At 51.8% G+C, this 57,671-nt stretch carries 44 protein-coding genes and 2 tRNA genes (2 of these 46 running past the window's edge); 10 read left to right on the forward strand and 36 right to left on the reverse strand.

Going from position 1 to position 57,671, the window contains the following annotated elements:
• From rpsA to ACWAU0_RS21220, 10 genes are all read right to left on the reverse strand, one after another.
• On the reverse strand, positions 1–1,297 hold the 5' portion of the coding sequence (rpsA, locus tag ACWAU0_RS21175) for a 30S ribosomal protein S1 (RefSeq protein WP_033158077.1). 365 nt of this gene lie to the left of the window's left edge; only the first 1,297 of its 1,662 coding nucleotides appear in the window; it begins with the start codon at positions 1,295–1,297; its stop codon lies beyond the left edge, outside the window.
• A 96-nt stretch (positions 1,298–1,393) separates the two neighbouring features.
• Positions 1,394–2,050, reverse strand: a complete 657-nt coding sequence (gene cmk, locus ACWAU0_RS21180; protein WP_458137841.1) for a (d)CMP kinase — start codon at positions 2,048–2,050, stop codon at positions 1,394–1,396.
• A 1-nt stretch (position 2,051) separates the two neighbouring features.
• On the reverse strand, positions 2,052–3,368 hold the full coding sequence (gene aroA / locus ACWAU0_RS21185; protein WP_458137842.1) for a 3-phosphoshikimate 1-carboxyvinyltransferase: 1,317 nt from the start codon (positions 3,366–3,368) through the stop codon (positions 2,052–2,054).
• Between the two features lie 10 nt (positions 3,369–3,378).
• Positions 3,379–4,254: a prephenate dehydrogenase gene (locus tag ACWAU0_RS21190; protein WP_458137843.1), complete on the reverse strand. Its 876-nt coding sequence runs from the start codon at positions 4,252–4,254 to the stop codon at positions 3,379–3,381.
• Entirely contained in the window at positions 4,247–5,350 is a 1,104-nt protein-coding gene (gene hisC, locus ACWAU0_RS21195; protein WP_458137844.1) for a histidinol-phosphate transaminase, read from the reverse strand. The genes ACWAU0_RS21190 and hisC overlap by 8 nt, the downstream gene beginning before the upstream one ends.
• Positions 5,351–5,361: 11 nt before the next feature.
• Entirely contained in the window at positions 5,362–6,447 is a 1,086-nt protein-coding gene (pheA, locus tag ACWAU0_RS21200) for a prephenate dehydratase (protein ID WP_458137845.1), read from the reverse strand.
• 10 nt (positions 6,448–6,457) lie between these two features.
• Positions 6,458–7,537, reverse strand: coding sequence for a 3-phosphoserine/phosphohydroxythreonine transaminase (serC, locus tag ACWAU0_RS21205; protein ID WP_458137846.1), 1,080 nt, complete (start codon positions 7,535–7,537; stop codon positions 6,458–6,460).
• Between the two features lie 2 nt (positions 7,538–7,539).
• Positions 7,540–10,155 (reverse strand): DNA gyrase subunit A, encoded by a 2,616-nt coding sequence (gyrA, locus tag ACWAU0_RS21210; RefSeq protein WP_458137847.1) that lies wholly within the window; start codon positions 10,153–10,155, stop codon positions 7,540–7,542.
• Positions 10,156–10,281: 126 nt separating this feature from the next.
• Complete coding sequence (locus ACWAU0_RS21215) at positions 10,282–11,001, reverse strand: dienelactone hydrolase family protein (protein ID WP_458137848.1); 720 nt, start codon at positions 10,999–11,001, stop codon at positions 10,282–10,284.
• Between the two features lie 22 nt (positions 11,002–11,023).
• Entirely contained in the window at positions 11,024–11,506 is a 483-nt protein-coding gene (locus ACWAU0_RS21220) for a low molecular weight protein-tyrosine-phosphatase (RefSeq protein WP_458137849.1), read from the reverse strand.
• 125 nt (positions 11,507–11,631) lie between these two features.
• Here ACWAU0_RS21220 and ACWAU0_RS21225 point away from each other — a divergent pair, with 125 nt between their 5' ends.
• Both ACWAU0_RS21225 and ACWAU0_RS21230 read left to right on the forward strand, forming a co-directional pair.
• The gene (locus ACWAU0_RS21225) at positions 11,632–13,383 is read left to right on the forward strand and encodes a methyl-accepting chemotaxis protein (RefSeq protein WP_033158087.1); all 1,752 of its coding nucleotides are present in this window, start codon (positions 11,632–11,634) and stop codon (positions 13,381–13,383) included.
• A gap of 146 nt (positions 13,384–13,529) precedes the next feature.
• Positions 13,530–14,360, forward strand: coding sequence for an HDOD domain-containing protein (locus ACWAU0_RS21230; protein ID WP_458137850.1), 831 nt, complete (start codon positions 13,530–13,532; stop codon positions 14,358–14,360).
• Positions 14,361–14,458: 98 nt separating this feature from the next.
• On the opposite strand, the gene ACWAU0_RS21235 is transcribed toward ACWAU0_RS21230, so the two are convergent.
• The 15 genes from ACWAU0_RS21235 to ACWAU0_RS21305 all read right to left on the reverse strand — a co-directional run bounded on the left by ACWAU0_RS21235 (position 14,459) and on the right by ACWAU0_RS21305 (position 32,983).
• Positions 14,459–15,103 carry a response regulator transcription factor gene (locus ACWAU0_RS21235; protein ID WP_458137851.1) on the reverse strand — a complete coding sequence of 215 codons (645 nt, stop codon included), beginning with the start codon at positions 15,101–15,103 and terminating at the stop codon, positions 14,459–14,461.
• Positions 15,100–16,413, reverse strand: a complete 1,314-nt coding sequence (locus ACWAU0_RS21240; protein ID WP_458137852.1) for a histidine kinase — start codon at positions 16,411–16,413, stop codon at positions 15,100–15,102. The genes ACWAU0_RS21235 and ACWAU0_RS21240 overlap by 4 nt, the downstream gene beginning before the upstream one ends.
• Positions 16,414–16,596: 183 nt before the next feature.
• Complete coding sequence (gene purL, locus ACWAU0_RS21245; RefSeq protein WP_458137853.1) at positions 16,597–20,490, reverse strand: phosphoribosylformylglycinamidine synthase; 3,894 nt, start codon at positions 20,488–20,490, stop codon at positions 16,597–16,599.
• 99 nt (positions 20,491–20,589) lie between these two features.
• Positions 20,590–21,345 carry an NlpB/DapX family lipoprotein gene (gene bamC, locus ACWAU0_RS21250; protein WP_458137854.1) on the reverse strand — a complete coding sequence of 252 codons (756 nt, stop codon included), beginning with the start codon at positions 21,343–21,345 and terminating at the stop codon, positions 20,590–20,592.
• A 2-nt stretch (positions 21,346–21,347) separates the two neighbouring features.
• Complete coding sequence (gene dapA, locus ACWAU0_RS21255; protein ID WP_458137855.1) at positions 21,348–22,223, reverse strand: 4-hydroxy-tetrahydrodipicolinate synthase; 876 nt, start codon at positions 22,221–22,223, stop codon at positions 21,348–21,350.
• A gap of 69 nt (positions 22,224–22,292) precedes the next feature.
• The gene (locus ACWAU0_RS21260) at positions 22,293–22,754 is read right to left on the reverse strand and encodes a YaiI/YqxD family protein (protein ID WP_458137856.1); all 462 of its coding nucleotides are present in this window, start codon (positions 22,752–22,754) and stop codon (positions 22,293–22,295) included.
• Complete coding sequence (locus tag ACWAU0_RS21265) at positions 22,751–23,446, reverse strand: phosphatase PAP2 family protein (protein WP_458137857.1); 696 nt, start codon at positions 23,444–23,446, stop codon at positions 22,751–22,753. Before ACWAU0_RS21265 ends, ACWAU0_RS21260 begins: the two co-directional genes overlap by 4 nt.
• Positions 23,427–24,968 carry an ArnT family glycosyltransferase gene (locus ACWAU0_RS21270; protein ID WP_458137858.1) on the reverse strand — a complete coding sequence of 514 codons (1,542 nt, stop codon included), beginning with the start codon at positions 24,966–24,968 and terminating at the stop codon, positions 23,427–23,429. Before ACWAU0_RS21270 ends, ACWAU0_RS21265 begins: the two co-directional genes overlap by 20 nt.
• A 6-nt stretch (positions 24,969–24,974) precedes the next feature.
• Entirely contained in the window at positions 24,975–26,720 is a 1,746-nt protein-coding gene (gene recJ / locus ACWAU0_RS21275) for a single-stranded-DNA-specific exonuclease RecJ (protein WP_458137859.1), read from the reverse strand.
• Between the two features lie 54 nt (positions 26,721–26,774).
• Positions 26,775–27,869 carry a threonine synthase gene (gene thrC / locus ACWAU0_RS21280; protein WP_458137860.1) on the reverse strand — a complete coding sequence of 365 codons (1,095 nt, stop codon included), beginning with the start codon at positions 27,867–27,869 and terminating at the stop codon, positions 26,775–26,777.
• 3 nt (positions 27,870–27,872) lie between these two features.
• A complete protein-coding gene (locus ACWAU0_RS21285) occupies positions 27,873–29,183 on the reverse strand; it encodes a homoserine dehydrogenase (protein WP_458137861.1) in 1,311 nt (436 codons plus the stop codon).
• 37 nt (positions 29,184–29,220) lie between these two features.
• Positions 29,221–30,405, reverse strand: a complete 1,185-nt coding sequence (alaC, locus tag ACWAU0_RS21290; protein WP_458137862.1) for an alanine transaminase — start codon at positions 30,403–30,405, stop codon at positions 29,221–29,223.
• A gap of 126 nt (positions 30,406–30,531) precedes the next feature.
• Positions 30,532–30,690 (reverse strand): hypothetical protein, encoded by a 159-nt coding sequence (locus tag ACWAU0_RS21295; protein WP_205454031.1) that lies wholly within the window; start codon positions 30,688–30,690, stop codon positions 30,532–30,534.
• A gap of 80 nt (positions 30,691–30,770) precedes the next feature.
• Positions 30,771–31,889 (reverse strand): GNAT family N-acetyltransferase/peptidase C39 family protein, encoded by a 1,119-nt coding sequence (locus ACWAU0_RS21300; protein ID WP_458137863.1) that lies wholly within the window; start codon positions 31,887–31,889, stop codon positions 30,771–30,773.
• Complete coding sequence (locus tag ACWAU0_RS21305) at positions 31,886–32,983, reverse strand: DUF2817 domain-containing protein (protein ID WP_494522044.1); 1,098 nt, start codon at positions 32,981–32,983, stop codon at positions 31,886–31,888. The genes ACWAU0_RS21300 and ACWAU0_RS21305 overlap by 4 nt, the downstream gene beginning before the upstream one ends.
• A gap of 162 nt (positions 32,984–33,145) precedes the next feature.
• On the opposite strand from ACWAU0_RS21305, the gene ACWAU0_RS21310 reads away from it, so the two are divergent.
• The 3 genes from ACWAU0_RS21310 to ACWAU0_RS21320 all read left to right on the forward strand — a co-directional run bounded on the left by ACWAU0_RS21310 (position 33,146) and on the right by ACWAU0_RS21320 (position 37,445).
• Complete coding sequence (locus ACWAU0_RS21310) at positions 33,146–34,624, forward strand: RimK family ATP-grasp domain-containing protein (protein ID WP_458137865.1); 1,479 nt, start codon at positions 33,146–33,148, stop codon at positions 34,622–34,624.
• Entirely contained in the window at positions 34,621–35,520 is a 900-nt protein-coding gene (locus ACWAU0_RS21315; RefSeq protein WP_458137866.1) for a carbohydrate kinase family protein, read from the forward strand. The genes ACWAU0_RS21310 and ACWAU0_RS21315 overlap by 4 nt, the downstream gene beginning before the upstream one ends.
• 377 nt (positions 35,521–35,897) lie before the next feature.
• On the forward strand, positions 35,898–37,445 hold the full coding sequence (locus tag ACWAU0_RS21320; protein ID WP_458137867.1) for an AbiV family abortive infection protein: 1,548 nt from the start codon (positions 35,898–35,900) through the stop codon (positions 37,443–37,445).
• Positions 37,446–38,324: 879 nt separating this feature from the next.
• On the opposite strand, the gene ACWAU0_RS21325 is transcribed toward ACWAU0_RS21320, so the two are convergent.
• Positions 38,325–39,209: a LysR family transcriptional regulator gene (locus ACWAU0_RS21325; RefSeq protein WP_458137868.1), complete on the reverse strand. Its 885-nt coding sequence runs from the start codon at positions 39,207–39,209 to the stop codon at positions 38,325–38,327.
• A 155-nt stretch (positions 39,210–39,364) separates the two neighbouring features.
• Here ACWAU0_RS21325 and ACWAU0_RS21330 point away from each other — a divergent pair, with 155 nt between their 5' ends.
• Positions 39,365–39,943: a beta-class carbonic anhydrase gene (locus ACWAU0_RS21330; protein WP_101055485.1), complete on the forward strand. Its 579-nt coding sequence runs from the start codon at positions 39,365–39,367 to the stop codon at positions 39,941–39,943.
• A 372-nt stretch (positions 39,944–40,315) separates the two neighbouring features.
• On the opposite strand, the gene ACWAU0_RS21335 is transcribed toward ACWAU0_RS21330, so the two are convergent.
• The 7 genes from ACWAU0_RS21335 to ACWAU0_RS21365 form a co-directional block, all read right to left on the reverse strand.
• Complete coding sequence (locus tag ACWAU0_RS21335; RefSeq protein WP_101055483.1) at positions 40,316–40,849, reverse strand: hypothetical protein; 534 nt, start codon at positions 40,847–40,849, stop codon at positions 40,316–40,318.
• Between the two features lie 322 nt (positions 40,850–41,171).
• Positions 41,172–42,179 carry a cytochrome-c peroxidase gene (locus ACWAU0_RS21340; RefSeq protein WP_445369730.1) on the reverse strand — a complete coding sequence of 336 codons (1,008 nt, stop codon included), beginning with the start codon at positions 42,177–42,179 and terminating at the stop codon, positions 41,172–41,174.
• A 122-nt stretch (positions 42,180–42,301) separates the two neighbouring features.
• Positions 42,302–45,805: a response regulator gene (locus tag ACWAU0_RS21345; RefSeq protein WP_458137869.1), complete on the reverse strand. Its 3,504-nt coding sequence runs from the start codon at positions 45,803–45,805 to the stop codon at positions 42,302–42,304.
• 16 nt (positions 45,806–45,821) lie between these two features.
• On the reverse strand, positions 45,822–46,334 hold the full coding sequence (locus tag ACWAU0_RS21350; protein ID WP_033158108.1) for a YfiR family protein: 513 nt from the start codon (positions 46,332–46,334) through the stop codon (positions 45,822–45,824).
• Complete coding sequence (locus ACWAU0_RS21355; RefSeq protein ID WP_458137870.1) at positions 46,334–49,330, reverse strand: TonB-dependent receptor; 2,997 nt, start codon at positions 49,328–49,330, stop codon at positions 46,334–46,336. The genes ACWAU0_RS21350 and ACWAU0_RS21355 overlap by 1 nt, the downstream gene beginning before the upstream one ends.
• An 80-nt stretch (positions 49,331–49,410) precedes the next feature.
• Complete coding sequence (locus tag ACWAU0_RS21360) at positions 49,411–51,432, reverse strand: two-component system response regulator (protein ID WP_458137871.1); 2,022 nt, start codon at positions 51,430–51,432, stop codon at positions 49,411–49,413.
• Positions 51,433–51,475: 43 nt separating this feature from the next.
• On the reverse strand, positions 51,476–51,898 hold the full coding sequence (locus ACWAU0_RS21365) for a response regulator (protein ID WP_033158109.1): 423 nt from the start codon (positions 51,896–51,898) through the stop codon (positions 51,476–51,478).
• A 389-nt stretch (positions 51,899–52,287) separates the two neighbouring features.
• Here ACWAU0_RS21365 and ACWAU0_RS21370 point away from each other — a divergent pair.
• From ACWAU0_RS21370 to ACWAU0_RS21380, 3 genes are all read left to right on the forward strand, one after another.
• A tRNA-Ser gene (locus ACWAU0_RS21370) sits at positions 52,288–52,375 on the forward strand.
• A 91-nt stretch (positions 52,376–52,466) separates the two neighbouring features.
• Positions 52,467–52,871 carry a DUF6538 domain-containing protein gene (locus ACWAU0_RS21375; protein ID WP_458137872.1) on the forward strand — a complete coding sequence of 135 codons (405 nt, stop codon included), beginning with the start codon at positions 52,467–52,469 and terminating at the stop codon, positions 52,869–52,871.
• A 60-nt stretch (positions 52,872–52,931) separates the two neighbouring features.
• Positions 52,932–53,081, forward strand: coding sequence for an IS3 family transposase (locus tag ACWAU0_RS21380; protein WP_458139245.1), 150 nt, complete (start codon positions 52,932–52,934; stop codon positions 53,079–53,081).
• Positions 53,082–53,182: 101 nt separating this feature from the next.
• Here the strand turns inward: ACWAU0_RS21380 and ACWAU0_RS21385 are convergent, their stop codons facing one another.
• The 3 genes from ACWAU0_RS21385 to ACWAU0_RS21395 all read right to left on the reverse strand — a co-directional run bounded on the left by ACWAU0_RS21385 (position 53,183) and on the right by ACWAU0_RS21395 (position 56,874).
• Entirely contained in the window at positions 53,183–53,872 is a 690-nt protein-coding gene (locus ACWAU0_RS21385) for a TSCPD domain-containing protein (protein ID WP_458137873.1), read from the reverse strand.
• Positions 53,873–53,992: 120 nt separating this feature from the next.
• On the reverse strand, positions 53,993–56,143 hold the full coding sequence (locus ACWAU0_RS21390; protein ID WP_458137874.1) for an adenosylcobalamin-dependent ribonucleoside-diphosphate reductase: 2,151 nt from the start codon (positions 56,141–56,143) through the stop codon (positions 53,993–53,995).
• A gap of 655 nt (positions 56,144–56,798) precedes the next feature.
• Positions 56,799–56,874 (reverse strand) — tRNA-Val (locus ACWAU0_RS21395).
• Between the two features lie 476 nt (positions 56,875–57,350).
• Here ACWAU0_RS21395 and ACWAU0_RS21400 point away from each other — a divergent pair.
• Positions 57,351–57,671: the beginning of a GGDEF domain-containing protein gene (locus tag ACWAU0_RS21400; RefSeq protein ID WP_033155185.1), read on the forward strand. It continues 717 nt past the right edge of the window; the window shows 321 of its 1,038 coding nt (coding positions 1–321); it begins with the start codon at positions 57,351–57,353; the stop codon falls past the right edge of the window.

Here is a 57,671-nt window from a genome sequence, read left to right on the forward strand (position 1 = left end):
TACCCAAAGAGATACGTTCGCGCTCGGAATCAACAGCCAAGATAACGGTTTCGACTTCGTCACCTTTTTTGTAATTGCGAATCGCTTCTTCGTCGTTCTCATTCCAGGAAATATCGGACATGTGAACCAGGCCGTCGATGCCACCGTCCAAACCAATGAAGATACCGAAATCGGTGATGGATTTGATTTTGCCGCTGATTTTGTCGCCTTTGTTGTGCGTTGCAGCAAATTCATCCCAAGGGTTGGAACGGCATTGTTTCATGCCCAGTGAAATCCGACGACGTTCTTCGTCGATTTCCAGAACCATGACTTCGACTTCGTCGCCCAGTTGTACGACTTTGGATGGATTGACGTTTTTGTTAGTCCAGTCCATTTCGGACACGTGAACCAGGCCTTCAACACCCTCTTCGATTTCCACGAAGCAACCGTAGTCGGTCAGGTTATTGACTTTACCGAACACGCGAGTGCCGGCAGGGTAGCGACGAGCGATGTTTTGCCATGGATCTTCATCCATTTGTTTCATGCCCAACGAGACGCGGGTTTTATCTTTGTCGAATTTCAGGACTTTAACTTTAACTTCCTGACCGATTTCTACGCACTCGGATGGGTGACGGACGCGGCGCCATGCCATGTCGGTGATATGCAGCAGACCGTCGACGCCGCCCAGATCGATAAACGCACCATAGTCGGTGAGGTTTTTAACGATACCGGTAACGATCGCGCCGTCTTGCAGGGTTTTAACCAATTCTTCGCGCTCTGCGCTGTATTCGCTTTCGACGACTGCACGACGTGACAACACGACGTTGTTACGTTTTTGGTCGATTTTGATGACTTTAAATTCCAGATCGCGATTTTCCAGGAAAGCAGTATCGCGGATAGGACGAACGTCTACCAGAGAGCCTGGCAAGAAGGCGCGCAATGCACCGACTGCAACAGTGAAACCGCCACGTACTTTGCCATTGATACGGCCGACGATGGTTTCTTGTGTTTCAAAGGCTTTTTCCAGTTCCGCCCAAGCTTTACTTTTCTTGGCTTTATCACGGGAAAGAAGAGTAGCGCCCAAGCCATCTTCGAATAAATCGAGAGCTACCTCAATTTCGTCACCAACGTTGACCTCTAGGTCGCCGTCGGCATTCAGAAATTGCCATTTCGGAATGACCCCTTCTGATTTGGCTTGCGTGCTGACGATAACAAATTCGTTTTCGATATCAACAACGGTACCAATTAGCATTGCGCCAGGACGCATTTCCGTCTTGGCATAACTCTCTTCAAACAACTCTGCAAAGCTTTCGCCCATCTCTACTTTCCCAAACTTGCTAAGACTCAAGCAAGCTTTCTCTTCTCTGAAATTAAAATAAAGTCATCGACAACAATTCGATAACCACCAATAGCCTTAAGCGACTAAATTTACTACCTGATCAATCACTTGTTGAATAGTCAAACTGGATGAATCGATAAAATGTGCACCTTCCGGTACGGTGAGCGGAGCCGCAGCTCGCTGCTGATCGCGATGATCGCGTTCTTCTATTTCCCGAGTGATTTGGGGAAGATTAGCATCAATCCCCTTTTCAATCAACTGTTTATATCTTCTCAGCGCTCTTTCCTCCGCGCTGGCGGTTAAATAAACCTTGATTTTGGCATCTTGAAACACCACGCTACCCATATCGCGGCCGTCCGCGACCAAGCCTGGAAGTCTTTGAAAATCCTTTTGTTTTTGCAATAACACTGCCCTTACTTCCGGATAAGCTGCAATGACGGACGCAGTATTGCCGGTGGTTTCGGTGCCCAATTGACTGGTAATGTCGATGCCATCAAGCTTAACGATCAACTCGTCGCCGCAATCGAATTCTAACGACATGGCTTCAGCGACTCGGCAAATAGCGGTTACGTCCGATAACTCAAGACCCGATTTTAAAACCGCAACAGCTAACGAACGATAAATCGAGCCGCTGTCCAGATAATTCCAGCCCAAAAGTTTCGCGACGGCGCGGCTGACCGTGCCTTTACCTGCGCCACTGGGACCATCTATCGTCAATACGGGTACTTGCATCTTAAAAACTCGTTAATGCCAAACCCAGTTTGGTAGCCAAATCGCGGAACTCCGGAAATGATGTATTCACGTTCGCACAATCCCTGATGGTGATCGGGCCGTTGGCGCGCAAACCGGCAATCGAAAAGGACATAGCGATACGGTGATCGCCATGCGATTCCACTTCCCCAGTGCCAATATGACCGCCGCCGTTAATCACCATACCATCTTTGGTTGGCTGCGCATCGACACCGAGAATTTGCAAACCGTCAGCCATCACTTGAATCCGGTCGGATTCCTTGACTCGTAATTCTTCGGCGCCAGTCAATACGGTTTGGCCTTCCGCACAAGCAGCGGCCACGAACAAGACTGGAAACTCGTCGATTGCCAGCGGCACCAAATGCTCGGGGATGTTGATGCCTTTCAACTGTGCCGAACGCACACGCAAATCGGCTACGGGTTCACCGCCGACTTCTCTCTCGTTCAATACTTCGATATTCGCCCCCATCAAGCCCAAAATATCGATCACGCCGGTACGTGTCGGATTGATGCCGACGTGACGCAAGGTCACATCCGAATCAGGCGCAATACTGGCACCGACCAGAAAGAACGCCGCCGAGGAAATATCGCTGGGTACATCAATGCGGGCGGCAGTCAATTTGCCTTGATTGGTAATGCAGGCTGTGCTGCCTTCGCGGATGACTGGATAACCAAATCCGTTCAACATCCGCTCGGTATGGTCGCGGGTCGGCGCTGGTTCGGTGACGCTGGTTTCGCCTTCGGCATACATGCCCGCCAACAGTAAACAGGATTTGACCTGAGCGCTGGCGATAGGCATATCGTAATGAATGCCTTGTAATTTTCCGGCCTTGCCTTTGATATGCAGTGGCGCGGTGCCATTTTCCTGGGTAACAATCTCGGCGCCCATCAGCGCCAAAGGTGCGGTCACCCGTTTCATCGGCCGGGATTCCAGCGATTTATCGCCAGTTAAAACAGTATCGAATGGTTGCCCGGCCAGCAAACCCGACAGCAAACGCATCGAAGTACCGGAGTTGCCCAGATACAAAGGTTTCTCGGGTGCTTTCAGGCCATGCTTGCCAACGCCGTGTATCGTCACTTCGCCATTAACAGGCCCTTCGATTTTTACGCCCATGGCCCGAAACGCTTCCAAGGTAGAAATAGCATCTTCCGCATTCAAAAAACCGGTGACGTGCGTGACGCCTTCCGCCAACGAGCCCAGCATGATGGAACGGTGCGACATGGATTTATCGCCCGGCACACGGATTTCGCCGCGCAAACTACCGCCGGGCTGTACTTGAAAAGTAATGGTTTGTGACATGTTAATCTTCTTAGTCTTCTTGTTGATCGAGAAAACGCTGCCGGGCATTTCTGGCATACGTAAAGGTTTCAAACAATTGCGCAGACTTATCCTCAACCAGCAATTGTTCTATTTTGCTTAATTCCGCTTGAAACTGGCGAATCAAGGGCACGATTTCCTGCTTATTGGCCAGACAGATGTCCTGCCACATGGTCGGATCGCTGGAGGCGATACGACTGAAATCCCTGAAACCGCCGGCGGCATATTTGAATATCTCGCGCTGTTCGTCCTTGCGCCCCAATAAACCGACCAAGGCGAAAGCCAAAATATGCGGCAAATGGCTGGTGGCGGCCAGCACGGTATCGTGATGTTCTACCGACATCACCGAAACGCTGGAGCCGATCTTTTCCCAAAATGCATGGATTTTCGCCAGCGCCACCTTATCGGTGCCTTCTAGCGGCGTCAGGATCAGGCGGCGATTGACAAACAAATCGACGGTCGAAGCATCCACACCGCTGCGCTCGGCGCCGGCAATCGGATGCGCAGGCACAAAATTCGTCGGTACGCTGCCGAAGACCGCTTCCAGCGCGGATACCACGCTGCCCTTGGTGCTGCCGGCATCGCTATAAATAGTGTCCGGGTTCCAATAAGGTTTAATTTGTTCGAAGATAGCCCGCATGCTGCCGACCGGCGTCGCGATAATCACGCAATCGGTATTTTCCAGCGCAGCGGCTATGTCAGTGTAAAACTGGTCGATGACACCGAGTTGCTTCGCCAATTGCATATTTGGCAGATTTTTCTCGCGGCCGTAGGCAACGACTTCGCGACATATGCCTTGGGCACGCGCGGCCCTGGCAATAGAACCGCCGATCAAACCGATGCCGATGACGCACAGGCGGTTAAACACCGCTCAGCACCTCGCGCAATGCTTTTATAAATATGGCGTTCTCACGTTCGGTGCCGATGCTGACACGCAGGTGGTTAGGCATTTCGTAATTGGCGACCGGCCGCACGATCACACCCTGGCGCAGCAAGGCCTCGTAAATCGGCAACGCCGGTTGTTTCACATCTACGGAAACAAAATTGCCGGATGAAGGTATCCACGGTAAGTCCAATTCCTTAAAAGCGTTGGTCAATTGCACCATGCCGGCATTGTTAAGAGCCACGGTCTGATTCAGATAATCGGCGTCTCCCAGTGCTGCTTCTGCTGCAGCTAACGCCAACATGCTGCAATTGAAAGGCTGACGGACCCGGTTCAACAAATCGGCGATGTCAGGCGAGGAAATTCCGTAACCGATGCGCAAACCCGCCAAGCCGTAGGCCTTGGAGAACGTACGGGCAATAATCAGATTCGGATAACGATTCGGCCAAGCCAACGATTCGGTTCGCACGGCAGGATCGACAAACTCGTAATAAGCCTCGTCTAAGACGCACAGCACATCGGCCGGCAAATCAGCGATAAAGCTTTCCAGTTCGTTTTTATCCAGCAAAGTACCGGTCGGATTATTGGGATTGGCGATAAACACGACTCGGGTTTTTGGACCGACTTGCGCCCGCATTGCCGCCAAATCATGCCCGTAATTTTTAGCCGGCACCACTTTGGCTTTGGCGCCGACAGCTTGCGTCAGAATCGGATATAACGCGAATGCGTGCTGGGAAAACACTACTTCCAGTTCCGGCATAACGAAAGTCCGCATCACCAATTCCAGAATTTCGCTGGAACCGTTACCCAGGGTAATTTGCTCGGGTGCTACATTTAATTTGGCCGACAATTCGGCTTTCAATGTAAAACCGCTACCGTCGGGGTAGCGGGTTAATTCGGGCAAGGTTGCTTGAATGGCCGCCGCGACTTTGGCGCCGGTGCCCAATGGATTTTCGTTGGAAGCCAGCTTGATGACTTCTGCGATACCCAGCTCGCGCTGCAATTCATCCACCGGTTTACCGGGCACATAAGGCACCAGCTGTTGAACGCCGGCAGTAGCAAGTTCTAAAAATTTGTTCATCGAATTAAAGATTAAATGACGGCTTTTGGATAAGAGCCGAGGATTTTCAACATTTTGACGTTGTTTTGCAGGGCTTCCAGTGCTTTGGCCACGTCGGGATCGTCTCGATGACCATCAATATCGATAAAAAACACGTATTCCCACAAACCCTGCCGCGATGGCCTGGACTCGATATGCGCCATGCTGATGCCGTATTCTGCAAACGGCCCCAAAATCTTATGCAAGGCGCCGGCTTGATTGCCGGTGGACACCAAAATGGATGTTTTATCCAGCCCGGTGGATGCCGGCTGCTGTTTGCCGATGACGATAAAGCGTGTGGTATTGTTGGATTCATCCTCGATGTGTTGCTCGATGATGTTCAACTCATACAATTCGGCCGCCATCAGACCGGCTATCGCCGCTTTATTGTGGTCCAAAGACGCCAGCCTGGCGGCTTCGGCATTACTGCTGACCGCCGTGCAGGGCACACCCGGCAAATAGCTATTCAGCCATTGCCGACACTGCGCCAAGGATTGTTGATGCGAATAGACTTCGTTAATCGCCGCCAACGTGTCCATTTTACCGAGTAGGTTTTGATGCACCCGGATTTCGACTTCGCCGCAAATTTGCAAGGACGTGGTCATAAAACGGTCCAGCGTATGCGCAATTACGCCTTCGGTGGAATTTTCCACAGGCACCACGCCGAATTGACAATGACCGGTTTCCACCGCCAAAAAAATCTCCGGTATTGTCGCCACCGGAATACCCTTCACGGCGTGACCGAAATGTTTGAAGGTTGCTTGCTGGGTAAAGGTGCCAACCGGCCCCAAAAACGCCACTTCCAAGGGTTTTTCCAAAGCCAAACAAGCCGACATCAATTCCCGGAATAGATGCACCGAGGCATCGTCGCTTAACGGGCCCGGATTCAGCTCCTTGATTTTGCGCAACACCTGAGCTTCGCGATCAGCACGGTAAAAACTACCGGTTTCGCCTTCGGCCATTTTGGTTCTGGCTACTTCAATAGCGCACTCCGCCCGCCGATTGATCAACTGCAATATTTGCTGATCAATCGCGTCGATACGTTCGCGCAGCTCCGATAAAGGAATAATCGCCGTCATTTTGGATTGCTTAGTGAGTACGTTCGAACTCGGCCATGAAATCGATCAAGGCATCGACCCCAGCTTCCGGCATGGCGTTGTAAATACTGGCGCGCATGCCTCCGACCGAGCGATGACCCTGCAGGGAACCCAAGCCATTTTTCTCGGCCAGCGTCAAAAACTCTTTATCCAGAGCCGCATCGGCTAACACGAACGGCACGTTCATTCTGGAACGGTATTCCTTGACCACCGGGTTACTGTACAAATTAGACTCATCTATGGCTTGGTATAATCTGGCTGCCTTGGCGATATTACGTTGTTCGATGGCTACAATGCCGCCTTGCTGTTTCAGCCATTGCAACACTAGACCTAGCAAATACCAGTTATAAGTGGCCGGTGTGTTTAACATCGAATCGGCTTTTGCTTGCTGCTGATAATCAAAAACCGCTGGCACGGATTTCGGTGCCAACCCGACCAAATCCTCGCGAACGATGACCACGGTCACGCCGGATGGCCCCATGTTTTTTTGTGTACCGGCGTAAATAATGCCGTAGCGGCTGACATCGACCGGACGCGACAAAATGTTCGAAGACATATCGCACACCAAGGGCAAATCCCCCGCGTCGGGAACTTCGGAAAATTCCACGCCGTGAATGGTTTCGTTGGAGGTGTAGTGCAGATAAGCGGCGTCTTTATCGATATTCCAGGTATCGAGCGCTGGAATAGTAGTAAATTTTTCGGCTTCCGAGGTGGCAGCGAGCTGTACTTCGCAATATTTACCGGCTTCTTTGATGGCGCTGGTAGACCAGGCGCCGGTGTTCACGTAACTGGCCTTGGTTTTGCCGTTGAGAATATTCTGCGGAATCAGCGCGAACTGCGCGCTGGCACCGCCTTGCAGGAACAGCACTTTGTAATTAGCAGGAATACCGAGCAGTTCTATCAAATCATTTTTCATCGCTTCGGCGATGGCCATGAAATGTTTGCCGCGGTGGCTCATTTCCATCACCGACATGCCGCTATCTTGCCAATTCAACATCTCTTGTTGAGCTTGCAGCAGTACCGATTCCGGCAACATGGACGGACCGGCGCTAAAGTTATAAATCCTTGCCATCGTTACTCCTCTTCTCCGCCTTGTTCGGCGCTGTCGGTTTCCACCACATCAACATCGTTTTCGTCAATATCGCCGTCCACATCGTCTTCATCGCCCAGACCATCGATACGATCAACACCAACGACTCTTTCGCCCTTATCCAGACGAATGACGGTAACACCTTGAGTATTTCTGCCGACGATGGAAATTTCCTTAACCCGTGTCCGCACCAGCGTACCGCCGTCAGTGATCAACATGATCTCGTCAGTATCGTTAACCAATACCGCGCCGACTACCGCACCATTCCGCTCGGAGGTTTGAATTGCGATCAAGCCCTGCCCGCCGCGCCTATGCTGGGTAAACTCTTCCAGCTTAGTGCGTTTGCCGTAACCGTTTTCGGTGATATTCAACACCGTGCCTTCGCTGGCGATGATTAAGGATATGACTTTTTGGCCTTCCTGCAGACGGATACCGCGTACGCCGGTAGCGGTCCTGCCCATGGAGCGCACATCGGTTTCGTTGAAACACACCGCTTTGCCATCACTGCTGAACAACAACACGTTTTGCTGCCCGTCTGTAATCGCCACGCCCACTAAAGTGTCGTTTTCATTTAGATCGATAGCGATTTTGCCGTTACTGCGCTGGCGTTCGAACTCGGGCAACGGGGTTTTTTTCACGGTACCCGATGATGTGGCCATGAAAATGTATTTATCCGCACTGTACTCACGGACCGGCAACATCGCATTGATCTTCTCGCCTTCTTCCAGCGGCAACAGATTCACAAACGGCTTGCCGCGCGATGCCCGGCTGGCGACCGGCAGATTAAACACCCGCAACCAATAGACCTTACCCGCGGACGAGAAGCACAGAATCGTATCGTGAGTATTAGCGATGATTAGTTTTTCGACGAAATCGTTTTCCTTCGTTGCAGTCGCCGACTTGCCACGGCCGCCGCGGCGCTGAGCTTTGTAATCGCTGAGCGGCTGGGTTTTCACGTAACCCTCGTGCGACATCGTCACCACCATATCTTCTTCGGTAATCAGGTCTTCAGCGGACAGATTTGAATAATCCTGGACGATTTCGGTGCGGCGGGTATCGCCGTATTGAGTTTTGATCTCTTCCAGCTCTTCGCGGATCACTTCCATCAAACGCACATCGCTACCGAGAATATGCAGATATTCGTCTATCAACTCCAATAGTTGCTTGTATTCGTTGACGATTTTTTCTTGTTCCAAGCCGGTCAAGCGATGCAGACGCAAATCCAAAATAGCTTGCGCCTGATTTTCGGATAAGCGGTAAGAGCCGTCTACCAAGCCAAATTCGATAGACAAATCGTCCGGCCGCGAACGATCCGCATCGGCTCTATCCAGCAAGGCCGCAACCAAACCGGCATTCCAGGTCTGCGCTAGCAAGCCGACTTTGGCTTCTTGCGGGCTGGGCGAGGATTTGATCAGCTCGATCATCTCATCAATGTTGGCCAATGCAACCGCCAAACCTTCGAGGATATGCGCCCTTTCTCGCGCCTTGCGCAGGTTATAAATGGTTCTGCGGGTAACGATCTCCCGCCGGTGGTCTACAAACGCTAAGAGAATGTCTTTCAACCCCATCAAATGCGGCCGACCATCGTACAGAGCAACCATATTGATACCAAATACGGTCTGCATCTGGGTTTGTTTGTACAGATTATTTAGCACCACGTCCGGCACTTCACCACGACGCAGTTCAATCACCATGCGCATGCCGTCCTTGTCGGATTCGTCGCGCAGGCCCGATATACCGTCTAACTTACCTTCTTTAACCAATTCGGCGATTTTTTCCAGCAAGCGGGCTTTGTTGACCTGATACGGTAATTCAGTGGTGATGATAGCTTGGCGACCACTATCGCCAATGTCTTCAAAATGGCTGCGGCCACGCAGATAAATCCGGCCACGACCGGTGGCATACGCTTCAAAAATACCGGAAGCACCATTGATGATCCCTGCGGTCGGAAAATCCGGTCCCGGCACAATTTGCATTAATTCAGGGATGGTCAGATCGGGGTTTTCGATCAAGGCCAGGCAGGCGCTGATAATCTCACCCAGATTATGTGGAGGAATATTAGTGGCCATACCGACCGCGATGCCGGCAGAGCCATTGACTAACAGAGTAGGCACCCGAGTCGGCATCACCGTGGGTTCAGATTCCGATTCGTCGTAGTTGGCAACGAAGTCCACGGTTTCCTTATCCAGGTCCGCGAGTAATTCATGGGCGATTTTCGCCATTCGCACTTCGGTATACCGCATCGCCGCCGGCGAATCACCGTCCACCGAACCGAAGTTGCCTTGACCATCGATTAACATGTAGCGCAAGGAAAACGGCTGCGCCATCCGCACCATGGTGTCGTAAACCGCTGTATCACCATGCGGATGGTATTTACCGATCACGTCACCGACGATACGCGCCGACTTTTTATAAGGTTTGTTCCAGTCGTTTCCGAGCTCGTTCATCGCGTAAAGGACGCGACGGTGCACCGGCTTGAGGCCGTCTCTGACATCGGGAAGCGCCCTGCCGACGATCACGCTCATGGCGTAATCGAGGTAGGATTGTTTCATCTCGTCTTCGAGATTGACGGGGATAATTTCTTTAGCGAAGTCTGACATGGGTCCGTGGTTCCAGTGCAGTCGAAAGCTTATCGATCGACGGGTTAGCCTGAAGCATCAATTCCATTTAAGCATGGCTAACAGGTTTATAAAGCCGTCGATTATAGCAAACGCCACCCTCTGCCGTCAGGCAAAAATCTCGCTCAAAAAGTTTTGCATCGCCTGCCAAGACCGGCGATCAGCAACCGGCTGATAAACGGTACCAAAATCAGGATTATTAGCCACCGGGTTGGTAAAGGCGTGCATCGTATGCCCGTAGCTATGCAACTGCCAGTCCGCACCTGCCTTGGTTAATTCGTCTTGCAAGGCAAGTACTTGCTCAACGGAGGCCATAGGGTCGTCATAGCCATGCAACACCAGTACCTTAGCCTTAATTTGGGGGTTCGGGATATTTTCAGGCGCACTTAGCAATCCATGAAACGACACTACCCCGCGAATATCCACACCGGTCCGCGCCAAATCCAGCGCGCATAAACCACCAAAACAAAAGCCTATCGCCGCAATCTTGGCGTTGTCGGCCCAAGGCATCAGCTTGACTGTGGATAGTGCCGCTTGTAAGCGCTGTTGCAATTTCGCCCTATCTTGTATGAAGGGTTGCATCAATTTGGCGTTTTGTTCCGGCGTCTTACCTAGGACGCCTTTGCCGTACATATCGGTAGCGAACGCCAAGTAACCCAATTCCGCCAACTTGAAGGCCTTGTCAGCCACAAACTGGTCTCGCCCACCCCAAGCATGATGGATCAACACCACCGGTCTCTGACCGCCAATCGCATCGTCGTAAGCAAAAAAACCTTCCAGCACCGTGTCGCGATCCAGGTAACTGACCGTATTCGATATTATTGCCATAAGCTTTTTCCTATCCGGTTAATTAAAGCTCGCCCGTTTGTTGCAATGCCTGCAAAAATCCCGTAGATGCCTCTTCGACCATATCCAGCACCCGCTCAAAACCATAACTGCCACCGTAGTAAGGGTCTGGCACTTCGCGTTGATTCAAGTGCGGTGCATAATCGAGAAAATGGCGAATTTTATGACTCAAATCAATCGGACAGGCTTCTTTTAGTACGGCGTGATTTTCGTCGTCCATGACCAGAATGTGATCGAACGCTTCGAAATCTGCGGACACAACTTTGCGCGCCCGCAGATGTTTCAATTCAATCCCCCTGTCGCGAGCGGCTTTTTGCGCGCGCAGATCGGGCGCATCGCCAACATGGTAGGCATGGGTACCGGCTGAATCTATTTGAAAGCGCTCCGCCAGGTTTCTTGTAGACACTAAATGAGAGAAAACGCCTTCTGCGGTGGGCGATCGACAGATGTTACCCATACACACAAACAAAACCTTGATTTTCCGCATAGTTGTTAAGTTTTTAGAATAGTTGACGCTAAATTGTAAGCTATACTCGGTTGGCATGTCTTCAGGGCAGTACTGGAAAGACAGTTAATACAAGAAATTTAAAGCGTATTTTAGGGGAGTTTCGGATGTTGATGATGAACTGGCATTCTGTAGGGGTAAAGGTGGTTTCTATCACCATGTCGGTGCTAACACTTTTAGGCATAGCCATTTTGGTTGTTTACTCAAGCTTTGAGAAACAAAAGCTGATTGACCGGGAAATCAAAGCCTCGCGGCAACTACTCACTTTGTCCGAATCAATCCGCGACAATGTCGTAAAAAAATGGGAAGCCGGCATCTACACGCCTGAGCAACTCATGCAATTGGTCGAACAAAAAGGTAGCTCTAAAGCCAGAGAACTGGTGATCGCCACCGTACCGACGGCCAATGCCTGGGATGTCATCGAAGCAGAAGCCAAAGAGCACGGCTTTCGTTTCAAAGCACCGTCTCTTAACCCCCGAAACCCCCGGAACGCAGCGGATGACATCGAGCGTCAAGCGCTGGAGTTTTTCAGAAGCAACCCGTCCGCCCAAGACTTCAGCTACGTAGACGAAGAAAAACAGGAAGTCCGCTATTTACGCCCGGTCAAATTAGTCAAACAATGCGAATTGTGCCATGGCGACCCCAAGACGTCGCAAAGTCTCTGGAATAACGAAAAGGGCCAAGATTTACTGGGGTATCCGATGGAAAATCGCCACGCCGGCGACTTGCATGGTGCATTTGAGATCGTCACCCCATTCAGCGTGGCGCTAGCCGAGCTGAAGAATAATACCTTCTACGCTATCGGCTTCTTATGCATAACACTGATCATCATCGGTTTTACCGGCTACTTCACGATGAGCAAAATCATCATCGGTCCGCTGACAGCATTGGCTTTGAAACTGCAGGACATCGGTAGTGGCGAAGGCGACCTGCGGGCTCGCCTGGATGCGAGCGGCAAGTCGGAATTTGCCTGGATTGCATCGAGTTTTAATACCTTCGTGCGCAAAATAGCCAAAACCATCGACCAGATCAGCTCCACCAGCGAAAAACTGGCCAGCTCTTCTCACAAGCTTGCGAATATCACGCAATCGACTCAAGCCGGTGTCGAGCGACAATTGCACGAAACCACGTTGGTGGCTAATGCCATGAAGCAAATGACATCGACGGTGCAAGAAGTCGCCAAAAATGCCGTTAGAGCATCGGAAGCCGCGGAAATCGCCGACCGTGAAGCGTCGTCAGGCAAAAACATCGTGAAAGATGCGGTGCATGGCATCAACAGCTTGGCGTCTGAAGTGGAAAACGCCGCCAATGTGATACACGAACTGGAAAACGACAGTAACAGTATTGGCGAGGTATTAGGCGTGATTCAAGGTATTGCCGAGCAAACCAATTTGCTGGCACTGAACGCCGCCATAGAAGCCGCCAGGGCTGGAGAGCAAGGTCGAGGCTTTGCGGTAGTAGCGGATGAAGTCAGAACCTTGGCCAGCCGTACCCAAAATTCCACTTTGGAAATTCAAAAAACCATCGAACGCTTGCAGGACCGCGCGAAACAGGCCGTGGCCGTGATGGAAAACGGTAGAAGCCGCGCCAACTCCAGCGTAGAGCAAGCCGCATCCGCCGGCGGTTCGATAACCACTATCAGCGAACGTATCGATACCATTAACGATATGAATAATCAGATAGCCAGCGCGGCCGAGGAGCAAACCGCTGTAGCCGAGGAAATCAATCGCAACATCAGCAATATCAGCCGGGTATCCGAAGAGACTTCGATTGGCGCGAAAAATACGGCGGATGCCTGCCACGAATTACTTGACCTGGCGAATCAGTTACGCTCCATGGTTGGAAACTTTAAGACCTAGCGCAAACTCTATCTGCTCGGCCCGGCGTAACCATTATTCAGGGCGCGCCGGGACCATATCCAATGTTAAATTTGTACGGTTTGTTCGCCGAGGCTGGCTATAATTCACTAAGAATAATTACAGTTTCGTAGCTTAAGGATGAAGACATGCCCACAAAAATGAACCAACTGTTCGATGAAATCCACAAAATTCCGCAAGTACCCGAAGTCGTAAGATCCCTCATCAATCAGCTAAACAATCCCAACGCGGATATGCTCGACATAGCCAAAAACGTGGAAAAAGAGCAGGTGATTGTTTTAAAAATCCTGCGTTTGGTCAACTCCGCGCATTTTGGTTTATCCCGTAAAATTGGCTCTATAGATGAAGCCATCACCTTACTGGGCATGAACCAGCTGAAAACCTTGGTGATCGCATCCGGGATTGTCGGTGTGGTACCGCAATTGGATAATTTCGATGTCAAACAAAGCTGGCGGAATAGTTTTCGCACAGCAGGTTATGCAAGATGGTTCGCGGCCCAAGCGGGCCTGGCAGCCGACATCGCCTATACAGCCGGGCTAATCAGCAATCTGGGCAACCTGCTCATTCACATTGGCAGCCCCCGTGAAGCCAACGAAATTGATCAGCATGTAAAAAACGGCAACGTCAGACTTGAAATTGAAAAAAGGCGCTTGGGCTATACCAGCCCGGCAGTCTGCGCGGAGCTTTGCCGTCGCTGGAAATTTGCTGACGAATTGGTCGAAACCATCGAACAATCCGCGGAACCTCTGGCCGCGGACGCGCCAAACAAGTTAGCTTGCGCAGTTTTTCTCGCCCATGCAATCAGCGACTGCCAGGATCAGGGTTTGGATGAAAATCAAATTTTGGCTTCGCTACCCAATCAAGTCACCGCACTTTTAGGCCTATCGGAGCAACTTCTCAAGGAAAAATTGCCGGATGTTCTAGAGGCTAAATCTGAGCTCGACGGCCTTCTGGATTAAGAAACATAATTTTCGATAATCGTTCAGACGAAATTATTTTGCCTGAACGACGGCTAATTTATTCCTTCTCAGCCCCCCCCGCGCCCTAAAACCAACTATCAGCGCGCCGTCATCCCCAAATTGACCGCAATATGAGCAAGCTCTGTGGTAGTGTCAACCTGGAGCTTTTTCTTGATTTGCGTGGCGTAGTTCGCCACAGTTTTATGGCCCAGACACAGCTGATCGGCGATCTTATGCACCGTCAACCCTTGGGCAAGCAAACTAAATACATCGAACTCGCGTGCGGAAAAACCGGCTATTATCGCTTGATAACCGGTGTACTGCTGCTCTTCCCCGCCCCCCTTAACCAAACCGCGCTCGACATACTGTTGGCCAGCCATAATTGCCGCTATCGCTTCGGCAAGAATACCGGGAGCGCTATTTTTGGTGATATAGCCCTGCGCGCCGGCTGCCAATGCCCGGCTGACATAAACTTGTTCATGATGCACACTAAATACTAAAATTCTTGCCTCACTATCGCGCTGAATGATCCGCCGAATCGTTTCCAAACCGCCAATCCCTGGCATGGACAAATCCATCACCAACATATCGGGCTGTAATTCTTGATAAAGCTGAATAGCCTGTTCACCACGCTCGGCTTCGCCAATGACTTCGACACTATCCCCGGCAGCCAACAGCATTTTAAAACCAGCCCGCACTACCAGGTGGTCGTCCACCAACACGATTTTTATCTTGTTATTCATACGAGTGGGATTCGCGCATTAACCAACATACCTGAGCCAGGGCGAGACAACACCTGCAACTCGCCGTCCAGCGACTTGATGCGTTCTTTTATGCCCAGCAAACCAAAGCCTTGAGTGGTAGTCTGCAAATCGCAGCCGCGTCCGTCATCCTGCACTTTAAGTTGCAAACATGCCTGGGGGAGATCCAGCTTATCCAAGTCGATAGTCACGCTATGCGCTTGTGCATGGCGCACCACATTGGTCAAACACTCCTGAATCACCCGAAACACCTGAATAGTCAGATTTTTATCCAAACCGTCCACCGCATCGCTACAGCGAATCGTCAGCCGCAGGTCGGCATTGCGTTCCGACCAATGATTTACCATCTCTTCCAAAGTGGCCTTCAATCCCAACTCGGTCAAGACCAGAGGATGCAATTGCTGCATCATCGAACGCACCACGGTCATTAAGTGATCGCAAATTTCCGCGATTGTCGTGGTTATTTTCGCCGCGTCGGCTTTGCGATGTGCCGCCGTAACGGCCATCACTTTGATTGCCGTCAGGGATTGACCAAATTCGTCATGCAACTCCTGCGACAGACGTTGGCGCTCTTCTTCCTGAATGGCTAGCGAATGCTGTGTCAATGCGCGATTTTCCTGGCGGGTTTTTTCCAATTCAACCGTCATATGATTGATTGCCTTGGCAATATCATCGAATTCCTGCGTGGAAAATGGCGGCAATTGTTGCCGATATTGGCCGGTTTCGATCAGGCGCAAGGCGTCCACGATGACCGCAATCGATTGCAAAGACTTATTAAATACCAGATTAACCGCTAGAAAAGTCAACATAGTCAACAAGGAAATCGACGCAAAAAACGCCACGCTTTCCTGCCAGACTTCGGTGATTTCATCGAGCGGCTGAGCCTGAATAATCAGCGTCAATAACTTGCCGTCCTGCATGTTCAGCTGATGCTCGACTTTGGGATAGTCGCCCTTCACCAAGCGGATAAACCAACTAGGCGGCATTTCTTCGGGATTGGTCGGTTGATTTTCGCCGGCGAAATGGATTAACTGTCCGTCCGGCTTTTGCAATTGAATGCTCAAATGCCGCGTTTGCCGCAAGGCGCTGAAGCGGGATAAATCGTCGCTTTGTTGAAATACCGGCGTATCGGTGATGCCCAAGGTGATCAGCTGCAAGGCCAGATGAATCGAGGCATCCACCTCCTTCTCGACCGCTTGGCGGGCTTGCCAGACCGCAATCGCCCCGCCCAATACCAAAATACAAACCGAAGACAGCAGGATGCGACAGATAATCTGGTAGCGAAGGCTCATGACATGGAGTGCGTTGAAAACCCTCTATTATCCCGTCTAGCTTCCCACACAGCTATAGGAAAAATTCTTATTTATTCCTGACGATGAGAACTGCAAATTGGAGCCCCTGAATCATTGAGAGGGTCGGGATATGTGTTACTCAAACTCTATCCTATTCAACCAAACGCAAGCCTCGGCGCTGACTCAGCCTACCCAAACCCGAGCATTTCTGAACATTCGCAACCACGCCCCATCTTCCAACCAATCGGCCGGATGCCAGGAGTTCTGTATCGCCCTGAAACAACGTTCCGGATGCGGCATCATGATGGTAAAACGGCCGTCGACGGTGGTTAAACCGGTAATGCCCAGCGGTGATCCGTTCGGGTTGGCCGGAAAGGCTTCGGTTTCATTGCCGTAATTATCGACATAACTGATCGCAACCTCGGCTCCGGCAGAATTTTCGGAATCGAACTCGGCTCGGCCTTCCCCATGCGCCACCACAACCGGCAAAATAGAGCCTGCCATGCCTTGGAAGAAAATCGACGGCGAAGCCTGCACCTTGACCATTGCTACCCGCGCCTCGAATTGTTCCGACAGATTGCGTTTGAACTGCGGCCAGTGTTCCGCACCTGGAATAATATCCTTCAGGCCCGACATCATCTGACATCCGTTGCAAACACCCAAACCAAACGTATCGGGGCGGGCAAAAAACGCGGCAAATTCGTCGCGCGCTTTCGGGTTGAACAAGATGGATTTGGCCCAACCGCCACCTGCACCGAGCACGTCACCGTAAGAAAAACCGCCGCAAGCCACCAGACCGGTAAAATCGGCCAGCGATACCCGGCCGCTGATGATGTCGGTCATGTGTACATCGATGGCCGCGAAACCGGCTCTATCGAAGGCTGCCGCCATTTCCACGTGGCCGTTGACACCTTGCTCCCGCAAAATCGCGACTTTAGGTCGATCCGAATCTGCAAATTTTGCAGCGATGTTGTCGTTGATGTCGTAAGTCAACTGAGCGGACAAACCTGGATCGTTGTCATCGGCGATTAGCTCGAATTGTTGCCGTGCGCAATCGGGATTGTCGCGCAAGGCTTGCATCCTGAAGCTGACTTCCGACCAAGTTTGTTGCAGTTCAGCGCGTTCCGCGCTGTAGATTTCTTTGCCGTTACGGACGATTCGTAACTTTTGATCTGAACTTAATTTACCGACGATATGGGTAAACTCGTCCAGCCCGGCCTGATCCAACAGTCTCGCGACATGATCCAATTCAGCCGTTTTTACTTGCAGTACCGCGCCCAATTCCTCGTTGAACAAGGTCGCCAGCACGTCGTCGCCCAGTTCGGAAATATCTAGTTCAACGCCTTCACGGCTGGCAAACAGCATTTCGGTTACCGTAGCCAGCAAACCACCGTCGGCCCGATCATGGTAAGCCAGAATCAGCCCTTGGTCGTTCAAGGCTTGAATGGTATCGAAGAAACGCTTGAACAAACTCGCGTCGTCCAGATCCGGAGCCTGGTTGCCGAGCTGATTGTAAACTTGGGCCAGCACCGAACCGCCAAGACGGTTCTTGCCCCGGCCAAGATCAATCAACAGCAACACGCTATCGGCATTTTTCAACTCTGGAGTCAGTGTACAACGCACGTCCTGCACTGGCGCGAAGGCAGTGATGATCAGCGACAGTGGCGAGGTCATGGTCTTCTCATGCCACACGCTTTTCATCGACAGCGAATCCTTGCCTACCGGAATCGCAATACCCAATTCCGGGCACAATTCCATACCCACCGCCTTGACGGTATCGAACAGCGCGGCGTCTTCACCGGGGCTGCCGCAAGCAGCCATCCAGTTGGCGGACAGTTTGACATCATTAAGCTTGCCGATACGAGCCGCTGCCAAGTTAGTCAACGCCTCACCTATCGCCATGCGTCCGGAAGCAGGACCGTCGATCAAAGCCAAGGGCGTGCGCTCACCCATTGCCATTGCTTCGCCGGTGTGGGCATAAAAGCCGGAAGCCGTGACCGCAACATCAGCCACCGGCACTTGCCAGGGGCCGACCATCTGGTCGCGAGCGACCAAACCCGTCACCGAGCGGTCGCCGATGTGAATCAAGAAGCTCTTGTCCGCCACGGCCGGAAACGCCAAGACCCGTTTCACGGCTTCGGCCAATTCGACTTGGTCCAGTTGCAGGCCGGGTAGTTTCTTGTTTAAACGCTGGACATTTCTATGCATTTTCGGCGGCTTGCCGAACAATACCGACATAGGCAGATCAACGGGTTTACCACCCAGCCATTCGTCGCTCAGCGTCAGATGTTCCTCGTCGGTGGCATGACCGATCACCGCGTACAAACAATGCTCGCGTTTGCAGAAAGATTCGAACAATGCCAGCGATTCCGGTTTGATCGCGACGACATAACGTTCCTGAGCTTCGTTGCACCAGATCTGCATCGGCGACATGCCCTTGTCGGCGTTCTGCACCTTGCGCAATTCGAAGCGGCCGCCGCGATCGCAGTCGTGAATGATTTCCGGCACCGCGTTGGACAAACCGCCGGCACCGATGTCGTGAATAGAGATGATGGGGGTGTTTTCGCCCAGCGAATTACAGTGATTAATCACTTCCTGGCAACGGCGCTCCATCTCCGGGTTTTCACGTTGCACCGAGGCAAAATCCAGCTCCGCCGCGCTCTCGCCGGAAGTTTGCGACGATGCCGCGCCGCCGCCCAAACCGATCAGCATCGCCGGGCCGCCCAGGATGACGATCAACGAGTCGGCCGGGATCGGCTGTTTATCCACCAGCATGGGCCGGATGTTGCCCATGCCGCCGGCGATCATGATGGGTTTGTGGTAACCGCGATATTGGTTAGGCTCTCCGGTCTCGGCCGGTTGCTCGAAGCTGCGGAAATAGCCGGCGATATTGGGCCGGCCGAATTCGTTATTAAACGCTGCGCCGCCGATTGGCCCTTCCAGCATGATGTCCAACGCGGAAACGATGCGCTCTGGCTTGCCGTAATCCGCTTCCCAAGGCTGCGAGAAACCAGGAATTTTCAGATGCGAGACGCTGAAACCGGTCAGACCGGCCTTGGTCGCCGAACCCCGGCCGGTGGCGCCTTCGTCGCGAATCTCCCCGCCGGAACCGGTTGCCGCGCCGGGATGCGGTGAGATCGCAGTCGGATGGTTGTGGGTCTCCACCTTCATCAGCATGTGCGCCTGTTCTTCGACATAGCCGTAGGCATAGTTATTCGCCGCATCGCGGATGAAAACCTGCGCGGTCGTGCCTTCCAGCACCGACGAGTTGTCGCTGTAGGCTGACAGCACGCCTTGCGGATTCAGCGTGTGGGTGTTGCGGATCATCGCGAACAAGGACTTGGCTTGCTCTTCGCCATCAATGGTCCAACTGGCGTTGAAGATTTTATGCCGGCAATGCTCCGAGTTGGCCTGGGCGAACATCATCAGTTCCACGTCGGTCGGATTACGACCCAAACTGATGAAGCTCTCAGTTAAATATTCGATCTCATCGGCCGACAAGGCCATGCCTAACTCAGCGTTGGCCTTAACCAAGGCATCCCTGCCCTGCTCAATGATAGCTACGGTTTGTAAAGGTTGCGGATCGTGCTCGGCAAACAAATCAAGGCCAGCCTGATCGTAAACCACTTGCTGAATCATTCTATCGTGCAGTAAAGACGCCAGTTGGTGTTTAACAGCATCGCTCAAAGGCTCGGAAGAGGTAAAGCGGTATTCGATACCGCGCTCAATGCGTTTTACCGCGGCCAGGCCGCAACGCTCGGCTATTTCCGAGGCTTTACTCGACCAAGGCGAAATAGTGCCCAAACGTGGCACCACCCACAAGGAGACAAACTGAGGCTCAGGCGATCCTCCACTCTCTTCCACCGCTATATTTTCGCTGCTTTCATCGCTTTGGCCGTAATCGAGCAAGCGTTCCAGCATCGCAGCTTGCTCGGCGGATAGCTGACCATCGATTTGCACGAAATGCTGAAACCGGGCACTAACAGCAGTAATGCTGCCGGCCACTGCCTGCAGTTCGGTCAGCAGTTTTTCAATACGAAAACGGGAAAGAGCGGAGGTTCCGGATAGGGTCAACATGGGCTGTGTTTGAGTGGTTTTTTATAGCTAAAAGAGTAAATACAGGACATTCCGCAGATAAAACACGGCAAGCCCCAAATCGCAAACAAGGCGGCGATTTTATGGCGACGGCGTATCGTCGGCTGCTTTGTCCGACTTGTCAGCGGTACCGCTGGGTATATCCTGATTAATGCCTTCGGTGATCAATCTGAGCAAAGAGGTGGCAGCGACATTTGACAGGGTCTTACCGTCACTATCTTGCACCGTCACTTCGGTAAGCAGTTCATCAAGTTGATGCAGGCTTACCCGATATTCCTGTTCCTGGCTGGGATCGTCGCCGAATAAAAAAGTGATTTCGTCCAGAATGGAACCGTCTTCCGGCTTAATCGCGTCAGGATCGTATTTGACGAAGAAATAGCCTTTGTCCATATTCCGCTCGACCACTTCCAATTTTTGGCGGCTCAAGGCTTTGCCGACTATCCACCACGCTTGAGTGGCGGATTGATCGATTTGTAAACTGCTGACGCCACTGCTGCCGGCCGCTTGCACACTTTTCCCGGAACCGGCTGCCGCGACAGTCTCTTTAGCTTCGGTTTTTTCCGGCTTACTGGGCGCCGGTTCTGCGGCATCCGCAGTTGCCGCTGATCGGACGGGTTCCTGCTGTACCGGCGCTGGTGCTGCTTCCGGGGTATTGCTTACCGGGTGGGTCGCCAAAGTCTTGGTTTTTAGATCGTCCGGCACCACTAACTCGGGGATTTCGGTGGTAAATTGGTAATCTCTTTCCTTATCCGGAAACCAGCTCTTGATGGTGCTGCACGAGGCATTTAACAGCAACGCCGAAACCAGCGCCAAACGACCGTATAGGCGAGTTTTCATAATTATAAAACGCCGGCTTGATGCATCGCGGCGCGTACGGTAGCGAAACAGTCTTCGGTCAGCCAAGTCAGCGGTAAACGGATGCCTTTGCCCATTAAGCCCATTTCAGCCACCGCCCATTTAACGGGGATGGGGTTGGATTGCACGAATAGGCTGCTGTGTAAACCGGTCAATTTAGCGTCTATCGCCTCCGCAGTCGCGCTATCACCGGCCATCGCTGCCGCCAGCATATCGTGCACCAATCTAGGCGCCACGTTGCCGGTTACGGTGATACTGCCGTTGCCGCCCAGCAAACAAAATTCGCGGCTGGTGGCGTCGTCGCCGGTATACAGTGCAAAATCTTCGCCGGTTAAATCGCGGATTTCTTTAACCCTTTCCAACTTGCCGGTTGCTTCTTTCACACCGACGATGTTATCGATTTTGGACAGTCGTCCCACAGTTTCCGGCAACAAATCGCAGGCGGTGCGGCCGGGTACGTTATACAGAATTTGCGGGATGTCCACCGCTTCGGCGATGGCTTTGTAATGCAGGTACAAGCCTTCCTGGGTCGGTTTGTTGTAATAAGGCGTGACTAGCAAACAAGCATCCGCACCGGCTTGCTTGGCTTTTTGAGTCAGGAGTATCGCTTCGCGGGTGCAATTGGCACCGGTACCGGCGATGACCGGTATCCGTCCGGCCACGCAATCGACAATAAATTTAATGACTGCGCAATGTTCATCTTCATCGAGAGTAGCCGATTCGCCCGTCGTGCCGACCGCTACCAATGCGTCAGTCCCTTGCTCTATATGAAATTCGACCAGCCGTTTCAGACTGGTTTCATCCACCGCACCGTCTTCCGTCATCGGGGTTACCAGCGCAACGATACTACCTTGAATCATGCAAATCTCTCGTGTTTAGGTATATAAAACCGGGGCATTATATCAAGCTAACCCTGAAAACTCAGCCTGTTATATTTGCCGGGCGGCCAGAAATCTATCCAGCGCGTTGGCGAAATTTTGGACATCTTTGGCCGTCATGGCCGCCGCGCCACCGGATGCCAAACCGTTGTCGCGCAAGCCTTCCATGAAATCACGCATGGCCAGTTTTTCACCGATATTCTCCACCGTATAAGCTTCGCCGCGCGGATGAATCACAAACCCCTGCTTGGCTAGGATTTTTGCAGCCAACGGAATATCGCCGGTAATCGCCAGATCCCCGGCCCGCAGATGCGCGACAATATAGTCATCAGCGACATCGAAACCGCCGCTGACGCGAATGGATTGGATATAACGAGATGGCGGCACGGCGATGCTTTGATTGGCAATCAGCAGCAATTCCAACTGCCTTTTTTGGGAGACGCGGAACAAAACCGTTTTAATCAAATTAGGACAGGCATCCGCATCCACCCAAATCTTGATTGCCCCCGTCATTGCGCGGTCTTCACGTCCGGCTTTATCCGAACATACCAACCGTAGTACAAGGCATAAGCCACCAAAAATACCAGGTAGCCGGACCATAAAATATCCGACGCAAAATGTCCGCCGGAAGTCATCCGGGTAAAGCCCAGAGTCCACGCCAACACTATCGTCAACAGAAAATAGATGGCTTTATGGTTTTGCGACAGAAAATACAACACAAAAAATGTATAGCCCACCGAACAATGGCCGCAGACGAAAGACTTATCAGGCGTGTGGCCGAATTTGGCAGGCGGCACATACTGATACTCACCACCGAACTGGCTGACATGCACTGGCCGGGGTCTTCCCCAATGATCTTTGACGATCAGATTAACCACCAAGCCCGGCCCCAAGGCAATGACCAATAGAATATACAAGGCCTTACGGCGAAAACGTTGCGTATGAGTATTGAAATGACTGAGGACATAAACCGCTAAAGCTATCAGACCGGCCCACAAGGTGAACGGAAAAGCATAGTCATACAGCAGTTTCCAGGGCCACCAATGCTGGGTCGGCCAGACATCGCTTGGGTTTTCCGGATGATAAAACAAGGCCGCCAGGCGCAAATCCAGGTCTGTCAGCCCAAACAATAGTGTGGTCAGTGCCGCCAATAGCAACACGAGCATGAGTTCGTTGCGCGCGCGTCTAATTTTCCGATGGGGCATAGCTTTCCTTCTCCAATGTTAGCCGGACGGTTTCCGGCCAAAACTTCAGGTTTTCACCTAAATACAGGTAATACGGGGAACTCGGCTTGGCAGGATTGGGGATTTGCGCCAAGAAGCGAAAATTTTGAAACGCAGCTTTCAATTCTGCGGGCAGGTTTTCCTCCGAGGTTTCACCCAGCACAAAGCCGTTTTTGCCGACAAACGCCTGCGGACCAGGCCAAACTTCGTACTGCGACGTCACCACACCACTGGGTTCGTAACGATAAACCTGGGGATGATCGGGCAAGTAAAACGCCAACTCGCTCGCCAGATAACGATGACCCAAGGCTACCACAAAGGTATTATCCAGATTGGGCAGACTGATCATGCGCTCGAAATGCACGTTAATCGCCAACTCCTGCCAGCTGTTGAAACGCTTGGTGGGATCGAACGCGGTGTTTTGTAATTTAAACACTTGCAAGACGATGGGCAGCGAATAGGTCAACAGCACCATCGCCAAACCCAGCACGACGCCGTATTTCAAGGCTTTTTTCCAGGCACCGGCCAGCCAGTTGCCGACTAACAAAATCAAGCCGGTAAAATAAAACGGCATAGGCCAATTGCCTTGGGCTTTTTGCAGCACACTGAGCAGCAAAACCCCGAGTAACAAGGCTGGCCCCATCAATAGCAAAAAGCGTTGCTCCGCTGCCAGGCGCTTAAAATTGAACGCAGCTTGCGCGCTGCTAATCAGCACCAGCACAAACAGCACCGGCGAAACCAGTAACAGCTGGTAAAGCAGGAAATCTCGGGCCCATTGTAAGTGCTTGAGCACGCTGACCGGTTCATGGTTACCGAAATGGCCTTTGCTATGCCCAAACATCACCCAGTCGTGTTGCTGGTTCCACCATAAAATCGGCACTGCCGCGATCACGATAGGGCTTAAATAAATCAGAAACTCTTTTTTCAACAGCCCCCGGCGTTGCTTATCCAAGGCTAAAAAGATCAGTAACATTAACGGCAAGATCAATGCCGATTGCTTGCTCAACAAGGCAGCGGCACTTGCCAAACCGGCCCATAGCCAGGCACGCGCTTGATTGTCGAACAATGCCCGTCTTAAATAGTAAACGGTGATTATCCAGAAACAATACAGCGGCGCGTCGATGGTCATCAGGAGGTTGGCGAGCACATTGATCGGTGTTGCCAACACCAGCAACAACGCCAAAGCTCCTCCACGCGCGCCATAAAATGCCTTTGCCGTCCCGTGAAAAAACCATAGAAATGCGCTGCCCAACAATAATGCAGGCAAGCGCACCGTAAACGTATAGTCGCCCAACAGCCAGGTAAACGCACCGATCAGCCAAGCTATCATCGGCGGTTTGCTGTAATAGCACCAGTCCGGTCGCCGCGACCAATCCCAGTAGTAGCTTTCATCGCCGATCAAATCAAAGCCATTGATCAGCAGAAATCCGCCGCGCAACAACATGAGCGCCAGCAGCAAAGCCAGCGTATGTGAATCTATCCAGCGTAACAGTCTCTCAGACATAGGCGCTTATTCCCATTTCTCCAGATAATGTAACAACAGTTGCAGGCTGCGTTGACCGCGAAATTCGTTGATATCCAGTTTATAGGCCGCGTTGATTTTTCGGCAACCCAGCCATTTTTCCGGGTGATCGGCAAAAAACGCTATCGCATCCAGCAACTGGCCGCTAAACGGCAAACGCAACACAAACTTTAAATGCTGCTGCCCGACGATGCGGCATTGGATCACATCGAATACGCCATTGAATACCGGCTCCGGGAAGGTCTGCCCCCACACCGCAGCCTGCTGGAGCGTTTCCGCGAAGGCCAAAGTCATATGTTGCTCATCCAATTCGCCGTCGGAATAGACCTTCTGTTCCAGATCCACCTGCTCCAGTTTTGCGGCCACTGTCTCGGCAAAAGCCAGGGCAAAATGCGGATAATCGTGTAGCTTAATCGTCAAGCCTGCTGCCATCGCATGGCCGCCGAATTTGCTTAATATCTGCGGATGCATTGCGGCAATTTCGCTAAGTACATCGCGGATATGCACACCGGTGATGGAACGCGCCGAACCTTTGATATCGCCATTATCGGCTGGCGCAAATGCGATCACTGGCCGGTGTAGGCGATCCTTAATCCGCGACGCCAGAATGCCAATGACACCTTGATGCCAATTGCCGTCATACAGACAGACGCCGGCCGGCACGTGTTTTTCGTCAAGAGCCTTCATTTCCGAAAGCAATACCATTGCCTCGGTCTTCATCTGTCCTTCGACTTCTTTGCGGTCTTGGTTCAAGGCATGCAATTGCTCGGCTATATCATGCGCCAAGCCGGCATCATCGGTCAGCAAGCACTGAATGCCTAATGACATATCGTCCATCCGTCCGGCCGCGTTCAAACGCGGTGCGATGGAAAACCCCAGATCGCTGGCATGAATCCCGGACAACTGCTTGCCGGCGACTTCTGCCAAAGCTTTAATTCCAGACTGGCATTGCCCGGAGCGGATGCGCAATAAGCCTTGATGCACTAAAATGCGGTTGACCTGATCCAAGGCCACCACATCGGCGACGGTGCCTAAGGCCACGTAATCGAGCAAACGCGCTAGATTCGGCTCAGGAATCCCGGCTTTCTCAAACCAATGCAATTCGCGCAAGCGAATCCGCAAGGCCATCAAAATATAAAACATCACCCCTACGCCGGCGATGTTTCTGCTTGGAAACTTATCGTCAGGCAAATTGGGATTGACGATAGCATCGGCGTCCGGCAGTTCCAGCCCCGGTAAATGGTGATCGGTAATCAACACCTTGATACCGGCAGCCTTGGCGGCTTTGACACCGTCGATACTGGATATGCCATTGTCCACGGTGACAATAATATATGGGCTCTGCCGCTTCACGAGTTCAACAATTTCCGGCGTCAAGCCGTAACCGTATTCGAAACGGTTGGGTACCACAAAATCCACGGCTTTCGCCCCGAGCAGCGCAAGGCCTTTTAAAGCCAAGGCACAGCTGGTGGCGCCATCGGCATCAAAATCGGCGACCACGGTAATTTTTTGCTGCTGTTTGATCGCCGACACCAAATGCTCGACCATCTCCTTCATACCGGTCAGCAGCCACGGCGAAGGCAAACTCGCCAGACTCCGATCCAATTCATCGGCACTCTGCACACCGCGGCTGCTAAAAATCCGTTGCAACACCGGGTCCATCTCGCCAAAGTGCGGATTTTTAATCTGCACCGGCCTGGGCAGAATGACTTTTTTAACGCTTTGCAAATACATATCAGGCAATAAAAAAGCCGGCAATTGCCGGCTTGTCGATGCTCATCGCTAGACTCACATCGAATCCAGAATAGCTTTTTTCACCGCATCCAGTGAGGCGTCTATCGTGATCGGTTGATCGTCCTTGCACTGAGCAATGGCGGTGTCAGGATCTTTAATACCGTTGCCGGTCAAGGTGCAGACGATGGTACTGCCTTCCGGGATGTTGCCATTGGCGATGTCTTGCAAGGCACCTGCCAACGAAGTGGCGGAGGCCGGCTCGCAGAAAATACCTTCATAGGCAGACAGCATTTTTTGCGCGGCCAGAATTTGCGGATCGGTGAACGATGCGAACCAACCGCCGGATTGTTTCTGCGCGGTCCAAGCCCCGTCCCAAGATTGCGGATTACCGATGCGGATTGCCGTCGCCACTGTTTCCGGATTTTCCACCGGATGGCCCGCCAAGAAAGGCGCAGCACCGGCCGCTTGGTAGCCACACATTACCGGACGTTTTTTGGTCACGGCTTTATGGGTGGCAGTATCGGTTGAATATTCTTTATAGCCCTTCCAGTACGCGGTGATATTGCCGGCGTTACCGACAGGCAAGCAGTGGAAATCGGGCGCATCGCCCAAAGCATCGACGATTTCGAAAGCAGCTGTTTTTTGACCTTCCAGGCGGAAAGGATTGATGGAGTTAACGATGGTTACCGGGGCATGGTCCGTGATTTCCTTAACAATAGACATGCCGGCATCGAAATTGCCTTTGATCTGAATGATTTTGGCGCCGTACATCATGGTTTGCGCCAATTTGCCCAACGCGATTTTGCCTTCGGGGATCAAAACGAAGGCACGAATGCCGGCCCTTACCGCATACGCGGCGGCGGCAGCCGAGGTATTGCCGGTGGACGCACAAATGATGGCTTGACTGCCCTCTTCCACCGCTTTGGTCACGGCCATAGTCATACCGCGATCTTTAAACGAACCGGTCGGATTTAGGCCTTCGAATTTAACGTAAATATCGACATCCTTACCGATCAAGCGCGGAATATTTTGCAATTGAATCAGCGGGGTATTACCCTCGCAAAGACTGATCAACCGGGTGTCGGCGGAGACCGGCAAGCGGTCGCGGTAGCGTTCGATGATGCCTGTGTAGCGTGTTTGCGTTGCCATTTTTTATCCTAGAGTTTCCAAGCGAATCCGCGCCACTTTACCGCTGACTGTCGCCAGCGCTTCGATGGCCGCAATCGCGGCGTTCATTTCTTTTTCCAGCGTCAGTTGCGTCAGCATAATGATGGGCACGGAAGTCTCGCCTTGCGGCGGTTCTTTTTGAATCAAAGCTTCAATGCTGATGTTGTGCGCCGCCAAAATCCGGGTCACATCGGCTAACACGCCGGGCTTGTCTTCGGCAGTCAGGCGCAAGTAATAGGCGGTCTTGATTTGCTCGGCAGGCAACACCGGAATGTCGGCGATAGCATCGGCCTGGAACGCCAGATGCGGCACCCGATTTTCCGGATCACTGGTCATGGCTCGGACTACATCGACCAAGTCTGCTACCACAGCGGAAGCAGTAGGCTCTGCGCCGGCTCCAGCGCCGTAATATAAGGTCGGTCCGACCGCGTCGCCGCAGACCAGCACCGCGTTCATCACGCCATCGACATTGGCGATCAAGCGACGTTTGGGAATCAAGGTCGGATGCACGCGCAACTCGATGCCGTCCTCGGTCTTGCGGGCGATCCCCAGATTCTTGATCCGGTAACCCAGCGCCTCCGCGTATTCCACATCCAGGCGGGTAATTTTGGTAATGCCTTCAGTAAAGACTTTTTCAAACTGCAAAGGAATGCCAAAGGCAATCGAAGCCAGAATGGTCAGTTTGTGGCCGGCATCTATGCCTTCCACGTCAAAAGTCGGGTCGGCTTCGGCGTAACCCAAAGCCTGGGCTTCGGCCAGTACATCGGCAAAGTCGCGGCCCTTGTCGCGCATTTCGGTGAGGATGAAATTGCCGGTGCCGTTGATGATGCCCGCCAGCCATTTGATGCGGTTGCCGGCCAAACCTTCACGAATCGCTTTGATGATGGGTATACCGCCGGCCACGGCCGCTTCGAACAATACCATCACGCCTTTTTTGCTGGCTTCGGCGAAGATCTCATTGCCGTGCAAGGCAATCAGGGCCTTGTTAGCGGTGACCACATGCTTGCCGTTGGCAATCGCGGTTAACACCAGTTGCTTGGCCAGATCGTAGCCGCCGATCAATTCGACAACCACATCGATGTCCGGGTCGTTGACGATCTCGAACGGATCGGCCGTCAAGGTGATGCCATCGGTGGCGCAAATCCGCGTCCGGTTCAGGTCGCGCGCAGAGGCGCGGGTGACCAAGATTTCCCTGCCGGCCCGGCGAGCTATTTCCCCGGCATTCCTTTTCAGTACGTTGACGGTGCCACCACCGACGGTACCCAATCCCAAAACCCCAACTGTTACCGGCTTCAAACCTGACTCCTAGCGTGATACCCAAAAATGGCGTCGATTATACTACGTTGTCTTTTTTCAGCATATTGCGGATGCTGCGCAAGGCCTGGCGGGTTCTGTGCTCGTTTTCGATCAAACTAAAGCGAATATGGTCGTCGCCGTGCTGACCGAAACCAATACCCGGCGACACCGCCACTTTGGCGTCGATAATCAATTTTTTGGCAAACTCAATGGAACCCATCTCCCGATAGGCTTCCGGAATCTTGGCCCAGACAAACATGGTAGCCTTGGGTTTCTCGACGTGCCAACCCATCGCATTCAAGCCGTCGCACAACACATCGCGGCGCGCTTTGTACATATCGCAGATCTCTTTCACACAATCTTGCGGGCCTTCCAATGCAGTAATCGCCGCAACCTGGATCGGTGTGAACGTGCCGTAGTCCATATACGATTTGATCCGGGTCAACGCCGCTACCAGGGTTGGATTGCCGCACATAAAGCCAACCCGCCAGCCGGGCATGTTGTAGCTTTTTGACAGGGAGAAAAACTCGACGGCGATGTCTTTCGCCCCTTCTACCTGCAAGATCGATGGCGCCACATAGCCGTCGAACACGATGTCGGCGTAAGCAATGTCGTGGACGATCCAGATATTGTGTTCCTTACAAATCGCCACCACTTTTTCGAAGAAATCCAGCTCCACGCATTGGCAGGTCGGATTGCCCGGAAAATTCAGAATCAACATCTTCGGCTTTGGCCAAGACTCGGCAATCCCTTTTCGCAATTCCTCGAAGAAATCCACTCCCGGGGTCAACGGCACATGGCGAATATCCGCGCCGGCAATCACCACGCCATAGGGATGAATCGGGTAAGCCGGGTTCGGCACCAGCACCACGTCGCCAGGGCCCAAGGTTGCCAGCGCCAAATGCGACAAACCTTCTTTAGAGCCTATCGTGACAATGGCCTCGGTGTTGAAATCCAAGTCAACGTCGAAACGTTTTTTGTACCAGCCGCAAATTGCTTTGCGCAAGCGCGGAATGCCTTTGGAAACCGAATAACGATGGGTATCGTCGCGCTGCGCCACTTCCAACATTTTATCGAGGATGTGTTTGGGGGTAGGCTGGTCCGGATTGCCCATCCCAAAATCGATGACGTCTTCGCCCTCCGCTCGGGCTTTGGCTTTCAGCTCGTTAACGATGTTAAAAACGTAAGGCGGCAGGCGGCTAATGCGATGAAATTCTTCCATTAATGACTCTTGAAATTCTGGTTTTGAAGACGGCTTCTAAAGAAAGCCGGCTAAGGTACTGTTGTTGCGGGGCGATGTCAATTTCGGTGCAGCGGGACGCGCCCGAAAATCGCTATCGGGCGAAGCTTAGGGTTTTACGGCAGTAGTTGACGCAACTTGAGCGGCATCTGCTTGCTGCTGATGCAGGTAAGAGCCACCGACTAGAAAAGTCAGCACCAATAGGTACAAAACCGCAGCGATATTTTTAACTTTCTTGCTGCCGTCGTCGTGATTACGGTCGTTCATGAATTAAGGTCTCGTGAATATTCGATGTTGCTGCCGCAATTGTAACGTCTGCCGCATCATCTGAGAACGAAAAGCTCGAACTAAGCGCCCGGCCAAACAATGACCGCGGTCCGCAAACGTGATTTGCCGAAACAGGACATGCGGTCGAAATCCTCGCGGGCGATGGGGATAAACTGGCAATCCAACTCATTCTGCCGGCCGTCGTCCGGGTCGGAATCGTGCATGTACAAACAATCCTTATCAAAACCACTCATCACGACCCAATGCGGAGCTTTTTTGCGGTCCATCGAAAAGGTACTGATCAGGATCAACGGGATCGCCCCGGCTTCAAACGCGGCGATCAAATCGTTCTGCGTGACGTTGGCATAATGAATCGCCACGCCCTGCTCTGCTGCGTCACGCTTGAAACAGGTATCGACCAACTCGACGATCTGCTTTTTATCGTCACTACGCACGCTATCGATAAATAAAGAGCCGGTTTGGTTGATCCACACTTCCACCGCAAACTGTCGGCGTTTGGCAGCCAAGGCCAAACCGATGGGATGGCAGCCGCCATGACCGGAGGTCATGAAAATAGTAGTGGCTTCGCGCCATAACTCGATTTCTTGCTCGCGCGACGGCAAATAAGTTTTATTGAGCGCGTGCATCGCCATCATCAACGCCGCCGGGCCGCAGGTAAACGGCGTGGTTTGCCGCAGCCAATGCACCGAGCGGTGTTGCGGAGTATCACGATAACGGCGGATGCGCTTTTGGTAGCGCAACGCATCTTTATGGTCTTGGTAATAATCGCGATACAAACCAAACTTTTGAAAACCCAGCGCCTCGTATAAACGGATGGCCGGCGTGTTATCCACACTCACTTCCAGACGCAGATACAAACGGCCATCATCGCGCGCGGCTTGCTCGCCGGCCAGCATTAAGGTCTTGGCTATGCCTTTGCCGCGCAATTGCGGCGCCACGGCCAGCGAATAAATCCGCGCCAAGCGGGTGCCGGGGTGATAAATGATCAATATATAGCCGGCGACCAGCCCCGCCCATTCCGCTAATAACAGGGCGCGATGATCGGAACTTAACCAATGCCGGAAACTGCGCCGGCTTAATTTGTCGGTGGCAAAGCTGGCATTTTCCAAGGCTACCAAGCCCTCCAGATCGGCGCTTTGCGCCGGCCGCACCGCCAACTCAGTGGCTAAAGCTGTCACGACGACACCCCGCGCAGCGCCTGACCCAGTACTTGCCGCGCGCGGAACAACACCATTTCCTGCCAGGCATTGTCGTTGGGACAGAAATGCCGGCGCATTTCCATACTGTGCGCAAAACGCTCATCATTAATATCCTCGGCAGCCCAAAGTTGATGATCGCGCAGCAACACTTCAAACAAGTGGTCGGTGCTATACGTACCAAACTCCAGCGTCACATAACAACTTTGCGGGTTCATGTTGGCGTGCCACAGATAATCCAACAGGCCTAACTTGGGTACCGAACTAGACGTGCCCGCCAGCGGCAAGGTCACCGAATCGCCATACCAGTGTTGCGCAACCGCCGCGCCGGCGCTATCGGGTTGATGGTCACAGATAATTTCCCCGTAACCGTAAGGACCGAGACCGGTATGCAAATCCACCACGGCGACACGACGTTGCGCCAAATTATGACGTTGAATCAAATCCTCGCAGACCAGCCGGCCATGCGCCGGCGCCCGGCCACCGTAAAACGGCCCGGACGGGTCGCGGTATTGGCCGCCGCTGATGGCTTTTTCCAACGCGACTCGACCGTATTCCTGGGTAAAATCGGCAAACGCCTGCTGTCTTTGCCCGGCATCCGCCACGAATAACCATTCCCGCAACAAATCGTAATCCGGGTTTTCCGGCACGGGCTGCGAAAAATCCACCGCATTGCGATTCAAATCCACCCCGTCGCCGTCGCAGCGCCGCGACCAGGCATAGCCCCAGGGCGTTAAGGCGTGGACCAGCAACAGCGCCGTATCATTTGGAATGTCCAGTTGGCGTTTGCTTAAGCCTTGCAGCAAATCAAGCTGAATCGCGCTGCCCGCAAAGCCTTCCACCCCGTGCGTCGCGGCAAGGCACACCACCACGTTGTCCGCTTGCTCATCGCCTATCCAGGCGGTATCGGTCAGCAAAGATTCGCCGTCCGGCCCCAGTCCGGCGCATTGATAAATCTCGTGTCTTAGCGGGTGTGTCACCGCAGTGATTCGCGACAACCAAGCCTGGCGCGCCTTGGCATAACTGGCCGGGAAGACGCGGGTATCGATTTCGGTGCCGTAGGGGGACAAACTCATCTGCATACTCAACTGTTCGGAGACGGTAATGGTACAGTGTGGCAAACCCCCAAGCCGCAGGCAATAGGCAGCAGCAGAGGGCATTGCAGAATTGGGCTTGTCTTAATACTCGACTGGTTTCAAAATCCCCGCCCAACATAAACCTTTCGAGTATTTTTTACCATGGCAAGCACGCTGTTGGTCGTTGACGACCTTTCGGATTGGAATCCTTATTACCCTAGCGATCAGGTCGTCAGCTTTGAAGACTATCTGGCCAGTGAGCAAACCGATCCCGATCAGCGGGTGCGGGTGATAAACCTTTGCAGCAGCTACACCTATCTATCCGATGGCTATTATTGCTCGCTACTGGCCGAGGCCCGCAATCACCACGTCATTCCGTCGGTTAAAGTCATCAACGACTTGGGCAAAAATGCCCTGTACCGCCTGCAACTGGAGGACCTAAACCAGCCGCTGGCGCGCGCCTTCAAACATCAAAACCAGAACGGCGAAGTTACTCTGTATAGCTATTTCGGCACCACGCCGGAACCGGCCTTTCAAGAACTGGCGCGGTTATTGTTCGAGCGTTTCGCCTGCCCGATCTTGGAAATCAGCTTGCGCTTTGAGCAGCAATGGCAAATCACCGATCTCAAAGCCGTCTCCCCCAGGCAGCTGGACGATGCGATGCAGACTTTGTTCGCCGATGCGCTGGATCGCTTCAGCAAAAAGGTCTGGCGGAAAAGCCGAACTCGAAAAACCGCGCGTTATGATTTGGCGATTCTGATCAACCCTTCCGAACAATTACCGCCCAGCAATCGCGGTGCGCTAAAAAAATTTATCGATGCCGGCCGGCAACTGGGTATCGATGTAGAACTGATTACCTTGAATCATTACGGACGTCTGCCGGAATTTGATGGTTTATTCATCCGCGAAACCACCGCCATCGACCATCACACCTACCGTTTCGCCAAAAAAGCCGAAGCGGAAAGCTTGGTAGTGATCGACGATCCCACGTCCATCTTGCGCTGCGCCAATAAAGTCTATCTGGCCGACCTGTTTCGCACCCATAAAGTGCCCTCTCCCAAAACCTGGATCTTGCACAAGGGCAATACCCAACACTTGGACAATCTGGAAGCCAGCGCCGGTTACCCAGTGGTGATTAAAATTCCCGATGGCTCGTTCTCGCGCGGCATCGTCAAAGTGCATAACCGCCAGGAACTGGAAAGCAAAGTCGCCGAGTTGTTCGAGCAATCGGCGCTATTGCTGGCCCAGGAATTTTTGTACACCGATTTTGATTGGCGCATCGGCATTTTCAATCAAAAGGCTTTGTACGCCTGCCGCTATTTCATGGTGAAAAACCATTGGCAAATCTACCGGCACGGTGCCAAACGCACCGACAGCGGCAATTTCGACACCCTGCCCACCTTCGAAGTCCCCAAAGGCGTGCTGGACGCGGCATTACGGGCTACCCAACCGATAGGTAATGGCTTGTACGGCGTCGATGTCAAAGAAATCAAGGGCAAAGGTTACGTGATAGAAGTCAACGACAACCCCAGCATCGACAGCGGCGTGGAAGACAAATATCTGGGCGATGAATTGTACAAAGCCATCATGAGCGAATTCCTGCGGCGTATGGACAACCGCAGCAAGGGTGTGGCGCAATGACATCCACAGCACTCGACGTACTTTGTATCGGCCATGCCAGTTACGATTTGGTATTTTCCGTGCCCCATCATCCCGGCGCCGATGAAAAAATCGTCGCCGACGATTTGCTGGGCTGCGGCGGCGGACCAGCCGCCAATGCAGCCGTCACCGTTGCCAAATTAGGCGGCAAAGCCGGCTTTTGCGGCTATTTGGGTAACGATGTGTATGGCGAAAGTCATTTACAGGAACTACAGAATCACGGCGTCGATATGCGCTTAGTGGTACGCGGCGCTTCGCCAACGCCGTTATCAACTGTGCTGGTCAAACCCAACGGTCAGCGCGCCCTAATCAACTACAAGGGCCAAACCAGCGCCTTGCCGGTCACCGCTATCGACTTTGACGGCTTAGCAGCCAAAGTGCTGTTGTTCGATGGTCATGAACCGCATATTTCCCGTCGCTTACTGAATCAGTTTAGCCACCCGGTACCGACGGTGTTAGACGCCGGCTCCCTACACGACGGTACGCGGGCTCTCATGACTAAGGTCGATTATTTAGTTTGTTCGGAAAAGTTTGCACTGCAATATGCCAGCGATGAAAACCTGGCCTTATCCAAATTGGCGCAACTTGCCCCGGTGGTAGTCATTACCCTGGGCGAACGCGGCCTGATCTGGCAACGCGGCCAGGAGCACGGTAGCCTCGGCGCGCCGCCTATCGTCGCCATAGACACCACCGGTGCCGGCGACGCCTTTCACGGCGCCTTTGCCGCAGGTCTTGCCAAAGGCTTGAGCTGGATAGAATTATTGCGTTACGCCAGTGTGACTGGCGCGTTATGCTGCACCAAAATAGGCGCCAGGCCAGGTTTACCTAGCTTAAATGAGCATCAAAATTTGCTGAAAAGTTGGAAAGATAGCGATTGATTTCAAGACAAGAAACGGCAATTAAGCCGCTATCAATCGGAGATGGGTAACTGCTGCACAGGTCTACGCTACGGATTTAGCATTCCAATGTGCGATTAGCTTGCGTAATCACACAATTCGAATTCAACATTCCTCATACACGCGCTAGGCTGAAGGCAGATGCAACGTAAAGCCCAACATTTTCGAGCAGAACAACGCTAACTTTTATATGCGTTAGAAATTAATAAAATGATATTGTTGTGTCTTTAGAATCGAGCTTTGGGCGTCCAGATGCCAACCCAGTCTAAGTGTTGCAATCAACTCCCGGAAGGAATTGATCGTCAAGAGCAAGTCTCCAAAAAATTAGTCCAAACCGAATGGCATCATAGAGGAATTTGATGTCAGGACGCATTGACCTAGTTAAAGTCCATAATGCCTGCATTACTCATGCAAGGAACCTAATAGTTTCTGCTAGGGCGGTACAGACGATCGAGCAACCTCATATTGCCTATCACTTGGCCGTAATCGCTTTGGAAGAGTTGGGGCGCATGGAACTTCTTGGCGTTCAATCCATGGCCAGCACTAGATCAGAAGAAGATGCGAGCCGGTATGAAAAACAAACACAGTCACATGAGCAGAAGTTGTTCTGGTGTTTCCTCGGGCCAAGTCTCTCTACAAGAAAGATCACCAATGAAACTCTCAATTCCATCACTCAACTTGCTCAACAACTGCACTCGACGAGATTACAGGCTTTGTACATCGATAAAGCCAGTGATGCCTTAACAGTGCCTTCGAAGGTTATACCACCCGAAGAGTGCGAAAAAATCATCCAGCTTGCTGAATCTCGTTTAGCCATAGCGGAAGCGGAGAAACCGAGATCCGAATTAGAAATTTCTGACGATGACAAAGCTACCATGCGATGGTTTCTTAAAGCTGCCGATCATCCAGATAAAACAAAAGTTATATTCTCCGGCGCGTCAATGGAAAAGCTACATGAACTTGCAAATGCTCGGGAATGGATACGTTGGTTGAAAATAAAATTCGATAAGACGGATGCCGAAAATCTCGCCCTAACTGAAGCAGAAATAGCCAGAAGCCAAAATCTTCCAAACAGTGGAGTGAAAGACAAATGGCGCATCCGCCTAAAGATTTATTCCGCCTCCCATTCTATCCGCCCCAAGGAGCTCAACGAGTGGAACAAAAAAGTTGGATGGATAAAGCTCACTCCCGTTAACAAAAGCAAGAATCAATTGATCGTTGATCTAATCCTGAAGGACAACATACCAGTACATGGGTTGTGGCACTTTGCTTGGGGAGTCGCTAGGCAATTTGTAGCAGCTCTCAATATAGGGACTATGGGGTTCTGGTGGTGGAAGGTGCCTGAGCAGATGGATAGCTATTACGAGAAAATTGATGATCTAGAGAACGAGCATCAGATAAAACTTACGAGAAGCCCTAGCCTAAAAATTGACTGGGGCGAAAACCGTGTTCTTACATCCGAAGATCTAGCACAGGTAATTAACTGCCTGATAGCACTTCCAGGTCCGGGCGATGCTCTAAAACTGATTCCTTATAACTATTACATTGGCGGGACTACCTTCCTTTCCTTGAATGATGTTCATTGGCAATGTGAGAATAACATTTTCGGAAATTTCCTGGAGTGCTTACGTAAGCTCATGGAAGAAACGGGAGAATGGAATCCTGAGACACCATTTTCAGAAACCTTTAGTGAGTACATTGACAACATCATCACCGATAATCTTGATGACAAAGAGCGCCTGATAAGTATTGCCAAGGCCTTTGATGCCAATGAAATGAATAAAGTTACAATTACCCTCAAAGACGCCTCTTTTATGAAGCTTTTCTGTGACATTTATATTTTGACAAAAATATGTCCTAGAGCCTTGGGTCGCACGCCAAAGGAGAGCAACCGAGAAAGGCCATAAGGTGCGCTGACTATAGGGTGCTGCCGTTAGGCGCACCGTTCGCGATCATTGCGCCTCGCATGGCTCGGCACAACCTATAAGATGGTCGTACCAATTCGAGAATACCGCTAACAGCTATAGGTCAATCAACAGACCTTCGTCAGAAAAACCAAGCGTCTGCCTATGACCGGTAAACGCGCAAGCCCGCCAGCAACACATTGATCAATTGCATTCAAGTCCAGGGCGATTGGTAGGGCCGAGCATGATTTTCTTTGGGGCATTAGGGATTTCCCCCTCATTCGGGCCTCGCGCTAATCGCATTGAGCTATTCGCGCAAACCCCGTTCGCTCGGACTCAAACTAAAACACGTTGCCGCCTGACTTAGTAAGCTGGCGAGTAATAAAGAAAGCTTTGCGACGATAGCAAAAATACCTCGTGCGCGAGCTCAAACAGGTTGCGCGCAAGGCGTTTTGCCAGAGGGGCAAATCAATTTGCCTTGCCCGCAAGGCTTTTAGGTTTAATCGCAAGGCTTGGCAGGCTTATGTGCAAAGTAAAAAAGATTGCGACGATAGCAAATAACCGCGTGCGCGAGCTTAAATGCTTTGAGCGGAGCGTCATCCGCCACGTTGGCTAAGCCTCTCGGGGCATGACGCTATTGTGTAGCCTAAAAAGAGCAGTTGGGGGGTGTGGTAGGCCGTTCGTGCTGAGCAAAGTCGAAGCATGGACGGCCTACAACATACTCACCCGCCGGGTGATTGAAAAATCCCGCTCGCCCTTCGACAAAACTCAGGACGAACGGGATTTTTCAAGGCTCAATGCTCTGTTCAGGTTAATGCATCCGATGACTGCGGACAATTTTACTGCGGCACTGAACAGTTTGTTGTCTTTGACAAATGCGGACTACCGCTCAAAATACTCCAACAAAAAATCGATAAACGTCGTCAACTTGGCTGGATAAAACCGCCGTTGCAGATAGGTAGCATAAATCGCGATGGCCGGCCGGCGATATTGCCTGAGGATTTCCACCAGTTCGCCGCTTTGTAAATACGGAGCTACCGATAGTCTGGGCGCTTGCACGATGCCCATACCCAAGGCTGCCGCCTGACATAGCGCGCGCCCGTTATTAGACGCCAGCACCCAATCGGATTTGATTTTCTTTAATTCGCCGTCGACATTGAACAACCAAAACTCGCCATGAGGCGTGTCCACGTAGTGCAGGCATTGATGATGGCTCAGTTCGTCTATGGTTTGCGGATAACCTTTTTCGGCTAGATAAGTCGGCGCGGCGTAGGTACACAATTCAGTCTCGGCAATCTTGCGCGCCACCACACCCGGATCTAAGGTATCGGTCACTAGCAAGGAAATGTCGATGCTCCCCACCCGCAAATTCGGCGGTTTGTTATCCAGCGACATTAAAATCTTCACCTCCGGATAACGCTTAATATAGGCTTCGATGGCTGGCACCATGTACATGCCACCAAAATCTATCGGCGCACTGATTTTAATCGTGCCTTTTACCCGCTCCCCCAATTGCGCGGTGGAGGCTTCCAAATCGGCTAAGTCTTCAAGTAATTGCTTGCTGCGGTTGTAGTAGGCTTCGCCGGCACTGGTCAGGCTTAGGCTGCGTGTGGTGCGATGCAATAACACCACGCCCAAAGAGGCTTCCAGTTGGGCAATGTATTTGCTGATCATCATGGTAGAAAGCTTCAGTTCTTTAGCGACTGCCGAGAAAGTGCCTAGCTCGACTATCCGGCAAAAAACGCGCATGTTGTTAAACTTATCCATTACCGCAACCAATATAAACTTAAAGTTTATATTTTATAAACCATATAGCATCTTTAAACCAGAATGCCGCTTGGCTACAATGCCGCCCGGAGATAGTCGTTACCTCGTCTGGTTTGTAGTTCAGGCCAGACGTTTTTTCACCCACCGAGGTTTTTATGAGCAAAATTCACAACGAAGTACTGTTAGCCAACCGCGATTATGTATCCAGTTTCACCAAAGGCGATTTGGCTATGCCGCCGGCTCGTCAGTTTGCCATACTGACCTGCATGGACGCCCGCCTGGACCCGGCCAAGTACGCCGGTTTATCCGAAGGCGACGCCCACGTGATCCGCAACGCCGGCGGCCGCGCCAGCGACGACGCGATTCGCTCCCTGGTTATTTCCTACAAATTGCTCGGCACCAAGGAATGGTTTGTGATTCATCACACCGACTGTGGTATGGAAACCTTTACCAACGACATCATGAGCGACTTATTGGCAAGCAGCCTGAAAACCGCCAGTGTGGATGCCAGCGGTTGGCATGACAGCGGCGTTGGCCCAGGCTCCACAGACGGTAAATATATCAACTGGCTGACCATCAAAAACCAAGCCGAAAGCGTGTTGGAAGATGTTAAGCGCATCAAGTCCCACCCCCTGGTACCTAGCGACATTCCAGTCTATGGTTATGTTTACGACGTCAAAACCGGCCGCTTGATCGAAGTCCCTGAAGCGACTGCCGCCGGCCAAGCCAGCTAAAATTTGCTGCCAGCCTTAGGAATCCGTCTGTTCTGTTGCGAAATAGACAGAGGCATTCCCGTAGAAAGTGAAGTGATAGGACTCAAAGTTACGCTACTTTAAGCAATGCGCTCCCGCAAATGCGGGAGCGATTTAATCGCCAATCCTAAAATTGTCAGCTTTTGCTTAGCTGAAAATCAAAAGTCTATTGGACTTACCGCCCGAAGACTCAATCGCAAAACGCCGCAGAAATCTCAGCGGTTTTGTCGTAGAAGCTTTGCAATATCCAACTACCTGAAGTGGCAACGGAACACAAATCCTTACCGGCGTTCAGAGTCTTTGTTGGTCCCGCGGAGACAGCGGAAAGATTGCATCCATTTGTTATACCCAGCATCAATAACCTCGACGGCGCGGCATATTTCGAAACATATAAAACAAAAAAAAGCTGAAAATCCACCCAACCGCCGGGATAGGAACAACTGCATTCATGGCGCTAACATTAACTTGGTAGCCACTTGTGCTCTCCAGGGAAATGGCGATACCCAGAATATTTATCGTGTGAGAGCCGGCAGTCAATATACCGTCAAAGGACCAAGCTTCATCGGCAGGTCCGGCACTTTTAGCCAATGGACTTCCATCCAAGTTGACGGCGTATAACAGACTGCCAGTGTTAGCTTCTAGGGAACTCACTGAAACCCTAACTTGACTGCTGTTGTGTAAATTAAAAGTCCAATCGTCAAGCACATTGGTTTCAATACGTAGGCCGGTTACTATGCCGAATAGATCCTGCGGCGAATTTTGACCTGATTGCAAACTTCCAAGAATAGGGCCGTAACCGGTAATTGTGCTCCAACTTAAAGTTGACGCATTAACTTGAAATGAAAATGACGCGATGACCAGGCATATTATCGTTAAGTATTTTTTCATAAAAAGCCCCCCAAGCAGATGGTAAAGATACGCTTATACATATCTTTACCTATCAAGGAAACGGTAATATTTTCCCGCAATGATTATTTTCGGCTTGCCGGTGCTTGTTCGGTAATATGCTTTGGCGACCCTTCAAATAAAATCAGGGTCAACGTATTCTCACCATGCAAAAGTTGGCAAACCGTCCAATGACTTTGCCCTGGAAACGACTTAAAGCACCCAACACGCTTAATCTACATTGCGTATTGTGCCCCGTGAGGGAAGTATTTTGACAAAAAAAGGGGCCTTGCGGCCCCCTTAATCTTTAACTACCTGATAAAACTCAGTTAAAGCTGGAACCCGGTGTACCTGGCAATTGCGGCATGCTTTGCGCAGGGAATTCGCCAGTCAGCGCATTCAAAAACGCGACGATGTCAGCCACGTCAGCATCGGACAACTCTTGATTTAATTGCAATTTACCCATTAACCAAACGGCTTTATCCAAGGTTTTTACCGAACCGTTGTGCATATAAGGTGCGGTCAAAGCCACGTTACGCAGAGTCGGCACTTTAAACAGGTGCTCGTCGCTTTCTTTTTTGGTGACTTCAGCCAAGCCTTTGTCTTTTTGGAAGTGGTATTGCGCTTCGAAGTAGCCGCTAGGGTTAACAGGGAATTTTTGGAATACCCCTGGGCCGTTAAAGGCCGGACCACTGTGACAGCTGGTGCAACCCAGTTCCACGGCTTTTTTCAGACCGCGTTCTTGCTGTTCGGTCAAGGCATCTTTATCGCCTTTGACATATTTGTCGTAAGCGCTATTCGGTGTAATCAACGTTCTTTCGTAGGCGGCAATCGCTTTGGTGGCGTTGTCTTTGGTAATAGCTTCGGCATCGCTACCAAAGGCCACTTCGAAAGCATGGCGATAGCCTTTGATGGTTTTCAAGCGAGCAACCACGTCATCCCAGCTTTTCATACCCATTTCAATTGGGTTGGTGACTGGACCTGCTGCTTGCGCTTCCAGACTGTCGGCGCGGCCGTCCCAGAATTGCACTTTGTTGAATGCGGCATTCCAGACCGTTGGTGCACTGCGGCCGCCGGTTTGGCCGTTGACGCCCATGGAGTTGGGCCGGTTATCTTCGCCGCCCAGCATGGTGTTGTGGCAAGACGCGCAAGAAACGGTGCCCGTGGAAGACAGACGCGGATCGTGATACAGCATTTTACCCAGTTCAACTTTTTCGGGGGTTGTGGGGTTGTTGGCAGGCGCTGGCGCCGTGGTGGGCAGCGCATCTGCCGCCATAACAGACATCGAACTAGCCAGCGCTATCGCAGAAACCAGCATACGAAATTTAAACATGAGATCCTCCTAAGTAATTATTTTAGCCGTGGGCTACCGAATTGTAAGATATTGACGCTGGGCAGGTAAATTAAATTGCATCGTTATCGACCGCACGCTGCAAAGCCGGGGTTAGGCTGGCGTTAAAGTTTTTGCAGCAACTCGCTCAGTTGCGCCAGTGCCTCGTCAATGGCAAATCGGTCGATTTTTTTGGCGATGTCCTCCAGCAAGGGCAAATACTGATGACCGGCCATACTACGCTGTAATTGCTCCAACATGGCTTCGGCCGCGCCTAGATCGCTTTCCAGCAATCGCGACAATGTCTGTAAATCCGCCGCTATCTCGGCGTCGGTAACCCCTGTCAAAAGCGGATCCGTGTCGGGCGCTTGGCTGCTCGCCAGTGCTTGCAAGGCCTCAATTTGCCCGATGACTTGGCGCAAAAATCCTTCCATGTACTGCAAGTGTTCAGCGGGCGGTATTTGATTTTGCTTAAGGACAATATCCACACCGGCGGCGGCTTCGAATAAATCAGTCGCCCCCAGATTGCCGCTAACCCCTTTCAAGGCATGGCAACGCTCTTCAGCCTGTTTGAGTTCCCCGGCATTGATCAAGCCGCGAATCTCGGCGACCGCATCCGGGTAGTGTTCTTTAAAACGGTATAACTGTTTGCGATAGGCCTCCGGATTACCCCCGATCCGGCGTATACCTTGCACAATATCCAGGCTGGTCAAGGTTTGTAAATCTTCGGGATAATCGGCAGCTTGATAAATCCGCGCCGCCTCCTGGCTCTGTTCGTCGTCGGCCGTGAGCGGAATCCAGGTTGCCAATGCTTTGAACAACCGGTCGGGATCAATCGGTTTCGTAACGTGATCGTTCATACCTGCCTCCAGGCTTTTCTCGACATCGCGGGCCATGGCATGGGCGGTCATCGCGATGATGGGCATAGTTGCAAAACGCTGATCGTTCTCGGATTCCGCTAAGGCCCGAATTTTGACGGTGGCTTGCAAGCCGTCCAGCACCGGCATCTGGATGTCCATCAAGACCGCATCGTAATGATGCTGCCTAACCATGCTGACCGCTTCTTCGCCGTTCACCGCTTCGTCAACCTCAATCTCGTGGCTGCGCAGCAATTCGCAGGCAAATTCGCGGTTGATTTCGTTATCTTCCACCAGTAACAACCGAATCCCTTGCAGTTGTTTGATACCGGCAATATCCGCCCCGCCCAATTGCTTAAATTTATCCACCACCCCAAGCACCCGGCCGCGTCCAAGTGCCGACAAAATCGCATCCAGTAAGGAGGACGGCGATACCGGTTTGATCAAAAAGCCATCGATACCGGCCCGGCCCGCCAACACCATCACATCTTCGCTGCCGTAAGCGGTAACCATGATAATCTTGGGCTGCGGCATCAGGCTGGTGTCGGCGCGAATCTGCCTGATCGCCTCATCGCCGTTCATACCCGGCATTTTCCAGTCCATCAACACCACATCGAAAGGCTGATCGGCCGGTGCCTCCCGCAACACTCTCAGCGCCCCGGCCGCACTGGCCGAACAGCTCACCCGTAGCTGAAACGGCCGCAACATATCGCTGATGATTTCCCGGGAAGCCTCATTGTCATCCACCACCAATACCCGCACCTCGGCCAGCAACACCCCTATGCTTTGCTCCAGCGCGTCTTGATGCAGCAAAGTATCCTTAGCCACGCCCAAGCGCACGGTAAAACAAAAGGTTGTGCCCTGGCCCAGTTGCGACTGCTCGATCCAGATCCGGCCCTGCATCATTTCCACCAGGGTTTTACAGATGGCCAAGCCTAAACCTGTGCCGCCAAAGCGCCGGCTGGTGCCCTGATCGGCTTGGGTAAACTCTTGAAACAGTTTTTTCTGATCGTCTTCCGCCATACCGATGCCGGTATCTCTGACCGATACCCGCAAATCGATAGTGCTATCGGTTTTGGCCAGGCAATAGAAAGCCAGTTCCAATTCGCCGGCTTCGGTGAATTTAAGCGCGTTGCCGCAAAGATTGGTCAACACCTGACCGAAACGCAAGGGATCGCCCAACAATACCGGCGGAATTTGCGGGTCGTGACGGATCAGAAACTCAATACCTTTCAAGCCGGCTTGGTAACCGATCATATCGGCCAATTGCTCCACCACGCTATCAAAGCGAAATTCGGTTTCTTCCAGCGCTAATTTACCGGCCTCGATTTTCGAAAAATCAAGAATATCGTTAAGAATCCCCAACAAGGTACGCGCGGAACTGTGCGCTTTTGCCAAATAATTGCGTTGCGACGCGGTCAATTCGGTCTGCAAGGCCAAATGCAACATGCCCAGCACGCCGTTCATCGGCGTGCGAATCTCGTGCGACATATTCGCCAGGAACTGGCTTTTAGTCTGGGTGGCCGACTGAGCGGCGTCCCTGGCTTCTTTCAACGCCAGCTCGGCCTGTTTGCGCAAGGTCACGTCCTCGTAAGTACTGACGAAACCGCCATCGGCTATCGGCCCGCCGCTGATCTCGATGACCCGATTGTCCAACCTTTGCCGAGTAAAATTGTGCGGCTGAAAACGTCTTATTTCTTCCAGTAACTGCTTGAGTTCGGCATCGGGATTGCGGAAGCGCAACTGCGGATCGGTCAAATCGAACTGCATGAAATCGGCATGGTCCCTGCCCACTGCCAGCATACTTTCCGGATAACCGCGCACCTCGCTGAGCTTTTTATTCCAAACCAATAACTTTAAATTGCTGTCAAAGGCTATCAGGCCCTGCGACATGCTATCCAGCACTGTTGCCAGCATCACGCTGTTATGCGCCAATTTGGCGTTGATATCCGCCAACTCCGTCGTGCGGGCAGCCACGCGCTCTTCCAAACCTTCGTTGATGCTGGCCAATAGTTTTTCATTCTCGGCAAGCTGCCGGTTCAAAGCCAACAGTTCGCTATCGCGAGCTTCGATGGTGGCTATCATCGTGTTGAAGGCTTGAATCAGCGCACCCAATTCATCGTTACTCTCTTGTGCGGCGCGCAAGGTGTAGTTCTTTTCGCTGTTGATCGTTTCGACGGTTTTCTTCAACCTGACCAGCGGACCGGACACCACTTGCTGCAAACTGGAAGCCAGTAGCAAGGCGAACAGACCGGATAACATCACAATGCCCATCGCCGCAGCCAAAAAATCCCGCCATAAGGAATCCAGCTCCGCCAGGCTGGAGGCTATCCAAACCCTTCCCAAAATGCGGCCGTCCAAGGCTATCGTTTCGCTTATGGTGCAATAGGCATCGTCGAATCGCGTCCGCTCGCTAGCCGAAGGCTCCGGATGTTGCAGCGGACAGGCCAAGCCGGGTTCGTAAAGTGCAAACAGCTGATTGGCGCTATCGTAAATACAGGCCGAAACCACGCTCTGCTTGACGCTTAAAGCGGCCAAAGTGGCGTTGGCGACGCTGCTGTCATTAAACGACAAGGCCACGGTACTGCGATTGGCAATGATACGAGCCAGAGAACTCAAATCCCGGCCCATATCCTCTTTTACCCGCATGTGTTCCTGGGCAATAAAACCGGCCCCCGCCAGCAGCAGGGACAAAATGCTGGTTGCCAACATGATCAGCACCAGCTTGGTTTTTATGGTCAAATCGCGTTTAAATTCAGCCTGGTTTGTCATGGGATTCCGGAGTGAATTAACGGACGATACGGGCGATTTCCATCAACAAGGCGTTGACTTTTAATTGCGCTCGGCGCACGGCGTCCGGATTGATTTCCAGTTTGATCTGGCCGTTTTCGCTATAAAAACCGATACAGCCGCCGCGACCGGCAAACCCCTCGGCATCGCTGACAGTTAATATCTGATTGCCGCGCACCTGCTGTATCAAGGCTGGCAATTCCGGCGCGTCATGGTCGATATACAAAATCTGGCAAATCTGCGGGTCGTCTATGCCCGACCAGATTTGCAATAAATGCCCCTTGGTATCGCGGCTGGCCAACTCGCTCAGCAAGTTAACGATAGGTTCGGCGCCGACGATGCAGACATGCAGCGTATCGTTCATCAGCGCCGGCCACTCCACGAACTTGGTGAAATTGAACACGTAATTGGCCTTGGTTTTGGCGTTGAGCATGTCGTCGGCAGCGGCAGCGTCGAAACTGCTGAGCAACACCCACAACAATAAACCCGCGCTCACTAGCTTGCCCGGCATCAAAACTCCAGGCGGGCGGTCAATTTCACCGTCAAACTCGGTCCGGCCAGCACAGTCAGCGGCGCCCCCAAATTCGGCGGGGCAAAGTCGCTGTTAAATGCCGCATAATTTTTAAAATCGAATAAATTCAATACATCCAGGCGCAGTTTCATCCGGGTGTCGTGCGGCGTATCGAAACTTTTTATCAGCGCAATGTCGACTTGTTTGTATCCCCACCACTGCCCCGGAAAAATAAAATCGCTACCTTGCGGCGTAAAGGTATCAAAACTGCAAGCACCGCTTGCACAGTTGACGCCGGAGCGGGTGTCCGGGGTCGCCAGCGTCAGCTTAGTGGAAAAAATCAAATCCCACGGCAAATCGACACTGGCGGTTGTCACCAGCTTATGTTTTCTGACCCCGGCGGTATCCAGCCAGCCATTGGTGTGGGTATTGGGATGTTCAAACAAATAACTGCTGTTATCGAAGAAAGACTGCGGTTTGTTTTCCTCGGAATCGGTAAAGGTGTAGGCAAACGTCATACCCCAGCCGCTGTCTTTGCTGTACGGTTTTTCGGCTTTGACAAATACCGAATTAGTTTTGGTCTGTACACCGTTATCGAACAAAATTAATTGCCCAAAGCCAGGCACGGCCTGAAAGGTACCCCCGAACCCGGACCCGGCTGCGTAAAAGCTGCCGTCGGCATTGCGGCCGCCCAGCAAACCGACCAAACCGTTGTAACTGTGCACGTGCGACACGCTGACTTCGGTATGCCAGTCGCCGAAACGATTGCGCATGCCGATATTAAATTGGTTGGCATAGGGCGTGCGCAGATTGTTGCGCATTAAATTGATTTCCCGGCTGCTACCCGTACCTACACCGGTCAGTGCGGACAATTGCGCCGGCGTATAGTTTAAATATTCGGGATTCCAGGCGATGCAATCGACGCCGGCCACGCAATCGTAATTGGGGTCGCCCTGAAAATTGACGCTAAAACTGGGATAACTGCCCTTGGTACGTTCCAGTTGCAACACGTCGTAAATATGGCGGTCGTAGGCTTTAGCGTAACCGCCGAACAACACATGCCGCTGATCTTCGAATAAGTCGTATGCCAAACCTAATCTGGGCGCAATATTATTGCTGTCGGCCGCCCGGTTAGCGCCGTTACTAAGGTAGTTCTCGATGTCGTAACCCGTATTCGCGTTGTGAATGTTACGCCAGTTGCGGAGCGCGCTGCTGACATCGCCCGGCGTGACATGGTTTAGATAGCCGGGGTTGTATTCGTAATCCCAGCGGACGCCCAGGTTCACGCTCAAATGTCGATTAGGGTTCCAATCGTCTTGCAGATACGCGCCGAATTGCGTCACATCGGATTGGGCGGAACCGTCACCGCCGCCGGCCAAGGGCGTTGCCCAACGCACTTGATACGGGTTGCCGGCAGGATTGTTTAAATTCAAGCCGAACTGCGGGTGGTAAGGATCGCGCTCTACCGCGCCGAGTTCTATCTGTTTAACTTTAGCACCCAACTTGACGACATGGGTGCCATGCCAATCCAAACCGCTGAAGGTTAGATCATCTTGAAAACCCGGCCCGCTTTGGCCCTTATCCTGATAATTGGTCGCGCCGCCGCTATTCAACACACTCCGGCTATTCAGATTTCCCCCGCTCAAACTGCCGTCCAGGCGACGCAGCTGCAAACCCGCGCTTTGCGTGGCCGGCAGTTGCCGCCAATTGGCATCTTCATAAGTAAACCGGGCTTCGTTGACCCAATGTTCCGCGCTGTATTGATATTTAAAATCCAGGCGTTTTTCGCTGTTACCCTTGGTCAGCGCGTAAGACTCTGAGTTTTCACCGCCAATCCCTAAGGTTTCGGTTTCGTCGCGCAACTTAAAAGACACTTCGATCAAATTACTATCGTTAAGCGCCCAATCCAGTTTCCCGAAGAACAAATCCGCCCTGAACGGCCTGTTCACCCGGCCCAGTTGCGCTTGATACGGCTCGGGTAAGCGGGAGCCGTCACCCGCGCTAATATTCGCGTAATCGTCGTTGAGTTTACGTTCGTATGCCATGAAAAAATGCGCGACATCCTTGGCGATGGGCCCGCTTAAGGTCACACCGAATTGCGCTTGCTCGGTGTCGCGCTTGCCGCCCGCCAGTTGTTCGCTGGGGGTAACGCTGCGCAGATCCTGATTGGTATGATCGTAAAATGTTTCGCCGTGAAAGGTATTGCCGCCGGATTTGGTCTGCACCGAAATTGCCGCGCCGCCGACTTGATCGTACTCGGCCTTATAGTTCTGGCTAATGACCTTATATTCGGCAACAGCCGATTCCGGAAACACATTGCCGCGACTGGAATCCTGGCCGGCTACGCCCCCCCTGACCACATAGTTTTTTTGACTGACGCCGTCGATAAACAAATTGACGCTATCCGGCCGCTGCCCGCCGCTTTGCAAGCGGGTACTGCCATTTTCATCGTTTACCACGTTCACACCGGGCGCCAGATCGGCATAATTCAGAAAATTGCGGTTTACCTGCGGCAAGCGCTGCATTTGCTCGGGCGTTAAATAGGTAGCCAACTCCGCGGAATTGCCCTCACTCGTCTGTTCGGCAACGCTATTATCATCGCCTAACGCAACGTCTACCAAGGCCACCTGCCCCACTTGCAGCGTCAGCTCTTGACTGTTTTGCTGGCCTTCCAAACCTAACACCTGGAGCTGGTAACGGCCGGGTTTCAATGCCATCAGTACATAAGAGCCGTCAGCTCGGGAAAAGGTCCGCGTGGAAAACCCCCGTTCCAGACTGGTAACGATGATTTGCGCGCCTGCCTGAGTGTCAGCCCCTCGCAGCGTGACTTGACCACGAATTGTCGCCGCACTGATGTCGGCCTGCACCGGATGACTCCAACAGCTTATCGTCAGCAGAACGCTGGCGGCGCTTGATAACCGGCTGACCGTAAAACCGACGAGCCTCTGCCAAGTTATCGTCTTGCGCAGAGGATGTTGATTAAAAACCGGCCGCATCTTAAAACTCCATTCCGGCTTTAGTAGCAGAGTTGCCTGGATCAGACTGATTCATGTCCTCCCCCGGATGCACGTTGGATTTAATCATGGCGTGGCGTCCCCAGCGTTTGCGGTGCCGGTTTGCCCAGATAAAAACCTTGCGAAAAATCGATACCCAACTCAACGACCTTGGCTTGGATCTCCGCACTTCCCACAAATTCGGCAACCGTGCGCATACCCAAGCGCCGCGCGGCATCGACTATGACGCGGGCAATCACTTCAGAATCCGGATTGTCGATAATATTCATGATGATGGAGCCGTCGATCTTTAAGTAATCGATCTTTAACCGCAACAAATGCACGAAATTGGAATAGCCACTACCGAAATCGTCAATCGCAAAGTGACAGCCATAGCCTTTCATGCGATTAACAAACTGGCGCACTTCCTCGTAACTTTCGATACCTTCAGATTCGGTAATCTCCAATACAATGCGCGAACCGACGCCGGGCTGAGAGAGTTTTTCGGCAATAAAGCTCACCGTATTGGCATCGATAATATCCTCGACGGTTAGGTTGATACTCATCTCCCCCTCCGACTCAGGCAAGGCTTTCACGACTTGTTCGACGATGGTGCGAGTCAAGGCGGTATATTGCCGGGTGCGTTTTGCCACGCCGAGAAAGCTGGGCGGAATGACATTACCCTCTTCGTCTATCATCCGCATCAGCGCTTCATATTTCACGACTTTCCCGTTGCGATTGTCGATGATGGGTTGATAAAAAGGCACGATGCGGCCATCGGCCAGGGCACTGCGAATTTTCTGGCTCCAGTGGATGTTGTCCTTGTAGTGCGACTTAATCTGCATCTGATCGGTATAAATCAAATAATCCCGACGTTCGATCCTGGCGCGCTCCAACGCCAGCGCTGCATGCGTATAAGCGCTGTCGGCCCCCGAACAGATGCCTGCTGTCACGCGGATGTTAATCTTGTCTTCGCCGCAATCGATCGCTTCCGATTCCAAATGCTTGATAATTCTGTCTATCAATTGCTCAAAACGGCCGGGATCGCCACCGTTTTTGGAGAGCAACGCAAATAAATCGCCGCCGATGCGGTAAGCCTGCGCATCGGCGCCGCTCATTTTTTGCAAACGCTCGCCAATTTCCAACAAAACTTTATCGCCGTTGCGCAAACCGTAAAAATCATTGATGGCTTTGAATTGATCGATGTTGATCATGCCCAATATCGACGGACCGGCGTCAGCCAAATCCTGCATCAGTTTCACCCGGTTGGGCAAACCGGTTAGCGCATCCGTGGTCTGTTCCTTAATCAACTCTTCCTGTTTGATCAAATGGGTGACATTAACGCTGGTGGATATAAATTCGCGAATCGAGCCGTCAGCGTCAAGGATGGGGACGATGGTGTTGTTGATGTAAATCACATCGCCACTTTTAGTAAGATTGCTGTAGGTCCCGCGCCAGATTGCACCGCCTAGAATCGTGTTCCATAACTCCCGATGCAAACCCGGAGCCGCGTCGGGATCTTTGAGAATCCGGCTGGTTTTGCCGATCACCTCCTCGCGGGTATAGCCGTAGGTTTGCACAAACGCATCGTTTACAAAAGTGATGACGCCGTGCGGATCGGTGCGGAATACGATATTAGACACATCGGTGGCATGCCGGTATTCGCTCAGACGTTTCACCCGGCCTTCCAGAGCGCGGCGTAAGCGGCTCAGTTCCAGATGCGTTTTGACCCTGGCCCGTACTTCGTCAATATCAAACGGCTTGGTAATGAAATCGGCGGCGCCCATGGAAAAACCGCGAATTTTTTCGATGGACGCTTCGACTATCGTCACGAAGAGAATGGGTATCCCCGCGGTTCTAGGATCGCTCTTGAGCCGCCGGCAAACCTCATAGCCATCCATACCCGGCATTCTGACGTCCAGCAATACCAAATCAGGCGGCGTCGAGCCTTGCGCCAACTCCACCGCACGCATGCCTTCCGTCGCCACCATAATGCCGTAATCGTCCTTAAGTGCTTCGAGTAAGCCGTGAATATTTTCGGGAAGATCGTCTACCACCAAAATAGTCGGCCTGGGATTGAGCGATAGGGATTTGTCTTTGTTCATTATCCAAGGAAATAGTTAGATCAGCGTTGCTTGACCCCAACGATTATAGTCTGCCATAGCGTTTCCGATAGGTGGCTAGCTCCAAATGCAGTCTAACCCGAGCTAGAAGCAACTCAGGCACTACGGGCTTGAGTAAATAGTCGTCGGCGCCCAGCGCCATACCCTTGGCGTCGTCACCGACTTCGGCGGCCGCAGTCACAAAAATGACCGGGATTTCGGCCGTTGCCGGATCATCGCGCAGATATTCCAACACCTGGTATCCATCCATTTCCGGCATTTTTATATCCAGCAAAATCAAATCAGGAGCCGACGCGCGCCGGGCGATTTCCAGGGCTTTTTCACCGGAAGTAGCAGCCATCACCGCATAATCTTGCCGCAAAATATTCAGCAAGGTATGCAAGTTTTCGTGAACATCATCGACGATCAGAATTTTTGGTTTTTCGTTTGAAATACAAATATCGTTCATAGAGCTCCCCCGTTCACTCCGATAGGCCATCGACAAAAGGTGAGTTCACTCTCCAGCAAACTCCTGCGCAAACTTAGACCACGATCCACTGAAGAGCAAAATTCAACAATTTATTTATCCGACAGAACATGGTTAACCTAGTACAAGTAAGGGCTGATCGGACGCTAAACCAATGACTAAACTGGATTGTCTTTTAGGGAAGTAACTCCCATGGGAAATTCAATGCAGCCAATAACCGAGAAAATACTCGTCCGAATTGCAAAATAACCGTGTATCCATTATCCTAGTCGGGATTGGGTGGTCGCTATCACGGCGACAAACGCAGATTAAGTTATGAAGCGATCAATTTCTGAAGCACTAAATCTGCTGATCAGCCCAAAAATGTATTAGGAGAGATGGCCGAGCGGTCGAAGGCGCACGCCTGGAAAGTGTGTATACGGCAACGTATCGAGGGTTCGAATCCCTCTTTCTCCGCCAATTTTAAGTTACTGTTTTGCAAGTAACTTTTCAAAGTAAAGCCTCAAGAAACAGCGTTTGCTACACAAACCTGTTACACAAGAGGCTTTTTGTGGGAAAATTTCCCTATCTTTTTCGACGCAAAAACGTCTACTACTTCAGAATCCGCGTTCCTGCCGAGCATCAAGAATTGCTCAACGCAACAGAGATTGTGCGAAGCTTAAAGACAGAAAGTCGTCACGAAGCTATTCCACGTGCTCTGCAATTAGCAGCGAATATTGCTACAACGTTTAATGAATTAAAGTCTGGAACAATCTGCGATTTACGCTCTTCAGAGCTGATTTCTCAGGTTTCACAGAAACAAGTTTTGGCAAAAATCTCAACAATCACTGTTAGATCAAACACTCCCAAAGCTCCCCTACTGCAAGGACTTACTAGGCATACCGACCGGGGTAGCCAATTGCATCGGAAAGCCATCGAGCTTTGCTTATACAACACGGCATTCGACAAAGCATGAGCCGAAAAGGTAACTGTTGGGATAACGCGGTTTCGTAGAGCACCCCCCCTGAAAACCGAACTGATTCACCAACAGACTTTCCTGACTCGCGCTCAGGTCAAACAAGCAATGCTCGAATATATCGAAGTGTTTTACAACCGAGAGCGACTGCATTCCGCCAATGGCTATCTGTCTCCGGTTAATTATGAATTGCGGCATCAAGCCGCTTAACTATGTGTCCGGTTTAGTGTTGACACATCAACAATTTCTTTGCCTGGCTCCTGAGAGAACACCTGACTATAGCTGATGCATCGAAAAGGCTTGCTCGACAATCACCCACATTTACTCTCCCCACAATTCAAACAAGTCATACACCCATCCATCAACACCATCGCCTTGGTGCTGCACTTGTTACATAAAACAGCCTTCTCAGGAAACGCCTGCCCTTCCGACGCGCCATGCTGGGCTTCAAACTCCCGGCGTTTTTCATCCAGTAATTGCTGGTGGTGATCGCTGAGTTTTTCCGGCTTGATCATGCCGATGTGTTTCATGTGCGATTCGATGGCGTGGCCGATCTCGGCAACCAGGGATGGCATGAACACCCCGCCTTTTTTGAAATAGCCGCCCTGCGGATCGAATACCGCCTTCATTTCTTCCACCAAAAAGGTGGCGTCGCCGCCTTTACGAAATACCGCCGAAATCAAGCGAGTCAGTGCCAGCACCCATTGAAAATGCTCCATGTTCTTGGAGTTGATGAAAATTTCGTAAGGGCGGCGTTCCTGATGTACCGTGCCTTCGTTCAGGATGATGTCATTGATGGTGATATACAGCGCATGCTCGGACTGCGGGGTTTTGATCTTATAAGTGGAGCCGAGCAGCATCTCCGGGCGTGCCAGATTTTCGTGCATTTCTTCCAGTGAAGGTTTTGCCAGTTCGGCTTCCGCCTGGGCAGCTGCTTCCAGGTTTTCTTTGGTCAGCACTTTGTAGCCGACGATTTTTTTGTTGATTTTGTGTAGGGTCATGGGTTTTCCGTATTCTGTAGCTTGGGTTTACCGGCCGGGCATAAAAGCGCATGCGTAACCCAAAATTGCCGTCGTGTTGGGTTACGGCTAACGCCTAACCCAACCTACATTTTTTAAAAATCAAAACTTGCCGTAATAACCTTCTTTCAAAGCATCAAACAAATTGGCGGCGGTATGGATTTCGCCATCGTATTCCACTTCTTCGTTGCCTTTAAATTCCACCACATGGCCGTCTTCCAAGGTGAACTGGTAGGTGGTGTTTTCCAGGTCAGATTCCTTGACCAACACGCCCTGAAACACTTCCGGGTTGAAGCGGAAGGTAGTGCAGCCTTTCAGGCCTTGGTCGTAGGCATATTCGTAGATGGACTTGAAGTCTTCGTACGGATAATCGGTCGGCACGTTGGCGGTTTTGGAGATGGACGAGTCGATCCAGCGTTGCGCAGCGGCTTGAATATCGACATGCTGTTTGGGACTGATGTCATCGGCAGCGATGAAATAATCCGGCAATTGTTGAGCCGGATCCTGGCTGTATGGCATGGCTTGCGGGTTGATCAATTCGCGGTATGCCAGCAATTCAAAGGAAAACACGTCGATTTTCTCCTTGGATTTTTTGCCTTCGCGGATTACGTTGCGCGAATAATGATGGGCAAAGCTCGGTTCAATACCGTTACTGGCGTTGTTGGCTAGCGACAGCGAAATGGTGCCGGTCGGCGCGATTGAACTATGGTGGGTAAAGCGGCAGCCCACTTCCGCCAGTTCCGCGACCAATTCCGGCAGTTCCTGCGCGACTTTTTGCATATAGCGACTGTATTTGGCGTGCAACACACGACCAGGGACTTGGTCACCCAGTTTGTAGCCGTCGGCTTGCATCTCAGGGCGTTTGTGCAGCATTTCGCCGGTGACGGTGAATAACTGCTCCATGATAGGCGCCGGGCCCTTTTCTTTCGCCAGCTCCAGGCCGGCTTTCCAGCCTTCCAAAGCCAACTCTTTGGTCACTTGTTCGGTAAATGCCAGAGAGTCTTCGTTGCCGTATTTCATGCCCAGCATGGTGATGGTGGAACCCAAGCCTAAATAGCCCATGCCGTGGCGACGTTTGCCGATGATTTCTTCGCGCTGTTTTTCCAAAGGCAGGCCGTTGATCTCGACGACGTTATCCAACATGCGGGTAAAGATACGGATAGTTTTACGATACGCTTCCCAATCAAACCGGGCTTCTTTGGAGAATGGTTTATCGATGAAGCGGGTCAGGTTGATCGAACCCAGCAAGCAACTGCCGTAAGGCGGTAAAGGTTGTTCACCGCAAGGGTTGGTGGCGCGGATGTGCTCACAAAACCAGTTGTTGTTCATCTCGTTGACTTTGTCGATCAAGATAAATCCCGGTTCGGCGTAATCGTAAGTAGAGGACATGATGATGTCCCACAAGCGGCGGGCCGGCATGACTTTGGTAATGCGGCAAGCCACCAAACCGGCGTCGTTGACCACATAGCCTTTTTTATTGGGCAGATCGCGCCATACGATTTTGTCGGTATCGGTTAAATCCAGTTTATCGGCATTGGCTTCGCGTTCGGTAACTGGGAAAGACAGCGGCCATTGGCCGTTGCTTTTCACGGCTTCGACGAATTCGCTGGTAATCAGTAGCGACAGGTTGAACTGGCGCAAGCGGCCGTCTTCGCGCTTGGCACGAATAAAGTCCACCACGTCCGGATGCGCCACATCAAAAGTGGCCATTTGTGCGCCACGGCGGCCACCGGCCGACGATACGGTGAAACACATCTTGTCGTAAATATCCATGAACGACAAAGGTCCGGAGGTGTATGCACCGGCGCCGGACACATAAGCATCGCGCGGTCTTAAGGTGGAAAATTCATAACCGATGCCGCAACCGGCTTTCAGAGTCAGACCTGCTTCGTGGACCTTGTGCAGAATGTCGTCCATCGAATCTTCGATGATGCCGGATACGGTGCAGTTGATGGTGGAGGTGGCCGGTTTATGATCCAACGCACCGGCGTTGGAGGTGATGCGACCAGCCGGAATCACGCCTTTGCGCAAGGCCCACAGAAATTCTTTATAGTGTTTTTCTTGCAGCGCCTTGGTTTTCTCGACGCTAGACAGGGCCTTGGCGACGCGCTTGTAGGTGTCATCAATCGTTTCATCAATCGCTTTGCCGTCCTTGGTTTTTAAGCGGTATTTGCTGTCCCAAATATCCAGGGAAGCACTTTGCAGCGGGATTTCGGTGGCGTCTTGTGTCACAACATGAAGTTTTGCGGTCATTCGTGGATTCCCTTTTCTAGTTGAATGGTTATAGGCCTATCTTGCCGCTCCGGCACGGCTAAGATATTGATGTTTATTGGATTAAAACCGAAAACAATACAGTCCGGCGATATACTGCATATAGTGTCTATGTTGAAATTCTAGCACAACATATTGTGTTGTCAGCGGGAAATTTTTACTAAATAGCCGCACTTGCGTGCTTTGTTTTTTAACTCAAGGAGTTAGCGGCGGCATTTAATTTCAATTTCCTAATTAGATGGCCTAGCCATAAGATTTCGAATTGAGCGGATGATTTACACAAGCGCGGGAGGAGTCGAGGTTGCCGTATCAACCGATTATTCCCGGAATGCGGACGCGCCTAACAACAGCCGACCGCCATTGCATTTGGTGTTTATCGTGGGGATTGAAAATGGCGTCAATAAGACAGACAGTTCTGGTGTTGCGCTCGGCCTGGGCCAGTCAAAGGGCTGGAAGTAATGGAGAGTTCGCTAAACCGCAAAGCTAACAATGGCAAGGCAAAACCCAGCTTGCCATTTTGCCGAAAATAGGAATCCGTTGCGACGATGGCGTAGCGCTTGCCTTAGGAGTATTGATTGGGACGCTTGAGATTACCGAATAGAATCGTGGGAGATTCTACATTTAACCTCCGATAGTCTGGTGGGTGCTGAGGGGTTCGAACCCCCGACCCTCGCCTTGTAAGGGCGATGCTCTCCCAGCTGAGCTAAGCACCCGACTAAAGGACGCGCATTCTATCCAAAACTGGAGCTGCTGCAAAATGTTTTGTTGGCGTTGTCATGCAAGTACCCTCGCAGCAGGTGCATTTGCCAAGAGTTTGTCGCCGGACAGCCATTAGAAAAACAGGCGGTACGAGTAAACTATTTCTAGAAAAAGTTACGCTGAACAACTCACACCCCACTCAAAACCGGCCGTTGCACGCAAACCGTAAACGCTGACTGTGTAAGCTTATTTTCCGGACGTATTGAAAAATCCCGGTTTTAAGTTACCTTTATGTAGGCTTATGACTACGTAAAATGAAAGCCTGGAGGCTCATAGTGTTTCAAGCACAATTATCCAAGTTACCTTAAGACACGTTCTACTAAGCGCTAAACCCGGCGCATTGATACGGAACAATCGAAAGCAGTGACAGGGTTAACAATCCCGGCGCGAGCAGTACTTAAACCGTTATACGTTTATCGACAAAAATCTGATGAGTAAAGGCACCACTTACATACCGATTTACGATTTCTCGCCGAGCGTTAACGCCGGCCATCTAAAACAAATCCTGCCATTATTGATGCGTCATAACGTTGCTGCCAATCCCATCAACTACGCTATTTGGTACGACTATGTGGCCGGCGGCAACCCGAGCTTAAACAAAGCAGTCGACTCGTTGCTCGCCGAGAACAAGGCCTTCGATTACGACAACAGCGTCGAGCTTTACAAATCACACATTTGTAATGCGTCTTTGGAATCTTTCGAGCAAATCAACCGGCAACTGCACAAAGTTATCGAGCAAGCCACTAGCGCG

It is taken from the genome of Methylomonas sp. Uni0009 (assembly GCF_054188105.3).

Excerpts from the sequence above, each read along its gene's own strand:
- ACWAU0_RS21350 (WP_033158108.1), bottom strand. The coding sequence starts at position 46,334 with ATGCCGGGCAAGCTAGTGAGCGCGGGTTTATTGTTGTGGGTGTTGCTC.
- purL (WP_458137853.1), bottom strand. The coding sequence starts at position 20,490 with ATGTTGACCCTATCCGGAACCTCCGCTCTTTCCCGTTTTCGTATTGAA.
- ACWAU0_RS21355 (WP_458137870.1), bottom strand. The coding sequence starts at position 49,330 with ATGCGGCCGGTTTTTAATCAACATCCTCTGCGCAAGACGATAACTTGG.
- ACWAU0_RS21295 (WP_205454031.1), bottom strand. The coding sequence starts at position 30,690 with ATGAACGACCGTAATCACGACGACGGCAGCAAGAAAGTTAAAAATATC.
- alaC (WP_458137862.1), bottom strand. The coding sequence starts at position 30,405 with ATGGAAGAATTTCATCGCATTAGCCGCCTGCCGCCTTACGTTTTTAAC.
- cmk (WP_458137841.1), bottom strand. The coding sequence starts at position 2,050 with ATGCAAGTACCCGTATTGACGATAGATGGTCCCAGTGGCGCAGGTAAA.
- ACWAU0_RS21335 (WP_101055483.1), bottom strand. The coding sequence starts at position 40,849 with ATGAAAAAATACTTAACGATAATATGCCTGGTCATCGCGTCATTTTCA.
- gyrA (WP_458137847.1), bottom strand. The coding sequence starts at position 10,155 with ATGTCAGACTTCGCTAAAGAAATTATCCCCGTCAATCTCGAAGACGAG.
- ACWAU0_RS21345 (WP_458137869.1), bottom strand. The coding sequence starts at position 45,805 with ATGACAAACCAGGCTGAATTTAAACGCGATTTGACCATAAAAACCAAG.
- aroA (WP_458137842.1), bottom strand. The coding sequence starts at position 3,368 with ATGTCACAAACCATTACTTTTCAAGTACAGCCCGGCGGTAGTTTGCGC.
- ACWAU0_RS21365 (WP_033158109.1), bottom strand. The coding sequence starts at position 51,898 with ATGAACGATATTTGTATTTCAAACGAAAAACCAAAAATTCTGATCGTC.
- bamC (WP_458137854.1), bottom strand. The coding sequence starts at position 21,345 with ATGAAAACTCGCCTATACGGTCGTTTGGCGCTGGTTTCGGCGTTGCTG.
- ACWAU0_RS21215 (WP_458137848.1), bottom strand. The coding sequence starts at position 11,001 with ATGGCAATAATATCGAATACGGTCAGTTACCTGGATCGCGACACGGTG.
- thrC (WP_458137860.1), bottom strand. The coding sequence starts at position 27,869 with ATGGCAACGCAAACACGCTACACAGGCATCATCGAACGCTACCGCGAC.
- ACWAU0_RS21260 (WP_458137856.1), bottom strand. The coding sequence starts at position 22,754 with ATGACGGGGGCAATCAAGATTTGGGTGGATGCGGATGCCTGTCCTAAT.
- ACWAU0_RS21315 (WP_458137866.1), top strand. The coding sequence starts at position 34,621 with ATGACATCCACAGCACTCGACGTACTTTGTATCGGCCATGCCAGTTAC.
- ACWAU0_RS21305 (WP_494522044.1), bottom strand. The coding sequence starts at position 32,983 with ATGAGTTTGTCCCCCTACGGCACCGAAATCGATACCCGCGTCTTCCCG.
- ACWAU0_RS21340 (WP_445369730.1), bottom strand. The coding sequence starts at position 42,179 with ATGTTTAAATTTCGTATGCTGGTTTCTGCGATAGCGCTGGCTAGTTCG.
- ACWAU0_RS21230 (WP_458137850.1), top strand. The coding sequence starts at position 13,530 with ATGCCCACAAAAATGAACCAACTGTTCGATGAAATCCACAAAATTCCG.
- ACWAU0_RS21240 (WP_458137852.1), bottom strand. The coding sequence starts at position 16,413 with ATGAGCCTTCGCTACCAGATTATCTGTCGCATCCTGCTGTCTTCGGTT.
- ACWAU0_RS21385 (WP_458137873.1), bottom strand. The coding sequence starts at position 53,872 with ATGACCCTACACAAAATCAACAAAAAAATCGTCGGCTACAAAGTGCTG.
- ACWAU0_RS21310 (WP_458137865.1), top strand. The coding sequence starts at position 33,146 with ATGGCAAGCACGCTGTTGGTCGTTGACGACCTTTCGGATTGGAATCCT.
- ACWAU0_RS21325 (WP_458137868.1), bottom strand. The coding sequence starts at position 39,209 with ATGGATAAGTTTAACAACATGCGCGTTTTTTGCCGGATAGTCGAGCTA.
- ACWAU0_RS21320 (WP_458137867.1), top strand. The coding sequence starts at position 35,898 with ATGTCAGGACGCATTGACCTAGTTAAAGTCCATAATGCCTGCATTACT.
- ACWAU0_RS21265 (WP_458137857.1), bottom strand. The coding sequence starts at position 23,446 with ATGCCCCATCGGAAAATTAGACGCGCGCGCAACGAACTCATGCTCGTG.
- ACWAU0_RS21220 (WP_458137849.1), bottom strand. The coding sequence starts at position 11,506 with ATGCGGAAAATCAAGGTTTTGTTTGTGTGTATGGGTAACATCTGTCGA.
- pheA (WP_458137845.1), bottom strand. The coding sequence starts at position 6,447 with ATGACGGCGATTATTCCTTTATCGGAGCTGCGCGAACGTATCGACGCG.
- serC (WP_458137846.1), bottom strand. The coding sequence starts at position 7,537 with ATGGCAAGGATTTATAACTTTAGCGCCGGTCCGTCCATGTTGCCGGAA.
- hisC (WP_458137844.1), bottom strand. The coding sequence starts at position 5,350 with ATGAACAAATTTTTAGAACTTGCTACTGCCGGCGTTCAACAGCTGGTG.
- ACWAU0_RS21270 (WP_458137858.1), bottom strand. The coding sequence starts at position 24,968 with ATGTCTGAGAGACTGTTACGCTGGATAGATTCACATACGCTGGCTTTG.
- ACWAU0_RS21390 (WP_458137874.1), bottom strand. The coding sequence starts at position 56,143 with ATGACCGCAAAACTTCATGTTGTGACACAAGACGCCACCGAAATCCCG.
- ACWAU0_RS21235 (WP_458137851.1), bottom strand. The coding sequence starts at position 15,103 with ATGAATAACAAGATAAAAATCGTGTTGGTGGACGACCACCTGGTAGTG.
- ACWAU0_RS21360 (WP_458137871.1), bottom strand. The coding sequence starts at position 51,432 with ATGAACAAAGACAAATCCCTATCGCTCAATCCCAGGCCGACTATTTTG.
- recJ (WP_458137859.1), bottom strand. The coding sequence starts at position 26,720 with ATGTATTTGCAAAGCGTTAAAAAAGTCATTCTGCCCAGGCCGGTGCAG.
- dapA (WP_458137855.1), bottom strand. The coding sequence starts at position 22,223 with ATGATTCAAGGTAGTATCGTTGCGCTGGTAACCCCGATGACGGAAGAC.
- ACWAU0_RS21330 (WP_101055485.1), top strand. The coding sequence starts at position 39,365 with ATGAGCAAAATTCACAACGAAGTACTGTTAGCCAACCGCGATTATGTA.
- ACWAU0_RS21225 (WP_033158087.1), top strand. The coding sequence starts at position 11,632 with ATGTTGATGATGAACTGGCATTCTGTAGGGGTAAAGGTGGTTTCTATC.